This window comes from Dyadobacter sp. HNCC25DJ183 (genome assembly GCF_056895175.1).
The window spans coordinates 173,015-230,685 of the sequence record NZ_JBXHAP010000002.1 but is presented as its reverse complement, the minus strand read 5'-3'; the positions used below and the strand labels follow the sequence as shown (position 1 = coordinate 230,685).

The 57,671-nt window shown below is 46.1% G+C and carries 48 protein-coding genes (2 of these 48 running past the window's edge); 20 read left to right on the top strand and 28 right to left on the bottom strand.

Translation table 11 applies throughout. The features are described 5' to 3' along the window. The 5 genes from nuoL to AC1XTG_RS04975 all read right to left on the bottom strand — a co-directional run. Window positions 1-505 carry the start of an NADH-quinone oxidoreductase subunit L gene (gene nuoL, locus AC1XTG_RS04995; protein WP_484841228.1) on the bottom strand. Its footprint begins 1,457 nt before the window's first position, so the window shows 505 of its 1,962 coding nt (coding positions 1-505); the start codon lies at window positions 503-505; its stop codon lies off the left edge, out of view. A gap of 61 nt (window positions 506-566) precedes the next feature. Beyond that, window positions 567-1,781 (bottom strand): serine hydrolase domain-containing protein, encoded by a 1,215-nt coding sequence (locus tag AC1XTG_RS04990; RefSeq protein ID WP_056279721.1) that lies wholly within the window; start codon window positions 1,779-1,781, stop codon window positions 567-569. A 97-nt stretch (window positions 1,782-1,878) separates the two neighbouring features. Then, the gene (locus AC1XTG_RS04985) at window positions 1,879-3,018 is read right to left on the bottom strand and encodes a T9SS type A sorting domain-containing protein (protein WP_484841227.1); all 1,140 of its coding nucleotides are present in this window, start codon (window positions 3,016-3,018) and stop codon (window positions 1,879-1,881) included. Between the two features lie 457 nt (window positions 3,019-3,475). Next, window positions 3,476-5,182 carry a PQQ-dependent sugar dehydrogenase gene (locus AC1XTG_RS04980; protein WP_484841226.1) on the bottom strand — a complete coding sequence of 569 codons (1,707 nt, stop codon included), beginning with the start codon at window positions 5,180-5,182 and terminating at the stop codon, window positions 3,476-3,478. Window positions 5,183-5,332: 150 nt separating this feature from the next. Continuing rightward, on the bottom strand, window positions 5,333-6,511 hold the full coding sequence (locus tag AC1XTG_RS04975) for an AIR synthase related protein (RefSeq protein ID WP_484841225.1): 1,179 nt from the start codon (window positions 6,509-6,511) through the stop codon (window positions 5,333-5,335). A gap of 237 nt (window positions 6,512-6,748) precedes the next feature. On the opposite strand from AC1XTG_RS04975, the gene AC1XTG_RS04970 reads away from it, so the two are divergent. After that, complete coding sequence (locus AC1XTG_RS04970; RefSeq protein WP_484841224.1) at window positions 6,749-7,261, top strand: C40 family peptidase; 513 nt, start codon at window positions 6,749-6,751, stop codon at window positions 7,259-7,261. Between the two features lie 121 nt (window positions 7,262-7,382). Here AC1XTG_RS04970 and tnpA read toward each other — a convergent pair whose 3' ends face one another. Beyond that, the gene (gene tnpA / locus AC1XTG_RS04965; protein ID WP_484841516.1) at window positions 7,383-7,811 is read right to left on the bottom strand and encodes an IS200/IS605 family transposase; all 429 of its coding nucleotides are present in this window, start codon (window positions 7,809-7,811) and stop codon (window positions 7,383-7,385) included. A 173-nt stretch (window positions 7,812-7,984) separates the two neighbouring features. On the opposite strand from tnpA, the gene argH reads away from it, so the two are divergent. After that, a complete protein-coding gene (gene argH, locus AC1XTG_RS04960; protein ID WP_484841223.1) occupies window positions 7,985-9,322 on the top strand; it encodes an argininosuccinate lyase in 1,338 nt (445 codons plus the stop codon). Between the two features lie 6 nt (window positions 9,323-9,328). Beyond that, window positions 9,329-10,906, top strand: coding sequence for an FG-GAP repeat domain-containing protein (locus AC1XTG_RS04955; protein ID WP_484841222.1), 1,578 nt, complete (start codon window positions 9,329-9,331; stop codon window positions 10,904-10,906). An 88-nt stretch (window positions 10,907-10,994) separates the two neighbouring features. Here AC1XTG_RS04955 and AC1XTG_RS04950 read toward each other — a convergent pair whose 3' ends face one another. From AC1XTG_RS04950 to argB, 3 genes are all read right to left on the bottom strand, one after another. Then, the gene (locus AC1XTG_RS04950) at window positions 10,995-12,599 is read right to left on the bottom strand and encodes a SusD/RagB family nutrient-binding outer membrane lipoprotein (RefSeq protein ID WP_056279705.1); all 1,605 of its coding nucleotides are present in this window, start codon (window positions 12,597-12,599) and stop codon (window positions 10,995-10,997) included. Between the two features lie 21 nt (window positions 12,600-12,620). Further along, window positions 12,621-15,947, bottom strand: coding sequence for a SusC/RagA family TonB-linked outer membrane protein (locus AC1XTG_RS04945; RefSeq protein WP_484841221.1), 3,327 nt, complete (start codon window positions 15,945-15,947; stop codon window positions 12,621-12,623). Window positions 15,948-16,170: 223 nt separating this feature from the next. Beyond that, entirely contained in the window at window positions 16,171-16,956 is a 786-nt protein-coding gene (argB, locus tag AC1XTG_RS04940; protein WP_484841220.1) for an acetylglutamate kinase, read from the bottom strand. Between the two features lie 180 nt (window positions 16,957-17,136). Between argB and AC1XTG_RS04935 the strand changes: the two genes are divergently transcribed. Then, a complete protein-coding gene (locus tag AC1XTG_RS04935) occupies window positions 17,137-19,212 on the top strand; it encodes a protein-disulfide reductase DsbD family protein (RefSeq protein ID WP_484841219.1) in 2,076 nt (691 codons plus the stop codon). Between the two features lie 172 nt (window positions 19,213-19,384). Further along, on the top strand, window positions 19,385-19,576 hold the full coding sequence (locus AC1XTG_RS04930) for a glutaminase domain-containing protein (protein ID WP_484841218.1): 192 nt from the start codon (window positions 19,385-19,387) through the stop codon (window positions 19,574-19,576). 204 nt (window positions 19,577-19,780) lie between these two features. On the opposite strand, the gene AC1XTG_RS04925 is transcribed toward AC1XTG_RS04930, so the two are convergent. The 8 genes from AC1XTG_RS04925 to AC1XTG_RS04890 form a co-directional block, all read right to left on the bottom strand. Continuing rightward, window positions 19,781-20,521 (bottom strand): hypothetical protein, encoded by a 741-nt coding sequence (locus AC1XTG_RS04925; RefSeq protein WP_484841217.1) that lies wholly within the window; start codon window positions 20,519-20,521, stop codon window positions 19,781-19,783. 311 nt (window positions 20,522-20,832) lie between these two features. Beyond that, complete coding sequence (locus AC1XTG_RS04920; protein ID WP_484841216.1) at window positions 20,833-21,084, bottom strand: hypothetical protein; 252 nt, start codon at window positions 21,082-21,084, stop codon at window positions 20,833-20,835. 285 nt (window positions 21,085-21,369) lie between these two features. Then, window positions 21,370-22,200 carry a hypothetical protein gene (locus AC1XTG_RS04915; RefSeq protein WP_484841215.1) on the bottom strand — a complete coding sequence of 277 codons (831 nt, stop codon included), beginning with the start codon at window positions 22,198-22,200 and terminating at the stop codon, window positions 21,370-21,372. A 340-nt stretch (window positions 22,201-22,540) separates the two neighbouring features. Next, a complete protein-coding gene (locus tag AC1XTG_RS04910; protein WP_484841214.1) occupies window positions 22,541-25,666 on the bottom strand; it encodes an efflux RND transporter permease subunit in 3,126 nt (1,041 codons plus the stop codon). 25 nt (window positions 25,667-25,691) lie between these two features. Continuing rightward, a complete protein-coding gene (locus AC1XTG_RS04905) occupies window positions 25,692-26,744 on the bottom strand; it encodes an efflux RND transporter periplasmic adaptor subunit (RefSeq protein ID WP_056279689.1) in 1,053 nt (350 codons plus the stop codon). Between the two features lie 134 nt (window positions 26,745-26,878). Next, the gene (locus AC1XTG_RS04900; RefSeq protein ID WP_056279687.1) at window positions 26,879-28,210 is read right to left on the bottom strand and encodes a TolC family protein; all 1,332 of its coding nucleotides are present in this window, start codon (window positions 28,208-28,210) and stop codon (window positions 26,879-26,881) included. Between the two features lie 83 nt (window positions 28,211-28,293). Then, on the bottom strand, window positions 28,294-28,761 hold the full coding sequence (locus AC1XTG_RS04895; protein WP_056279685.1) for a MarR family winged helix-turn-helix transcriptional regulator: 468 nt from the start codon (window positions 28,759-28,761) through the stop codon (window positions 28,294-28,296). A 554-nt stretch (window positions 28,762-29,315) separates the two neighbouring features. Then, entirely contained in the window at window positions 29,316-30,776 is a 1,461-nt protein-coding gene (locus AC1XTG_RS04890; protein ID WP_056279684.1) for a M48 family metalloprotease, read from the bottom strand. Window positions 30,777-31,007: 231 nt separating this feature from the next. Between AC1XTG_RS04890 and AC1XTG_RS04885 the strand changes: the two genes are divergently transcribed. Both AC1XTG_RS04885 and AC1XTG_RS04880 read left to right on the top strand, forming a co-directional pair. Continuing rightward, window positions 31,008-31,832, top strand: a complete 825-nt coding sequence (locus AC1XTG_RS04885) for a lysophospholipid acyltransferase family protein (protein ID WP_056279682.1) — start codon at window positions 31,008-31,010, stop codon at window positions 31,830-31,832. 19 nt (window positions 31,833-31,851) lie between these two features. Then, the gene (locus tag AC1XTG_RS04880; RefSeq protein WP_484841213.1) at window positions 31,852-32,760 is read left to right on the top strand and encodes a TIGR01777 family oxidoreductase; all 909 of its coding nucleotides are present in this window, start codon (window positions 31,852-31,854) and stop codon (window positions 32,758-32,760) included. A 110-nt stretch (window positions 32,761-32,870) separates the two neighbouring features. Here AC1XTG_RS04880 and AC1XTG_RS04875 read toward each other — a convergent pair whose 3' ends face one another. Next, window positions 32,871-34,349 (bottom strand): M61 family metallopeptidase, encoded by a 1,479-nt coding sequence (locus tag AC1XTG_RS04875; RefSeq protein WP_484841212.1) that lies wholly within the window; start codon window positions 34,347-34,349, stop codon window positions 32,871-32,873. 108 nt (window positions 34,350-34,457) lie between these two features. Between AC1XTG_RS04875 and AC1XTG_RS04870 the strand changes: the two genes are divergently transcribed. The 9 genes from AC1XTG_RS04870 (at window position 34,458) to accC (ending at window position 41,546) form a co-directional block, all read left to right on the top strand. After that, the gene (locus tag AC1XTG_RS04870) at window positions 34,458-35,120 is read left to right on the top strand and encodes a hypothetical protein (RefSeq protein WP_484841211.1); all 663 of its coding nucleotides are present in this window, start codon (window positions 34,458-34,460) and stop codon (window positions 35,118-35,120) included. Between the two features lie 91 nt (window positions 35,121-35,211). Continuing rightward, window positions 35,212-35,844 carry a NeuD/PglB/VioB family sugar acetyltransferase gene (locus tag AC1XTG_RS04865; protein WP_484841210.1) on the top strand — a complete coding sequence of 211 codons (633 nt, stop codon included), beginning with the start codon at window positions 35,212-35,214 and terminating at the stop codon, window positions 35,842-35,844. 45 nt (window positions 35,845-35,889) lie between these two features. After that, entirely contained in the window at window positions 35,890-36,468 is a 579-nt protein-coding gene (locus AC1XTG_RS04860) for a YceD family protein (protein ID WP_484841209.1), read from the top strand. Window positions 36,469-36,642: 174 nt separating this feature from the next. Next, window positions 36,643-36,837 carry a 50S ribosomal protein L32 gene (gene rpmF, locus AC1XTG_RS04855; protein WP_082489058.1) on the top strand — a complete coding sequence of 65 codons (195 nt, stop codon included), beginning with the start codon at window positions 36,643-36,645 and terminating at the stop codon, window positions 36,835-36,837. Between the two features lie 132 nt (window positions 36,838-36,969). Next, window positions 36,970-37,908, top strand: a complete 939-nt coding sequence (gene plsX, locus AC1XTG_RS04850) for a phosphate acyltransferase PlsX (protein WP_056279671.1) — start codon at window positions 36,970-36,972, stop codon at window positions 37,906-37,908. Window positions 37,909-37,983: 75 nt separating this feature from the next. After that, a complete protein-coding gene (locus tag AC1XTG_RS04845) occupies window positions 37,984-38,982 on the top strand; it encodes a beta-ketoacyl-ACP synthase III (protein WP_056279669.1) in 999 nt (332 codons plus the stop codon). Window positions 38,983-39,022: 40 nt separating this feature from the next. After that, window positions 39,023-39,589 carry an elongation factor P gene (gene efp, locus AC1XTG_RS04840; RefSeq protein ID WP_056279667.1) on the top strand — a complete coding sequence of 189 codons (567 nt, stop codon included), beginning with the start codon at window positions 39,023-39,025 and terminating at the stop codon, window positions 39,587-39,589. A gap of 90 nt (window positions 39,590-39,679) precedes the next feature. Continuing rightward, window positions 39,680-40,168, top strand: coding sequence for an acetyl-CoA carboxylase biotin carboxyl carrier protein (gene accB / locus AC1XTG_RS04835; RefSeq protein WP_056279665.1), 489 nt, complete (start codon window positions 39,680-39,682; stop codon window positions 40,166-40,168). 34 nt (window positions 40,169-40,202) lie between these two features. Continuing rightward, window positions 40,203-41,546, top strand: coding sequence for an acetyl-CoA carboxylase biotin carboxylase subunit (gene accC, locus AC1XTG_RS04830; RefSeq protein ID WP_056279663.1), 1,344 nt, complete (start codon window positions 40,203-40,205; stop codon window positions 41,544-41,546). A gap of 73 nt (window positions 41,547-41,619) precedes the next feature. Here accC and AC1XTG_RS04825 read toward each other — a convergent pair whose 3' ends face one another. The 4 genes from AC1XTG_RS04825 to AC1XTG_RS04810 all read right to left on the bottom strand — a co-directional run bounded on the left by AC1XTG_RS04825 (window position 41,620) and on the right by AC1XTG_RS04810 (window position 46,375). Continuing rightward, window positions 41,620-41,988 carry a DUF5618 family protein gene (locus AC1XTG_RS04825; RefSeq protein ID WP_056279660.1) on the bottom strand — a complete coding sequence of 123 codons (369 nt, stop codon included), beginning with the start codon at window positions 41,986-41,988 and terminating at the stop codon, window positions 41,620-41,622. A gap of 117 nt (window positions 41,989-42,105) precedes the next feature. Then, window positions 42,106-43,413: a Gfo/Idh/MocA family protein gene (locus AC1XTG_RS04820; RefSeq protein ID WP_484841208.1), complete on the bottom strand. Its 1,308-nt coding sequence runs from the start codon at window positions 43,411-43,413 to the stop codon at window positions 42,106-42,108. 126 nt (window positions 43,414-43,539) lie between these two features. Continuing rightward, a complete protein-coding gene (locus tag AC1XTG_RS04815) occupies window positions 43,540-44,862 on the bottom strand; it encodes an Nramp family divalent metal transporter (protein ID WP_484841207.1) in 1,323 nt (440 codons plus the stop codon). Between the two features lie 52 nt (window positions 44,863-44,914). After that, complete coding sequence (locus tag AC1XTG_RS04810; RefSeq protein ID WP_056279654.1) at window positions 44,915-46,375, bottom strand: hypothetical protein; 1,461 nt, start codon at window positions 46,373-46,375, stop codon at window positions 44,915-44,917. A 148-nt stretch (window positions 46,376-46,523) separates the two neighbouring features. On the opposite strand from AC1XTG_RS04810, the gene AC1XTG_RS04805 reads away from it, so the two are divergent. Further along, a complete protein-coding gene (locus tag AC1XTG_RS04805; RefSeq protein ID WP_056279652.1) occupies window positions 46,524-46,916 on the top strand; it encodes a gamma-glutamylcyclotransferase family protein in 393 nt (130 codons plus the stop codon). Here the strand turns inward: AC1XTG_RS04805 and AC1XTG_RS04800 are convergent. Then, on the bottom strand, window positions 46,913-47,680 hold the full coding sequence (locus AC1XTG_RS04800; protein WP_484841206.1) for a type III pantothenate kinase: 768 nt from the start codon (window positions 47,678-47,680) through the stop codon (window positions 46,913-46,915). The two genes, AC1XTG_RS04805 and AC1XTG_RS04800, sit on opposite strands and share 4 nt — an antisense overlap. Window positions 47,681-47,849: 169 nt before the next feature. Between AC1XTG_RS04800 and lacZ the strand changes: the two genes are divergently transcribed. Next, complete coding sequence (gene lacZ / locus AC1XTG_RS04795; RefSeq protein WP_484841205.1) at window positions 47,850-51,239, top strand: beta-galactosidase, LacZ type; 3,390 nt, start codon at window positions 47,850-47,852, stop codon at window positions 51,237-51,239. A gap of 3 nt (window positions 51,240-51,242) precedes the next feature. Here lacZ and AC1XTG_RS04790 read toward each other — a convergent pair whose 3' ends face one another. From AC1XTG_RS04790 to AC1XTG_RS04770, 5 genes are read right to left on the bottom strand one after another with little or no spacing between them, the layout of a single operon-like run. Continuing rightward, window positions 51,243-51,812: a YceI family protein gene (locus AC1XTG_RS04790; protein WP_484841204.1), complete on the bottom strand. Its 570-nt coding sequence runs from the start codon at window positions 51,810-51,812 to the stop codon at window positions 51,243-51,245. Between the two features lie 6 nt (window positions 51,813-51,818). After that, a complete protein-coding gene (locus AC1XTG_RS04785; protein WP_484841203.1) occupies window positions 51,819-52,715 on the bottom strand; it encodes a DUF5777 family beta-barrel protein in 897 nt (298 codons plus the stop codon). Window positions 52,716-52,728: 13 nt separating this feature from the next. Then, window positions 52,729-53,229, bottom strand: coding sequence for a QcrA and Rieske domain-containing protein (locus tag AC1XTG_RS04780; RefSeq protein ID WP_056279642.1), 501 nt, complete (start codon window positions 53,227-53,229; stop codon window positions 52,729-52,731). 57 nt (window positions 53,230-53,286) lie between these two features. Beyond that, a complete protein-coding gene (locus tag AC1XTG_RS04775) occupies window positions 53,287-54,789 on the bottom strand; it encodes a porin family protein (RefSeq protein ID WP_484841202.1) in 1,503 nt (500 codons plus the stop codon). Next, entirely contained in the window at window positions 54,770-55,339 is a 570-nt protein-coding gene (locus AC1XTG_RS04770; protein ID WP_484841201.1) for an RNA polymerase sigma factor, read from the bottom strand. Before AC1XTG_RS04770 ends, AC1XTG_RS04775 begins: the two co-directional genes overlap by 20 nt. Window positions 55,340-55,587: 248 nt before the next feature. On the opposite strand from AC1XTG_RS04770, the gene AC1XTG_RS04765 reads away from it, so the two are divergent. Further along, on the top strand, window positions 55,588-56,673 hold the full coding sequence (locus tag AC1XTG_RS04765; protein WP_484841200.1) for an acyltransferase family protein: 1,086 nt from the start codon (window positions 55,588-55,590) through the stop codon (window positions 56,671-56,673). A gap of 116 nt (window positions 56,674-56,789) precedes the next feature. After that, a protein-coding gene (locus AC1XTG_RS04760) for an ABC transporter ATP-binding protein (RefSeq protein WP_484841199.1) crosses the window boundary here: on the top strand, window positions 56,790-57,671 show its beginning. It continues 930 nt past the right edge of the window; the window shows 882 of its 1,812 coding nt (coding positions 1-882); its start codon is at window positions 56,790-56,792; the stop codon falls past the right edge of the window.

Sequence of the window (57,671 nt, the reverse complement as noted above, 5' to 3'; positions counted from 1 at the left end):
CCTTTTGCGCTGCCCATACCGGCCGCTTTTTAAAATACCAGAAACCAATCAGCAGATAGGAAGACAAGCCTACGAGTTCCCAGAAAATATACATCACCAGCAAGCTCCCGCCCAGCACAATCCCTACCATTGAAAAAAGGAAAAGTTGCAGGAAAGCGTAATACCTGTGCAGGTTATGGTCGCCGTGCATGTAGGAAATGGAATACAACTGAACCAGAAGTGCGACAAAATGCACAATGGCGAGCATGATGCAGGTAAGGAAGTCGAAGCGGAATGCGAGTTCAATGGAGGTATTTCCAATCACCAGCCAGTTGAACCTGACAATGTGAACTGCATCGGGATCAGCATAATAGAAGCTGATTATCAAGCCAGTCAATGTAGCTGCGGCACCAAGGTAGCCAGCCGCGTTATTCAGCTTTTTACCGCCCAGCCAAAGCGAAAGAAACCCCAGAAAAGGTACTCCCAGCAGCAGGTAAGCCGGCAAAAAATACGCAGAATCGGGCATAAGGCTGGGAACTGGTTGATTTCGGCAAATATCCTGAATTCGTGGCCGAATTCAAACAATGCTAGATGTCTTTCTCGATGTCTTCGATTTTACCGGAGCCGTGGATTACTTCCAGCAACTCTTTGAGATCGTAAGTCGAGCGGTTGTAGGAATTACCAAGAACTATGATCACAGCTTCATCTTCGGGAGAAACCCAGAGCATGGTATTGTAGCCTTTCCACCAGCCGCCGTGATAGATAAAGCGGGGTTTGTTGTCTTTCGTGATGTGCATCCGGAAACCGTAACCATAGTTGCGGATACCCGCGCGCTCGAAGCTGCGTGGCTTGAATGCTTCGTCCAGCAGCTTCTTGTCAATCAGCAAACCTTTGGTCAGCCCATTGTAAAACCTGTAAATATCGCCCGTAGTGGAATATAGCCCCTTGTCCCCTACCACTTCGTCGTAATAATCCTTGTCAAGACGGCGGCCAAACTGGTGCCCTGCTGTTCTGAACTTCCTCGCGGTGGCGGAGGTATCTGTCACCAGGAAGGTATTGATCATTCCCAGGGGGGTAAAAATCTGATCGTTGAGGTATTTACCAAAAGGTTCGCCCGTCACTTTTTCGGCGATAGCCGCGAGTACGCAGTAATTGGTGTTACAATAGTTGAATGAGCGCCCGGGGCGGTTGTAAGGTGTGGGTGTGGGCTTTACTTTGGCATACCAGTCCATGATATCCAGGTTATCGGGATACTTGCGGCCGTGGCGGATACTGTCTGTAAAAGAATAAATGTAGTTGGGCAACCCGCTCCGGTGACTCAGCAGCATATCAACTTTGACACCGTGATAAGGGAAGTCAGGAAAAAAACGCTGAACGGAATCGTCCAGACTTACTCTCCCTTCCTGGATCAGCTTCAATACTGCTACCGCGGTAAATGGCTTTGAAAGTGACGCCAGCTGAAATCTGGACGCGCTGGTAAGTGTATCTTTTTCCCTGATGTTGCCAAAACCAAAAGAGTCCTGGTAAAGGATTTCACCTTTTTGAACTATCAATACATTTCCATTAAAACCGGCCCGTTTTTTCCGCCTGAAAATATCCTCGATCTTGGTGATCTTCTCAGCTGTGGCCGCATCCGGTTTTTTGATTATTACCGGATCAAGGCCCGACATTGCTTTGGCACGTACAGCTACTTCTTCTTCTGTTTCCGGCTCGTTCCTTCTTACCAAACCCCAGGAAATCAACAGAACCACCACGACAGCGAGAGCTGTCCACCAAACCTTCGGCTGCACTTTTTTCAACATTGGCTGCGGGCCTTTAAATTATTCAGAACGTTGTGAATTGTAAATGGCTATGCACCATCTTTTATGCTTTATATACACAAATTAAGCATAGAATCTTTTACCGAACTAGTATTTTAACATGTTCTTTCCCAATATTTTTCTGATAAATCAGGAAGTATAAACCGGGATCAAGACGGGTTAACGGCCGCAAAACGAGCGTGTTATTTGCTGTTTTCTGATATTCAAATGCAATCCTGATACCGGCAGATGAAGTAAGTACAAGCGCCTGCGGATCTTTCGGTATTCCGCTTATTATGATTTTTTCGGGATCAGCCGGATTGGGCATGATCTGCATGAATGTGCTGCTCCTGGTTTCGATCATAACATCGACTGTCTGGGAGAGTGCGAAGCTTCCATCCTTATCAACCAGGCGAAGACGATAGTAGCTCGCTCCGGCAGCCGGTAATTCATCTTTAAAGTGATAAACCCTGCGCCCCTCCGATTCACCCGCAGCAGGAACCTCACCCACTTCTTTAAAACGGATCAGATCAACACTTTTCTCAACCACAAAAATGCTGCTGTTGTGCTCGGAGGCTGTTTCCCAATGCAGATCTACATGATCTTCGGCGGTTGTTGCTTTAAAATAAGTCAGGCTAACCGGCAGGATAATCGGGTGCACCAGCCCGTTAACAATGATTTCATCAAACCAGAGTACACCGTGAATACTCGGCGCATTGTAGGCATAAATGCGAAAGGAGAAGGTATTGTCAGACAAAAATGGAAAGTTGACCGGCACAACATAGGTATTGAACTGATTTAAGTTGCTGATCAGAAAAGCATCGATATCATTGGTAAAATGGTCAGCTGAGGAACGTACTTTGATCTGACTGGGGCCGGTCCCAGAGCGGCGCAGTCGAAATGAGAAAGAGGTAATGCTGTATTTGAACGAATTGGCCGAGAATGCAAACTCCATTGACCGGGCCGTCGTAAAGCTGGTGGGCCACGGCCGCGTGATATAACCTGTGCCAATCGCACCTCCGGGACTGTAAACCGTCGGCAACGTATATGCATTGGCTCCTCCCAGCAAAGTCGCATTCACGGGAGTAAAGTTGGCGTGGCTCGAAGTCCCCGCCTGCGTGTAGTCCATCGACCATTTTATATGGAAAGCCTCTTGCGCACATGCAGTCTGCGAAAGCGGTGGCCAGATCGAAAGCATTACCATTAAGTACCTCAATGTGAACAGGAAATGTGTTTTCATCAGCCAGTATGATTAAGTAAGATTTACAGTATTTACTTAATCATTACGGTAATTCCACAAAATAGTAACAGGTACATTAGGGAAGAGACACAGTTTAATTTTATGGAATTATTCCTCTTTAATGGATATATTCCATATATTTGTACTTAATGTTAGCACAAGAATCAAATTGGGTTTTAGGGTTGTATAATGAAAACACCTTGTTTGCCATGTGAACAAGGTGTTTCTGTTTTTTAAACTATCATTAACCGATTCACTTTTGGAAAACAGGAGCCGATCAGGAGTATGCAGCTTCTCGGAGCTGAATGTATGCAGATTGCTTTATTCCGCTAAAAAAGCATATTTATAAATGCGGATGACCAATCATACAACTGTGCATGCTGGATGTTCTTACCGGATTTGCTTCCATTTTATTTGGTGGTAAATCAGCAGCTTGGCCAGCAATCAGTTCGGGTGGTCATTCAGTGATCAATACCTTTTCGTGAACAACCCCGCTTTCATTTTCCAGTCGGACAATGTAAAGGCCGGAGGCCGCTTCGTGAATGGGAATGGTTACTGCTCCGCTCTTACCCGCGATTTTCTCTTTCAAGAACACCTGTCCGTTTGCATTCACCAGCTCCACCGACTGGAATGGGCGGTCGAGCACCAGGTTAAGCTCATTGTTACTGATAATCGTCGGCCGCGCGTAAGTGCTTACCGGAGCGGACTCATCCGTTTTTACGGTAATGATCTTCGAATGCTCGTAACTATCATCAGCTTCGATCATTTTCAGCCGGTAGTAAAGGTTTCCGGTGTTCTTGGTCAAATGTGAAAATACGTAGCGAGTACCGTTCGCGGCATTTTCAGCAGGTACATTTCCAACGGTTTCAAAGTTTCTCGCATTCATACTAAACTCTACGTCGAAACCCTTGAAACGCTCTTCCATTGTTGTGTTCCAGGTAAGCTTAATGCCCTCGTTTCCTTTGAAACCTTCAAAATTGGCCAGCTTTACAGGCAGCGGTTCATCTGCAAAAATCCTGAAAACGGCGTCGGCTTTTACGGCGTAAATCTCACCCGCTTCATCCTCTCCTATCTCCCTCGTTCCGGCCAATGCGCCTTCCTGATAACCCGTGTAAGATTGGCTGCGCAGGATTTTGTGGATTTCGCCAGAAGAATAGTCTGTCCCGATGTACCAGCCTTGCATCAGCAGCGACCTGGTTCCACGGTACACCCGCCCGCCGATCACCGAGTTACCCCGGGCGGCTCCATTGACGTAGGTGTAAATGGGCGCGACGTAGTTGGATGCGGGAAGACAGCCGGTGCGGTCGATGTTGGGAGTGGGAATATCGCCTTCATAGCACCGCCAGCCAAAGTTGGAGCCTCCCAAAGTTCCCTCTGCGCGGAAGTTAATTTCCTCCTTTGCACCCTGCCCCACATCGCCGATCCAGGCATCGCCGGTAAGTCTGTCGAAACTCCACCTGAAAGGGTTTCGCAGACCGGAGGCGAAAACAGGACTTCCGGCAACAGGATTATCACCAGGTATCTGGTAAGCCTGCTCTACGCCGCCGGGCACATTCACATCAATCCGCAAAATCTTGCCAAGCAGACTGTTCAGGTTCTGACCGTTGTTGGATGGGTCGTTTTGGCCGCCGCCGTCGCCAATTGATGCGTAAAGGAAGCCGTCGGGCCCGAAGTGGATTGCGCCGCCATTATGGTTACTGTTGACAGGATGCGGGATTTTTAGGATCTCGAAGAAAGTACCTGGCGCAGCCGCATTGCCAGCTGCCGTGTATCGCCCGATCACCAGGTCGCCTGCCAGATCAGTAAAGTAGGTGTACAGGTATCCATTAGATTCAAAGTTGGGGTGAAAAGTGATACTCAACAAGCCCCCTTCACCTTCTACTCCGACGCGGGGCGATGGGCTGTTCATGTTTAAAAACGTAACAGGCGTGGTAGGCGCTGCCGGCAGAAAAACTTTGATAAGTCCTGCGCGCTCTGCGATAAAGATCCGGTTGGAGCCGTCGCCGGCATGCGTGAGCTGCATAGCTTCTTCCAAACCTGTAATATCCGGATTTTCAACATCGATCCGAATGTCTGGAATCTGCGCAAATGCATTTGTAAGTGTTAGAAGTGTCAGGCAAAATGCAGTGAGCAGCTTGAAGTTCAATTGTTTAAGTCTTTTCATAATCCGTCGTTTAGTAAATGAAAATTGTAACAATACTTCTATAAAATATGAACTTATACTACAAATCTTGTACCCTGGAAAAATGGTCTGGCACAAAAAAGAGAGCCTCCCGGATTTACCGGAAGGCTCTGCCTCTATACTTATAATCTGCTAATAGGTGAATGTCCCGAACTCGCTTTGTATGGTTAGCTTCCGGGCAGCTGCCTCTTCCACTCTACCGACGATCTGCGCCGGGATTCCAAAGGACTCTGCCAATGCAATCGCCTGATTTGCGTGTTGTTCGGGAAGGTAAATTTCAAGCCTGTGTCCCATATTAAAAACCTTGTACATTTCCTCCCAGCTGGTACCGCTTTCCTCGCGGATCATGCGGAACAACGGAGGAATGGGGAGCAGATTATCCTTGATGATGTGCAGGTTATCAACAAAGTGTAGAATCTTGGTTTGCGCTCCGCCACTGCAATGTACCATGCCATGGATCTGCGGCCTGATCTCGTCGAGCAGTGCCTTGGCGAGCGGCGCGTAGGTGCGTGTGGGAGAAAGAATCAGCTGACCTACATTCAGCGGCGTACCTTCCACCGGATCGGTGAGGTTTTTACTACCGCTGTAAATCAGGTCTTCATTCACTTCTGGATCGAAGCTTTCCGAGTATTTTTTGAGGTATTTACCGAGTATATCGTGCCGGGCAGAAGTCAGTCCGTTGCTTCCCATTCCGCCATTGTACTGCTCTTCATAGCTTGCCTGACCGTACGACGCAAAACCAACGATCACGTCGCCGGGGCGGATATTTGCATTATCTACCACCTGGTCCCGCCGCATCCTGGCGATTACGGTACTGTTAACCGTAACTGTTCTGACGAGATCGCCCACATCGGCTGTTTCGCCGCCCGTGCTGTAAATCTCCACTCCGTAACTCCGCAGCATTTCGAGCACCTCTTCGGCGCCATTGATTATTTCAGCGATTACTTCGCCGGGAATGCGGTTCTTGTTCCTGTCGATCGTGGAAGAATAAAGCATTGGTCCGGTGGCGCCCACGCAAAGCAGATCATCTGTATTCATGACGATAGCATCCTGCGCAATTCCTTTCCAAACAGAGATATCGCCGGTTTCTTTCCAATACAGATAGGCCAGGGAAGTTTTGGTTCCGGCGCCGTCTGCATGCATGATGGTGCAATAATCCGGATCACCGGCAAGGGTGTCGGGTACTATTTTGCAAAAAGCTTTTGGAAAAATTCCTTTGTCGATTTTCTCGATGGCCTTATGTACATCTTCTTTCGAAGCCGAGACACCGCGTTGCAGGTAACGGTCGGTATTTTTGATTTGCTGGGTCATTATCGGTCAGTTCCTTTCTGCCACAAAAGTAGGCAAAAAGCCCTTTAAAGCTTTACTTTAATGACTTCCGCCTTAACTCATTGAAATCAGCAGCTTACAAATTATTCTAATTTTTTAGTTAAAATTAATATAGGATACTCAAAAAGAAGCGTTTAGATTTACAATATATCGTTTCAAAGATCGAAAACGATAGAACCTATTGTTTGAGAGTTAAGAGTTGCTATCCTACTACCCTTCATGACAATTGTTAAGCGTTTTGTTTTCCTTTTTGCCGGGTTATTGCTTCTTAATGCTGTTGATAACCGTTCTTTTGGCAAGAGTTTACCTACCAATGAAACCAAGTCCGACTCGCTCGGCAGTGTTGAATCCCTTGTCTCCTTTGCTACCAAGCACCTGCATATTCCCTACCGCTCTGGCGGCACTTCCCGGAAAGGCTTTGATTGTTCCGGCTTTGTTCGATACTGTTTTGACAAGCTGAATGTAACGCTTCCTCATTCCAGCGCAGCCCAGGCCGACCATGGTGAAATTATTGATCTGGATAATGCAAAGCCCGGAGACCTGATCTTCTTTAAAGGTGAGAGTACCAAGAGCAAACGCATTGGCCACGTGGGCATTATCACGGAAGTTTCTCCGGGTTATGTCAAATTCATCCACTCTGCATTTAAAGGCGGCATTCGCTACGACTTGCTAAACGCATCCTATTACCACAAGCGTTTCGTTGCCGTGAAGCGCATTTTGTCGGCGCAGTGAAACTGTTTCCCGTTTCCTAATTCTCGTTTTCCGTTCGCTGAAGCGAGCGGCCATAGATTTCTTTGGAAGCAGCTATGCTGCCCAAAAAAAATCCCTAGCCGTCGGCTTCAGCCGACGGAATCTAGATTGATGGCCAATTATATTTTTTGGCGAAGCGGTTGATTTCTTCTATAAAAGTTTGTTTGCTGTGATGCGCTTCCTGGTTCAGGATGTAATTTCTCACCCTGGCGACGTGCTTTTCGCTCACGCTGACTGCCCAGTAATCATCCTGCCAGGTAAACTTATTAGCGGTCAATTTATTCTGATTGATCCAGCAGGCAGATTCTCCTTTGATTAACTGCACCACCTTACTAACAGACTGCTCCCGCCCGAGACACACCAGACAATGTGCGTGATCGTAGTAACCATTCACAACGTCGATGTAAATGCCCTTCTTTTTAGCATTCTCTTTAATATGAAAAAACACCTTTTTTCGTATCCCGTCATGCAGGTAATGATTCCGGTATTTAGTTGCAAAAACAATGTGAACCCAGATGCTCGTCCAGCTCATACAAATGATAATTAGTAAAATCATTTGACGACAACCTGCTAGAAAAGTAACGCTGCCCTTTCGTTCAGCTGAAAAACTATAATTTCAATTCGGCGGGCTGTTGTTGCAGTATAAACTGGATTGAGAGTAAATTTGAAGAATTGTTCTCGTCAAATCAGCTAACCACATTCGTTTTGAAACTCTGGCAAAAGGAAAATACAGTCACTTCTGAGAAAATAGAAAAGTTTACAGTTGGTAAAGACCGCGAGATGGATTTGCATCTGGCAGAGTTTGATGTGCTTGGAAACATTGCACATGCGACCATGCTCGAAACTATCGGCTTACTGACCAGCGACGATCTGAAAGCACTGAAAGAAGAGCTGAAAAATATTTATGCAGAGATCCAAAAGGGCGAATTTGAGATTGAAGACGGCGTCGAAGATGTGCATTCGCAGGTGGAGCTGCTACTAACCAGAAAGCTGGGGGATACCGGCAAAAAGATTCATAGCGGGCGCTCCCGGAATGACCAGGTGCTGGTGGATATGAAGCTTTTTACACGTTCGCGCTTGTTTGAAGTGGTACAGGCAACGGAAAAGCTCTTTAATGTTTTGATCCAAAAATCAGAACAGCACAAAAATGACCTTTTACCGGGTTATACCCATTTGCAGATCGCAATGCCCTCTTCCTTCGGACTTTGGTTTGGCGCGTATGCGGAGGGTTTGATCGATGATATGATTCAGTTGAATGCAGCGTATCGCCTGGCCAATCGCAACCCGCTTGGTTCGGGAGCTGGTTACGGATCTTCTTTTCCGCTCAATCGCCAGCTAACTACCGACTTACTGGGTTTTGAGGGAATGCATCATAATGTAGTATATGCGCAAATGAGCCGTGGACGTACCGAACAAGCTGCATTGACCGCTATTTCGTCTCTCGCAGCAACCGTATCCCGGCTTGCTATGGATGTTTGCCTTTACAATAGCCAGAACTTCGGTTTTATCGTTTTACCGGACGATCTCACAACGGGCAGCAGCATTATGCCACACAAGAAAAACCCGGACGTGGCCGAGCTGCTTCGTGCCAAAACCAATCGGATGAAAGCGCTTCCGATGGAAATAACAATGGTTTTGAGCAATCTTCCATCAGGCTACCACCGCGATATGCAGCTCCTGAAAGAGATTTTAATGCCTGCCTTTGACGAGATTCTGGACTGCCTCGATATAGCTGCTTTCATGCTCCAAAACATGAAGGTGAAAGAAAACCTGCTCGCTGATTCGAAGTACGACCTGCTGTTCAGCGTGGAACGCGTGAATGAATTGGTGATCAGCGGCGTTCCATTCCGCGATGCATACCGGCAGGTGGGTACCGAGATCGCCGAAGGCACTTACAATCCTCCCCGCGAACTGAAACATACGCACGAAGGCAGCATCGGAAATTTACAAACTGCCGAGATTGCACAAAGAATGCAGAAAGAACTTGCTGCTTTTGGTTATGACAAAGTACAAGCGGCGCTCGATCAACTGGTAGGACAATAAAAGCCAATGCTTATCCAAAAAAGAGGATTGCTCGTTTCTTTTTTTATTTGGATTGTTTGTCTGTCCATTAACGTGGCCTGGAAGTCTCCCGGCGGGCATTCTGTTGTTTTTAGCAAGAATCAGCAAGTCGATTCTGTTGCAGAAGGAAGGCAATTGGCGAAAGCTTATTGTGCGCGTTGTCACCTTTTTCCTGAACCTGCATTACTGGATAAAAATACGTGGGTAAGCAGCGTGCTTCCCAATATGGGACAGCGGCTCGGGCTGCGGTTTCCCGGTAAAGATCCATTCGCCGACCTGCTTCCCGAGGAGGAGCAGGCAATCCGCAAGCTGTCCATTTATCCGAATACGCCATTGATCCAGCAAGCTGATTGGGATAAAATTGTAGCTTACTACCGGCACGAAGCGCCCGCCGAGCCGCTCACGCAAGCTGATAACCTGTCCATTTCTGATTCACTTCCCTTGTTCCGGGGACAGTACCTGACTGTGTCAGACAATGCAGTACCGAAAACCACACTCCTTAAATTCGATCCGCGCACTGCTCAATTGTACGTTGGCGATGATCAGCAAGCTTTATTTGTGTTAAATAACGCAATGCAGCTGAAAGAGAACTTCTGGATCGACTCTGCGCCTACCGATATCGACTTTCCGGAAAATGCCCCACCGAGGCTGCTGACAATCGGTGTCTTTGCTCCTTCTGAGCGGCGGGAAGGCAGATTGATGTCGGTTTCCAAAACGCCCGTAGCGCCGCAATCACTGGTGAATATCCAGGCTTTGCCGCGGCCCGTTCAGTTCACAAGCGGGGACCTTAACATGGACGGGAAAGATGATGCATTGATCTGCGGATTTGGAAACCATTCGGGAAAGCTGCTCTGGCTGGATGGTTTTGACCCAAATAAAGAACATATCTTAAAAGAACTGCCCGGTGCAAGGCGTGCGCAGATTGTTAACTTTAACAAAGACAAAAAACCTGACGTAATTGCATTGATGGCGCAGGCCAGGGAGGAAATTTCGATCTTCTACAATCTTGGGAATGGAAAATTCAGGGAAAAGGTGCTGCTGCAATTCCCCCCTTCGTATGGCATGAGCTACTTCGAACTGGCAGATTTCAATAAAGACGGGTTTCAGGATATCCTGCTTACCAATGGAGACAACTGGGACCTTTCAAACGTGCCTAAGAATTACCACGGCGTGAGGCTTTACCTGAATGACGGAAAAGATAATTTCAAACTTGCCTGGTTTTATCCACTTTACGGTGCAAGCAAGGCTGTTGCCAGAGATTTCGATAACGATGGGGATATTGACATTGCAGCTACCTCATTTTACACTGACCTGGAAAATCCCGCGCATGGATTCGTGTACCTCTCCAATGAAGGTAAAATGAACTTTAAAGCTTCATCTACGCCGCTGGCAGGTGCAGGAAAATGGCTGACAATGGAAGCAGGCGATTTTGATAAAGACGGAGATATCGACATTGTACTAGGCTCCTATTTTCATACGATCGGAGAAGTGAGCAAGCTTATGGCGCGCGGCACTGTGTCATTTCCTCAGCTGCTGGTGTTAACCAATCGTAAAAACGATAAGTAGTAAAAACAGAAGTAGCGAACAAAAAAGAGGCAAGCCAACCGGCCTGCCTCTTTTTGCTTTTAACTAAATCTAATTCTTATTCTAATCGTTATTTCACATCCCAGAAGAGTCTCTGAGTCAGCTTGTCGCTGTCTCTTACCGACGCATAGTTTGTAGGGTTGTAAGTAACCTCATTGCCAGGGTAAGTCCATCTTACAGGCGGAGTTGTCTGGTTATTGGCATTATCAACCTGGAACTGTAACGTTGGCATATCCAATCTGCGTACTTCTGCCCAGTTTTCGTAAGCCTGAACAATGTTGAAGTGCAGCCACTTTTGAGTAGCGATCAGACCCAGCTTTTCAGCAGGAGTAGTCGCTTTGGACCAGTTCACACCATTTCCTGCGATGTAAGCTGTAATCTGCGCATTGGTTGCAGGTGTAGGAATAGCCGCATTGGTAATCCCTGTTGCATTGGTTATGGCCAGGATATCATTGTAGAAGTCTACCGACTGTGCGATGGCAGTTTCGTAAGCTGTTTTTGCCAAAGCGTCATTTCCGTTATTCAGATAGTATTCAGCTTTGATCAGGTTCACTTGTGCCGCATTGATGATCACACCAGGGAAAAACTGGTTGTGGCTCAGCGTAAAACGGTTGTAGATCGACACCAATCCATTCTGATACATGGTAGTTTGTACCGAAGAAGTTGCAAGCGGGTCAATACCTGCATAAACACCTTTCGCATTCTGGCCAGGTTCGAAAATAATTTTCAAGCGTGGATCTGCATTGGTATTCATGTGGTCAATCATCTTCTTGCTGGCAGTGTTACCAAACCAGTCTCCGCCGCCAGATGCGATACCATCCTGGAAGCCTTTTGAATTGATATCGGTATTCACATCATAAACATTGATCTGAATGTTTTGCTCATTGTTCTCTACGATCGGGAAAGTTGTGGTATTACCCAGAATCTCTCCCATTTCAGTAGTTGCACGTCCCTTGAAGTCAGCAGCAGCAGAAACACGGTTCAACATGCGAAGGCGAAGTGAGTTGGTATAACGCTTCCACATATCAATGCTTCCCTTGTTGATGAAATCCGAAGTTTGGAAGGATTTCTGATATCCTGCATTCAGCGTGATACCGTTCAGTTCGGTTGCAATTGATTTCAGATCGTCCAGCATGATCGTGTAGATAGATTCTGGTGAATCAAACTTCGCGTTCGATGCTGCATAATCTCCGTTGTTGGCGCTGAGCATACCTGCTTCTGTAAAAGGTATCGCTCCGAAAAGATCTACAACACGCTGCGTATAGTCGTACAAATAAACTTTTGCAGTCAGCATAAAGATCTTTTTGTTAGCCTGCTCGTCAGCTGATTTGCTGGCGTACACCTTTTCAAGCTCCCGGTATTGTGCCAGGGTGTTGTAGTAGTTAAACCAAACCTCCTGTACACCAGCTGAACCTGGTACGTAGTTACCCGATTCAAAAGGCCAGCCTACTGCCTGGTTGTAACGGTTCAGGGTAGTACGCAAGGTAACAAAGTAGTTTCCGTAACCTGGCAATACATACTCCCGGTTTGTATACATAATACCGGTATACTGCTTCTCAATGGTTGTTTCAGAGATTTTTGCAGGATCCGCATACCTTTCAGTAAACTCGGATTCTTTACAGGACGCCGCCACCAGCATAAGTCCTGCCAATATGAATGATGATATTTGTTTCATTGTCATAATCAATTTTAGAAATTAGAAGCTGGCTCTCAGCATTACACCCATTGTACGGAAAGATGGATTGCTACCTGCATTGCTGATGTTTTCATACCATCTTGAACTGATGTTGGTTTGTTCTGCATCCAGGTCTTTCACAGTTCTGTAAAGGAAGAAAAGGTTACGTCCGAAAACAGATAGTGAGATGTTCTGTGCACCCAGTTTTCTTCCAATGTTGGAAGGCAGGCGGTAAGCAAGTGAAAGCTCACGCATTTTGAAGTAGGTGTTTTCCTGAACATACAACTCGTAACGTGCATTACCGTACTGAGGACCTCCCCAGTTGTAAGTCGCATTGTAGTAAGTAGCCTGAGAAACAACATTTGTGTTAGCTTCTCCGGATGCAGTTACACCGTCCATTAACATACCATCGTGGTAAACTGGCTGTCCGGCAGGACCTGCTGATTCTGATGTCTGAACACCTTTTCCGTTCGCATCCACGTAGTAAGAAAGACCGCCGTGCTCTTTGTCCATGAAGTTAAGACTCTCTTTGGTCAAACCTCTTGACGTCATCCAGTTGATACCGGTAGGCATAATGTGGCCACCTACTCTGAAATCGATCACCGCGTCAACTGTGAAGTTTTTGTAGCTGAAAGTGTTCAGCAAACCACCAGTCAGTTTCGGCATTGCATTACCTACTTTAATCCAGTTGTCTCCATCCAATTGGTACAGACCGTTTGGTCCAACTATACCTTGACCCTGCTCGTTTTTAAGGATACCATGCGCGAAAATGTCTCCCATCGGCTGACCCACAATTGATCTTACCTGAGCAGCATTTCCGTCGTAGTCAGCGTGCAGCAACTCGGTTGAGTTATTTGCCAGTTTCTCTACTTTGTTTACGTTCCTTGCCAGGTTCAAAGTAAGATCCCAGTTAAAATCGTTCAGGTTGGTAGCTCTGATCGGGCTCACGTTAAATGCAACCTCCACACCCTGGTTTCTCAATGTTCCGATGTTTGCAAGAATGGTTCTTGCACCGGTAGTCGCTGCGATATTCAATGGAAGGATCTGGTCTACGATCTGTGCGTTGTAGTAAGCAATATCCAATCCGATACGGTTTTGGAACAATTTGGTTTCCAAACCGAATTCAAATTCGCGCTTTTGCTCAGGACGAATTCTGTCGTTACCACGCTCAGCGCTCATTGTTGTGTAAAGAACAGAAGCACCGCCTCTTTGCTGAACGCTCAGGTTACCCTGGTTGAATGCCACGTTTGCACGGTAGATCTCAGGATAGTTACCCACGATACCGAAAGAACCTCTCAGTTTACCATAGCTAAAAAATCTTGGAAGATCGAATGCGTCAGAAAACACGAAGCTGGCATTAACAGATGGATAAACAAATGCATTGTTACCAGGCGCCAATGAAGATGTGCGGTCTCTCCTGATTGTTCCTTCTACGAACAGAAGGTTCTTGTAGTCGAAGTTAAGCGTTCCCATGTAAGCGTCGCGCAGGTATCTGCTTCTGGTTTGCTTACCATTTGCAACGTTCACACTTGCCGAAAGGTCAAAGAAGTTCTCAGTGCTCAATCCACCATTGGTAGATCTTTGGATGAACGTGTTCAGCGTTCTGTTTGCTGTGTAGCCTCCCAATGCAGATAATGTGATGTCTTCCCCGATTTTCTTGGTATAAGTCAGGAGAAGGTCACCATATACGTTATTGTAAAGGTTGTTGTCCATTCCAAAGTTACCTGAGTAACCGAAAGCAAGCGGAACTGAGCTGTACTCACGGTTTTCCATTCTTTCGCTGGTCCAGTCAGTTGCGATACGACCTCTCAGTTTCAGGTTTTCAAGAATGTCCCAGTGCTGGGTAATACTTGCAATTACGCGGTCTGTGTATTCGAAATATTGGTTCTTTCTTGTATTCCAAACGTAATCAGCGATATCTGATTTGAATCCATTATAAATAATGTTCTCATTTGGTGTCAAACTCTGCGTTCCTGCACCAGTTACGAATTTGTAGCCCAGACTTGTCTGATACCTGTCATTGTACCAGTCAGCCGACTCAAAACGGTTCATCATACCGGTAAAGTTGTTGATCATACGATCCACTTTGAACGGTCTGTTGTAAGTATATTGATTGACGTAGTTAACCATCAAATCCGTTTTCAGCTTTTTGTTCAGGTTGAAGCTCGCATTCAGGTTAGCGATGTTCTTGCTGTTTTTTGACTTGTAGCTGATCATTCCGTTATCCTGACGGGTAAACGAGAAACGGATGTTTGCGTTATCAGTTGCTTTCGAGATCGAAAGGTTGATGTTGGAGCTGCTCGCGTTTTCGAACAAATCTGCGTAGCTGTTTCCTGAAGGAGAGTAAGGTCTGATTTTTCCATCCCAGGCCATTACCGGCTGTCCGTCGAATTTAGGACCGAAGTTAACAGTCGCGCCAAGCAAGCCTCTTGTTTCTTTCACACCGTCTCCATCTACATCATAGTAAATGAAACCTGCTGCATCCTGACCACCATTGTTGTAGTTCAATGGATAACCAGGGCCTCTTACATCCTGGTAACGGGGCAGGTAAGCGATTTTATCAACATTGTAGCTCGCATTGAAATCAACACCAAGCCCTTTTTTGCCTTTACCAGTTTTGGTAGTAACAAGCAAAACCCCGTTTACAGCTTCTGAACCATAAAGTGCAGCAGCAGAAGCGCCTTTCAAAACCGAAATATTTTCAATATCGGCTGGGTTCAGGTCAAGAAGACCATTTCCGCGCAAACGCTGGTCAGCCCAGAAATCGCCGTTACGCGCTTCTCCGTTACGAATTGGAATACCATCCAAAACGATCAGAGGCTGCGTATTACCTGTGATAGAGCTGAAACCACGGATGTTGATACTTACACCCGAAGTAGCACCACCCGGTGTTGCATTGATCGTAACACCCGGCGCTTTTCCGTAAAGTGCTGTCGCGAAGTTGGGCGAAGCAGTTTTGATCAGGGCCTCGTTGTTAACTATAGCAGTAGCGTAACCCAGTGCACGCTGCTCTTTGGAGATACCAAGTGCTGTTACTACTACTTCACCTAGCTGGTTAGCGTCTTCTAACAATACTACATCAAGTACAGTTTTGCTACCTACCGGAGCTTCAATGGTTTTGTAACCAATGTAGGAGAAAACCAAAGTGTTTTCAGAAGTTGCCGCAATAGAGAAATTTCCCGACGCATCTGAGGTGGTACCATTGGTAGTACCTTTTACAAGAACCGAAACGCCCGGCAAAGTGGTGCCATCTGTTCCGGATTTAACTGTCCCCGTGATCGTTTGAGCGATTACAGGGCTGCTTACCATCAAGAACATGACGAAAAGCCGAAGTAAATTTTTTCGCATAGTTTGAATTGCGTATTAGTTGAGGATTAAACTTAACACAATTTTAATATTTAATTTTTAATTAAGGCGAATCTTCTTAAAAAAAATTACTAATTAGGTACTGAAAAGATAAATAATGTAGAAATTAAATATGGCTGTGAAGATTATTGGCAGAATAAAAGAAGGCTACTACCTACGATTACAATCGATAAGCAGTAGCCTTGAAGAGGCAGGTGCAAAATGTCTATAATGTTATTGAAGTACCTGCGGAAGACCGGGTTGCATTCAGCAGTTCATCAGCGTGGCAGATCGTGACCTGCTTTACGCCTGCATTTAATGCGGCAAATGCATTGTCCAGCTTGGGGATCATGCCTTTGTTGATCACGCCGGAAGCTTTATAGGTTGCGTAAGTTTCGGGATTCAGCTGCGGGATCACCGATTCGTCATTGTCCGGGTCAGATAATACACCCTTCTTCTCGAAACAATAGATAAGGTTTACATCATAACTCCCGCCCAGCGCCACAGCCGTGGCCGACGCCATTGTATCTGCATTGGTATTGAGGAGCAGCCCCTCTGAACTATAAGTAAGCGGGGCGATCAGCGGAACGAGGCTGCTGTCGAGCAACGCGGCGATCTGACCTGCATTGACCGATTCAATATCTCCGACAAATCCGTAATCAATCGTTTTCACAGGTCGCTTTACAGAGCGGATAATCCCTCCGTCGGCACCGGTAAGTCCGATTGCATTGCAGCCGAGCGACTGTAATTGCGCTACCAGGTTTTTGTTGACCAACCCGCCATATACCATTGTAACCACGTCGAGCATTGGCTTGTCGGTAATTCTCCGGCCTTCCACCATTTCGGTTTCAATCTGCAATTTGGCTGCAACCTGCGTAGCCACCTTTCCGCCACCGTGAACCAGAATTTTCAAAGCATCAAGCTGCGCAAATGCATTTAAAAAGCGTGAGCAGGCGTCGGGATTATCGATTACGTTGCCGCCGATTTTTACAATATATAGGGACTGGGACATACTGACTGATTTTACGATTCGGTATTGCGGGCACAAAGGTAACAGAAACAGCAGCGGGGCGAAACGGAATTTCGATTGATGAATTTTTTTGGCAAAATTACGTTCAATTAAGACCCGGCATTTACTCTATTAATTCAATAGATAATGCCCTTTCACCGAATATCAGTCCGTCAAAACGATATGAAACGCAGTATTTTCCTCTTTTTAAGCTTTTTTCTTCTTGTTTCCATTGCTGCCTCTGCGCAGATCCAGAAAGCCAAAGCCCAATGGAGCTACTCTTTTTCAAAGCCTGATGTAAAAAAGGGGGAGACCGTCGATCTTGTTTTCACTGCAACGATCGACAAAGACTGGTATATGTATTCGTCCGACTTTGATCCTGACCTGGGACCAATGCTCACCACTTTCACTTTTGAGAAGAACAATACTTTTGAAGTGGTCGGCAAGCTTAAACCGCAGAATCCGAAGACGAAGTTTGAAGAGGTATGGAATGGAAATGTAAAATACTTTGAAGGAAAAGCGGTTTTCAAGCAAACTATCAAAATTCTGGCCGACAATCCGGTAATCAAAGGTACTTCTGAATACCAGACCTGCAGTCACGTAACCGGGCTTTGTATCCCGGGCGGAGAGGATTTCGAATTCAAAGGCTTGAAGGTCGCGGCAGCTGGTAGCACAGTCGCACCGGAAAGTACTCCTGCGGAAACTAACGTAGCCTCAGCTGATTCTACTGAAAATGCTGCCGCTGCTCCGGCACCTGCAACTGTTGATAGCAGCTCTTCAACACTGACTGAAAAAGCTCCCGTTGCTGCTGCTGCAAATACCGAGGACACTGCCGCCGACGGTTCTTTGTGGGCATTTGCACTAGCTGCGTTCCTGTCGGGGCTTGTCGCATTGCTTACTCCCTGCGTATTCCCGATTATTCCAATGACGGTAAGCTATTTCACCAATCAGGAAAAAGGCAAGGTGAAAGCTTTTATGTACGGAATCTCGATTGTACTCATTTATACATTAATAGGTACCGTTGTATCGCGCCTGAACGGACCCGCATTTGCTAACTTTTTAAGTACGCACTGGCTGCCTAACCTGCTGTTTTTCGGGATATTCATCGTTTTCGGTCTCTCTTTTCTGGGACTATTTGAGATCGTACTTCCGAGTGGGTTTGTGAATAAAATGGACCAGAAGGCTGATCAGGGTGGATATGCGGGCGTTTTCTTCATGGCATTTACATTGGTACTGGTTTCATTTTCCTGTACCGGCCCGATCGTGGGTAGCTTGCTCGTAGCCTCAGCGGGCGGCGAAGTAGTGAAGCCAATTATCGGAATGGCGGCATTCTCCGCTGCATTTGCGATTCCATTTACTTCATTTGCCTTATTTCCGCAGTGGCTAAAATCGCTCCCTAAATCGGGCGGCTGGCTGAATACCGTGAAAGTTTGTCTAGGCTTTCTGGAACTGGCGCTTGCACTGAAGTTTTTCAGTATCGCCGATCAGGTTTACCACTGGGGCTTGCTGGACAGAGAAATCTATCTCGCATTCTGGATCGTGATTTTCGCGATGCTGGGTTTTTATCTTCTTGGAAAGATCAGAACGCCGCATGATTCCCTTTTGGAAAAAGTGAGCGTACCGCGGCTGTTGCTGAGCATTATTACATTCACTTTTGTGATTTACATGTTGCCAGGAATGTGGGGCGCGCCACTGAAAGCGCTGGCTGGTTATCTGCCTCCGCAGTCGTCTCTGGATTTTGATTTGAGTAAAAGAAGTGCGGGTACCGCCGCAGCAGGCAACAGCAGCGAAATCGCCGGAAAGTATTCCGATCTCTTCCATTTACCGCATGAGCTCAATGGGTTTTTCGATTATCAGGAAGCATTGGCTTATGCCAAAAAAGTTAACAAGCCTGTTTTCATTGATTTTACTGGACACGGTTGTGTGAATTGTCGTGAAATGGAAGCCCGTGTGTGGGTTGATCCTGCGGTGCTACAAAGGCTTCGGAATGATTATGTGATTGTTGCTTTGTATGTGGACGACAAAACAGAATTACCTGAATCGCAATGGTATACTTCCAAGTATGACAATAAAGTCAAAAAGACGATCGGCGCGCAGAATGCAGATCTGCAAATTGTGAAATACAACAACAACGCACAGCCACATTATTGTCTGGTAGATCACGAAGGCAACCTGCTGGTTAAGCCCAAGAATTACGATTTGAATGCGGCGAACTTCGCGGCTTTTTTGGATAGCGGGAAGGAGGCATTCGCTAAATAATACTCCCTCTTCCGTCTTCCGTTTTCCATCTCGGTCGGCCAAGCCGATGGAAGTGGATCTAAGATGCCTTTGCTGTAAAACCTCATTCTTATATTCTCTTCTCAGTTGCACTGAAAGCAGGTGGAAAGCACTACGCCGAGCTTTGTGTTTTGTCCTGCCAGCAAGACGAGCTTTGAACCTCAATGTATTCCCGAAAACCGTCGCCGAAGAAGAAATCAAATATTACCTTACCAAGCAGCAACTCTTCAGCCTCCCACTCGACAGCCGCAAAACATACTCCAAATCCGACTGGATCATCTGGACAGCCACAATGGCCAAGAACAATGCAGACTGCGAAGCGTTAATCAAGCCAATCTACAAATAGCTACATAAACCCCACACCGCATCCCACTTTCAGATTGGCATGGAACTGTGAATGGGAAATCAGCTGAGTTTGGCGCAAGGTCTGTGGGTCGAGGGTATTGGATGAAGGTATGAGGGAGAAGTGGAAGTGGAGAAAGTATTAAGGCTTAAAACCAAGATGCCACCAGACAATCTCTGTTGACATCTTGGTTAAACAATGCTTTATTTATTGTATCTCCTTAATGGAATCTTTGTCTACAAAGATATTGGCATATGAATACTGACCGGCTTCGGGCGCAAAAGCAGAAAAATAAAGGTTTGCCTCATTCGCCTCTGGACTAAATATAATAGTTTTTTTGACCCAGGTTGCTTCTATACCTGTTAAATCATACTTTGTAGAAAAAGAATAACTATTGCTCCATCCTATCTCAACATTAACACGGTTTGGATAAGCGGGGGTATAGGTGCCAAAGAGAGTGTTTCTCAATGAACCGGCTACATAAAAGCTCACAGCATACTTCTTACCGCTTTTAAGATTCTTAATCTTTGTTTTCACAGTTGATATTCTGTGATCTTGAAATGGATCTCGGAAAGTTATAACTGTAAGCATTGAACGCATATCAATTACGCCGGGAATTGTTGGTAGAGGCTTTGCCCATGGTGCCTGCGGATTCCCCCATAAATGCGTTAAGTTGGAAGTTCCAGATGGTAGCCCTATCAAATTGTCAGGGGATTTGATATTCCTTTCCCAATCTGTGGGGTACCAGTTAAAGCCAGGTTGTCCAATCGTTGGTGCAAAATATGGCTTCGGTAGCTCTATTCCATTACTGCCTTCCCTCCATCCCGAATGCTCAGTAGTTTCATTTACCTGAGGCACCGGCACTTGAACGTCTTCCTTAGAGCAGCTGCTCAGCATCATCATGCAAGCAAAACCTAAACCGACTGGTAATTTTTGTACTAATTTCATTTTCGAAAATTTATTGTTGAACATTTGTTTCGTTAACGGCTACAAAAAAACCTTCTCATCAGGTAGGTATCATCAAAAAATGGATATCCGGTTTATGGTGATTATTCTAAGGAAAATGGCGTCAAAAGCCTGGAAATTACAGTCTGAGAATTGTAGCTGCTACTAATATTTAGTTCGTATCAGGCTTTAAAATTGTTACAGGCATTTTGTGTTCTCAGTTTGGACTATTGTACATTTTGATTTTAATAGCACTAAATAAAACAGGGTATCTCCTACAATTGGAGACACCCTGTTTTACTTTAAACACCTCTCTAATTTATCTGCACAATTGCATCCTGGCCGATAAATACATGCGCCCAGGCGTGCTCTCCTTCTTTTACCGGAAGTGCACTGGCTACAAAGGTCATTTCCGGAGTTTTTGCTTCAAAAGTGATGACTTTTTTAACCCACGCATTTTTCTTGTCTGATAAATTGACATTAAAAGTTTTCACGCCGACAGATGGTCCTGCTACCCATAATTCACACGCTCTGCATAGGATGGAATGGGACCAAATCCTTTCCATTTAGGAATAGCAGTGGCAACATACACCGTCAGTTGATAGGTTTTTCCTGGCGTTAAAAATCTGATCGGGGTATTAACAATTGCCCTCTTTTTCAGATCTGTCCGACTTGAACTTGTCACAGTAATAAATGAGCTCCAAGGTTGACCTGAACTTGTTTGCAAAGGCTGCTTTAATGGAGACGAGGTATTACCCATAAATAGATTGGTTTAGATTTTGCATTAGCCTGCAAAACAAAAAGCCGTCTCATGAATATGAGCCGGCTTTTTAACAACACCCGGATACAAGCTATTGTACTACCATCGGTTGGAAAGGAACAAATTCTACAATAGAGTTCCTATCTACAAAAAGGTGAATATAAGAATACACATTACCCAGTGGCGTCAACCCTGAGAAAACAAACTTGGCATTATCTGCCTGAGCTGTAAATGTAATTGTCTTTTTCACCCAGGTTGCTTGCAATCCTCCAAAGTTGACTTTCGTTGTAGTGATTCCACTGTTAACATTTAACATTTTGATTTCCGCACAGGTTGCCGGAACAGATGTTTCACCATTGCTTGCAAGGCCGGCAACAGTCGTAGTTGCCACATAGAATGTTATAGTATATGTTTTTCCTGCCTTTAAGTTTTTAATTGTAGTAAATGCACCAGATTTGTCGTACGTCTCAGCTGAGGTATGAGCAAAGCTTTTTACTGTCAAAACAGAATTTGCGGTTGAATTGCCTGGTATGGCTTGTAGTGGCTTTATCCATTTTGGGTCTACTGATGCGCTCCAGTATTCAAGTCCCCAAAGTGATGTGAGTGAAGACAAACCCGCGGGTATTGAAGGGTTTGGCCCAACTAATTTCGACCAATCAGCTGGGTATTTTTCGAAACCTGGCAGCCAAGCTGTCGAGGCAAAATAAGGAAGTGCCTCCCCTGCATTCGTCTTCGCACTTGAGTGTGCATTAGCGCTTTCAACGAGCGGCTGTGGTGTTTGGGCGTCTTCTTTTGAGCAACTGCTTAGCATCAGGGCGCAGGCCATGCTCATCGCTACCGGAAATAGTTTTGTTAGCTTCATCTTTTTACTTTTTGTAGTTGAACATTTATTTATCTCGTACAAAAGAAGAAGCTTGTCCAAATGTAAACGCATTAAGTGACTGCTAGGAATGGCAGGATTATTTGCCGGAAAGGTCCAATGCCGTTTATGGAAGTAGATTTATTGCTGGATTGTACCTACTACGATCCGGTATCCAGGTAATTCGCATTACTTAGAAACACAAAATCCCCTTTCGGGGATTTTGATACTTTAAGGAAGATCAATAATTGTATCCTAAAGCTTTGCAACTGACCTGCCAGACTAACTCTGTCAAACTGAGCGCAGTCGAAGTTAAATGCAGGATGTGAATATAAGTAGCAAAGTGCGCTCCCTTCGACTGCGCTCAGGGTGACAAGTCAGGAGACCGATTGAAATTGAAAGCCTATGCTTCCAATACCAGCTCTTCTCTTTGCTGCTTTTTCTTTTTACGGTTTGCAAGACGCTCTTTCACCCTGTCAACAACGTAGTACACGCTCGGAACCAGGAACAGCGTCAGCAATAATGAGCTGGTCAAACCACCGATAATTACCCACGCCATCCCATTTTTCACCTCGGCTCCGTCGCCGGACGCCAGTGCGATTGGTAACATACCCGCGATCATCGCGATAGTTGTCATCAGGATCGGGCGGAGACGTTCTTTACCTGCTTCGATCAGGGCGTCTTTCAATGCGTGACCTTCTTCTTTCAGCTGATTGGTAAAATCGACGATCAAAATCGCATTCTTAGCTACCAGACCGAGAAGCATAATCATACCCACGATCGAGAAGATTGTCAAACTTTCCATTGTCAGAGCCAATGCCGTCAATGCACCGACCAATGCAACCGGGATTGAGAACAATACAACGAAAGGATAAATGGTACTTTCGTAAAGTGCGACCATGATCAGGTAAATCAGCACAATACCGAGTACAAGCGCCAAACCAAGACTTCCGAATGCATCCGCCTGGTTTTTCAGGTCACCACGATATTCGATGAAAACGCCTTCCGGCAGTTTCACACTCGCCATTTTAGCCTGAATATCTGCACCGATCGAACCGGATGGGCGACCTATCACCTGTGAATTGATAGTGATCGAAGACAAACGGTCGATCCGTTGCAATACGCTTTCGCCCATTCCTTCTTTTACCGTTGCAAACTGCGATAATTCGAATGTTTGTCCTGTACTGTTAACAAATGTCAAATGGCGGATATCGTCGGCTTTGGAACGGTTAAACTGGTCAAGCGTCACCATAATGTCGTATTCCTTGCCATTTTCTTTGAATTTCGAACGGTCATCTCCACGAAATGCTGTCTGCAATGCAGCGCCCACTTCGGCTGCATTGATACCAAGCTGAGACATTTTCTCGCGATCCAGTGACACACCCACTTCCGGTTTCGGATCATCAACAGAATAATCCACGTTGGCAGTGCCCGGGATGGAAGCTACCACTTCTTTCACCTGCGCGGCTGTTTTACGGATTGTCGCCATATCGGTCCCTTTTACAGCCACCTGGATCGGCGCCTGGTTGGCATTACCCGTAATCGAGGTAGGTGCCACAGTCACTTTTACACCTGGTATCCGAAGAATTTCCTTCTGAATCTCTGTACCAAAATCCTCTGCTGACATCGGACGTTCAGCTTTATCAACCAATTGCACCGTCAAATCGGCAATGTTACTGTTGGATGTCGTCCCCAAACCAGTGCTGCTGTAACCTACATTGGTGAAGACTTTGGTTACTTCTTTTCTTCCCAAAAGCAGCTTTTCAACTTTCTGAGCTACCTGATTGGTCTGGTAAACTGACGCTGTCGGCGCAAGTTCAATGGAAACATTCAGCTCGCCGCGGTCACTTTGCTGCATGAAAGCGGCACCAATAAAGCCGGCAGGAACCAATGCAATGGAGCCTACAATGAGCAAAAGCGAAAGAATGAAAATGTATCTTTTATGACCCAAAACCCAGGTCAGAATACGTCCGTACTCGTCTTTGATCCGATCCAAAAACCGCTCAAAACCAAGGTTCAGCTTGCCCCAGAGTGTGTTTTTATCCAAAATCTCTATTTTACCAAAACGCGAAGCGAGAAGCGGGGTAAGGGTAAACGAGACAAACAAACTCATCAATGTCGAGAACACGACCACGAGCGAGAATTCTCTCAGAATGTTACCGATCAAACCGGAAGTCAATGCAAGCGGCACGAATACCACAACGTCCACCAAAGTGATCGCAAGCGCCGTGAAACCGATTTCTGCACGTCCGTCCAATGCAGCCTGCCAGCGGCTCTTACCCATTTCCATGTGGCGGTTGATGTTTTCCAAAACCACAATCGAGTCGTCGACCAGGATACCTACCACAAGCGAAAGTGCCATTAACGTCATCAAATTGAGTGAGAATCCTAAAACGCTCATTAAAATGAAAGTAGGGATCATGGATGAAGGCAGGGCCACGAGGATAAACATCGAGCTCCGGACACTATGCAGGAACAGTAACATCACAATGGACACGATCAAAACGGCAAGTCCAAGGTCAAACACAACTGCATCAGCTGAGGCCAATGTATAAATCGACTGGTCAGATGCAATGTTGAATTTCAGACCAGCGGAAGCGTACTGTTTTTCCAAAGTCGTCAAACGTTCGCGGGTCAACTTGCTTACGTCCACTGCATTGGCATCGGATTGTTTCTGGATTTGCAAAGCAACTGAGGGGCGACCATTGATATGGTTTACCGCAGTTGCGTCGGCAGTTCCGTCATACACTTCGGCAATATCTTTCAGGAAAACCTGTCCGCCAGTGCTGTTACGGCCCACAATTACATTGCGCAGATTTTCAACCGTTGTCAGTTTTGCGTCAAAACGAATGGAAAGCTGATCTTCCTGCGTTTTCACCTGACCGGCTGGGAACGAAGTATTTGCATTGTTGATCGCATTGGAAACCTGAGCAATGGACAGGCGATAAGCTTTCAATTTATCCTGACTGATATTCACCTGGATCTGGCGCTCGGTACCACCGATGATCGTCACCTGACCCACGCCAGTCACGTTGGATAGCTGTGGTTTCAGCTTCTCATCGATCAAATCATACAATGCGGAGGGTGAAAGGTTGGCGGTAACCCCCATTCTCAACACCGGGATTTCATCGGTTGAGAACTTGTTGATCACGGGGCGGTCGGCATCGTCGGGCAGAAGTGAAATCACCTGCTCTACTTTACGCTGCGCTTCCTGTTGTGCCAAATCGACGCTGATACCTTGTTTCAACTGGATAATCACAGAAGAAACGCCTTCCTGAGAAGTTGAGTTGATCTGGTCCAAACCTTCAATCGCTGAAACTGCGTCTTCGATGTGTTTGGTAACGTTAGTTTCGACTTCGTCCGCAGCGGCACCGCGGTACGTCGTCATTACACTGACAACATTGGCCTCAAACTTCGGTAAAAGGTTATAGGACAATTGTTTATAGCTGATCACACCAAATAGTATCAACACCGTGAATACTACTATGATGAAGAGCGGTCTTTTTACTGCTACTTCGGTGATTGACATTTTGTTATTCGTTTACTGATGAAAACTATTTAGTGACGTTAACCGCGGCACCTTCGCTGAGGTTGATCTGGCCAGTTGTAATCACCGTTTCGCCTGATTTCAATCCTGACAAAACTTCGATATTATCCCCCACTTCACGTCCTACTGCAATCTTACGCTGCTTGGCAACACCATTTTCGACAGTGTACACGTACGGGTTACGCACACTTTCAACCAATGCACTTCTAGGAATCAGCAATGCATTCTGGCTGCTTTTTTGCTTGAATTCCACGGTTACGAATGTTCCGGCACGCAGCTGATTTGAGTTTTTGATAACAATCTCAACCGGATAGTTGTGCGATTCGTCGCCTTGCGGAGCGATGTACGAGATCACGCCGTCGATTTTTTTATCAGGAAAAATGCTTGTACTCACTTCCACGTGCTGACCTTCTTTCAATTTATAAACATCATTTTCCGAGATCATCACCTGCACTTTCAGGCGCGAAACGTCGAGGATCGTTCCCAGAGAAGTACCCACGTTCACAAACTCGCCTGGCTCAATGTTCTTCTTAATCACGCGGCCGCTGATCGGCGCTGCAATGGAAGCATCATTGATCTGCTGTTTGATCTGCTCAGCCTGGTTCAAGGCATTTTCGTAATTGTATTTGGTATCGTTCACCTGAATCTCAGTCGCTGCGTTTCCTGCCAGAAGCTTCGAATAGCGTTCGGTATCTTTTTTCAGTTTATTGATATTCAACTCTGTCGCTTCCAGTGAAAGCTCTTTCAGTTTGCTGTCCACTTTCACAAGCGTAGCACCTTGCGAAACGTAGGTACCCAGGTCGTATTTAACCGACAAGACCTTACCCGCCGAAGTCGCCATAATCTCGGCTTCTTTGAATGGAATAAGGCTACCCGTACGTACCAGGTCCTGGCTTGTACTGCCTTCTTTAACCGCTACTGCAGTTACCGGAATGGTTACATTCTTGTTATCCGGCATTACTTTCTTTGCGTCCATCTTGGACTTGTTCGCTACCAAACGAAACCCGATTAAGAGTCCGATTATCAGAATGGAGCTTGCTATTATTATTTTCCTTTTCATGGAAGTTTAATTTTGACCGGGTCGCCGGTGCGATGATTGAATGACTGAATGAATGAGTGAATGTTTTCTTATTTTCTATTAATGACCCAATGACTATAAATGACCTAATAACCGTAAATGACCATCAATGATCCTTACGGCAACGCTGTATAAAAGTCATTTAAACTACCCTGCGATTGTTCAAGTCCGAGCTTGGCCTGGTAGTAGCTCAGCATTGAATTGATGTAGTTACTCTGGGCTTCTTTATAGGAAGTTTCTGCATTCAACAAGTCCGAAAGTGTTACGGTACCTTCTTTATATTGAAGTGTCGTCACATCGTACACTTCTTTGGCCAAAGTCACATTGCTTTCGTCGTTTGTCAGGTTCAGCTTCGCTTTTTGAAGCTGGGTTGTTGCATTGTGATTTTGAAGCTCGTAATTCTGCACATTCAGTTTCAGCTGTTCGTTTTGTGTCAAAAGATTCAGATCAGCCTGCTTGTATTGCGCGTCTCTTCTGAAACTGTCAAAAATCGGAATGGAAAGCTTAACGCCAATTGCACCGAAACTAAACCAGTTACCCCACGATTCACCCAGATTCTGTCCAAGAGACTGAATACCATATCTTCCATAAACAGAAAGCTTGGGAAGATATCCGGCTTTGATCCGCTCCTTTTCGATCGCCTGCAATTCCATATTAATATTCTGGATTTTGAAGTCGGTCAGATTAGCTACATCCAGTTTGTCCGGCTCCACTAATTTGAAAGGCTGGCTCAATGGATTGTCAGTCAGCACCAATTGTTCGCCCAGCGGCATTCCCATTTGGAATTTCAACTGGTTCTGAGATAAAATCAGGTTACTTTCCGCCAGTGTAAGCTGGGATTTGATGTTATTCAAGCTCACTTGTGTACGGTCATAATCCACTTTCTTGATTACGCCATTATCTAGCTGCAACTGCAAAGTCCCGAGTATCTGCTGCGTTTTTTCAAGATTGTCCCTTAAAAGATCAATCTGCGCCTGCGTTATGAATACCTGGTAATAAGCATTCGTCACGTTGTAAATGATATTCTCCTTGGTTTTGCGGGAATTCAGTTCCGCATTCTCAACGTTTGGCTTGTTTGCTTTCAAACCAACGAGTAGCTGACGGTCAAAAATCACCTGATCTGCCTGGGCCGAAACGTTCGTCGAGTACTTGGTACCCAAGGCCACACGCCGGTCTTCCCCACCAAAGAGCGCGCCCGGCAACACCGTAGATTGCAGCTTGATGTTATCATCCAATGCACCATTTCCAACTACCTGTGGCAGATAACCCGCCAACGCTTCCCTACCCTGCTGCACCGCTATGTTCTCCTGGTACTGGGCAATCTTTACATTCCCGTTATTCTTTATCCCGTAGGCAATGCAATCTTTCAGGCTCAGCTGGGTTTGCGCCCAGGTATTCCCCGAAGTTGCTGCTATTGTGAGGATTGCAATAATCCATGCTCGTTTCATTTTCTTCTTGTTTGACTTTTGTGGCTAACCCTAATTAGTTGACACCTCTACTGGTGACATATCAACTATTTATATAAATTTTTTTATTTTTCTATGACTGCCGTAACTCTGTCTAAAAACCCCATGAATGTCTTGCGTTCGTCCTCGGTGAAATGCTCCATTACCTGGTTGTCAAATGCAATAACCAAAGCCTGAATGCGCTCGCATACGAATTTTCCACTTGCAGTGAGCGTTACCATATTCTTTCTTTTGTCCTCTATATCACTTTCAATTTTCAGAAACCCGTCTTTATGCAACGTCTGCACAGAACGCTGAATGCCCGCTTTGTCTTTTTGCAGCACATTTGCAATGTCCTGCTGCGTCATCGCATGTTCCTGGAAATATACAACCATTAATATCGGCAGCTGCTCGGCAAGTACCGGAATTCCTTCCTGAACCAACTGCGCATTCATTTTCCTAAATACAACCTTTGTAACGATCCCCAGCTTAAACTGCAGGGAATTCTTCATATCCTCTCTCAAACAGAAAAATTTGTTTAGTACCGTGCTCATGATGGTGCAAATGTAAATTGTGTTGATATATCAACCAAATGTTGAGAAGAAAAGTTTTTTGAAAGGCAAAATCAAATGGTAAGTGGTTAAAATAATCATTGAAGGCAAAAGGAATGAATAACTGAATAGCCGCATCCAGCAAAAAAGCCGCAGAGTGGCAAAACATCGGTAAAAACGGGTACAACGAGGCGCCAATCTGTAGTGAAGCAACATTAAACAAGCGTAATCGCTAAAAGCCGCAGAGCGGCAAAACATCGGTAAAAAAACGGGTACAACGAGGTGCCAATCTGTAGTGAAGCAACATCAAACAAGCGTAATCGCTAAAAGCCGCAGAGCGGCAAAACATCGGTAGAAATGTACGATCAAACCGAAACGCCAAATCCCGTAGGGATGCGACGACAACACATTTACGCAAAATCGGTGCAAATTCACGTTGGATTTTGCACCGATTTTTACCAATATAACATGCCTGGCGGCATTATTACCGTACGGGCCTTACCTTTCTACTACCGATGTTTTATGCCTGACGGCATTTTTTTGGTCGATTGTTCGTATTACCTCCCCAGCGTTTTAATCAGCATTCCTTTGGTTACTTTATCTGAAAGGCCCATTCCGTTGATGATGGCTAGTTCGTCCATTTTGTTGTCGGGCTGATTGTTGTCCTTCAATGCATCCTTCAAAGATCCGTCGCGTTGGACGGTTTTGATGCGGATACGCTCAGGCTGACGATTCAGGATGTTCTGGTCGGTTACTGATTTGAAGCCTTGTGCTACATTCCTGAATGTACCGAGGTTACCGGCAAAGTTGGCCGGGGCCGCCACACCATGGATCACATAAACGTTTCCTCCATACTGGATCAGCCAGGTTGCCACCTGAATGGAACTGGCTGCTGCCTGCCCCGATTGCGCTTGCGCGACCTGCTGGGAGATCATCGCAATGGCGGGGTTACCGTTAATCGTAGTTTTGTTATTTTCAGAAACCTGTAGACTGTAATTCTTCACCACAGCCTGAGCTGCTTCTTCGAGTGACTTACCTTCTGCCATCGCAAAAAGCATCATCGACTTGCCATCTTTGGACGCCATTTGAAATTGTGCAGGAGAGTTTTCATACTGCCAGCCGCTTGGTACCGGAAACTGGAACCTCAGCTCGGGATGGTAAAACTGATTGTTTTCCACAAAACCCTGTTTAGGATCGGTACCATATATAATCCCTTCGATTTTACGCAGGTAAGCATCGCGGTTGACATTGTACTTGCCAGGGTGCTCCGCCTGGTATTGTGTTGCCAGCTTGTCTACCTTATTCCTCCTGTCGCCCGGATCGGGGTGGGTTGACTGGAAAGTCGGGATCGTTTGCCCGGCTTTTTCACTGATCTTTTTCAAGGTCCCGAAGAAATCAGCCATTTCCTTGGCATCATATCCGATTTTACTCGAATACTCCACACCAATTTTATCCGACTCCGTTTCATGCTCGCGGCTGTAACTTAAAAGCAGCAAACCCAAAGCCTGCTGCGTTTGCTCTGCCAGCCCGCGAACCGTTTCCGACAATACCATACCTGCCAGCAAACCTACTTGCCCGAAGATCTGGGATGTTTGCTGCCGGGCCGAGTGGCGCGCCGTAATATGGCCGATTTCATGACCAAGTACCCCTGCAAATTCTGCTTCATTATTGAAGTGCGCCATGATACCCCTTGTGAAGTATACGTAACCGCCAGGCACAGCAAATGCATTTACAACCGGCGAGTCAACAATGAAGAATTGATAAGGTAAATCTGGTCTGTGGGAGATATTTGCCATTGCTTTTCCTTTCTCATTGATAAAGGATTGCAGGTTTTTATCGTCGTAAATACCCATTGTAGCCACAATAGAAGGGTGTGATTCAGCGCCGAGCGCGATCTCCTTTTCTTTGGACATGAATATGATTTCCTTTTTTCCTGTAACAGGATTTTTAGAACATCCGGTAAACAGGCCTGCTGCTGCAAGACCAAGCAGAATGTGAAATTGAAATTTCATTTTCATACAAACTCGAAAAATGATTGTTATTAAAGGGGTCGGTCCAAAAACGTTTGAGACTCTGAAGATCTGAAAGAATCATGCCAATTCTTCCGGCTCGCAGGACCGTTGCGGCTGCAATTAAATATATTTCCCATTAACTCCGCTTATTCCCTAAATTACGCCCCGGTGGTATAATAGTTGTTGATCAATCAATCCAAAAATCCCGTCGCCTTTGAAGTACATTTCCCTGACACTATGAATTTGAAAAAGACAACATTCAGTCTCCTGCCGCGCTGGCTCGTCAGGTTTGACTTTTTTGGAATTTTCGAAAAAGATCCCTTCGGCAACTATCTCATATTTAAAAGGTTGCTGATTTTTATTCTGGGCTGGTTTACTTACTACAGATATACAGCTGTCAATAAAATAGAAATAATCGGAGGCGATCAGCTGCTTGACCTGCCTGATCACGGTGTACTTTTCCTGTCTAACCACCAGACCTATTTCGCAGATGTAATTGCCTTCTTTCATATTTTTTGTGCTGTCAAATGGGGCTACAAGGATACGATCCGGCCACCATTTTATCTCTTTTCTCCCCGGGCAAGATGCTATTATGTCGCGGCGTCGGAAACAATGAAAGAAGGGATTTTACCCAAATTATTCAGCATGGGCGGTGCCATTACCATTGAAAGATCGTGGAGGGCGAATGGAGAAAATGTGAAAAGACAGCTGGATAACTCAGCACAAGACCGTATCGGAATGGGGCTGAGCCACGGCTGGGTAGTGAGTTTTCCACAGGGGACCACCAAACCGTATGCCCCTGTACGTAAGGGTACCGCCCACCTCATCAAAGAACATCAGCCGATCGTGGTACCTGTTGTGATCAATGGTTTCCGACGGGCTTTTGATAAAAAAGGGCTGCGATTTAAAAAGCGTAATACGCGCCTTACTGTCCATTTCAAAGCACCAATGCACTTTTTGCCTGATGAATCAGTCGAAGAAATGGTAGATCGTGTCACGAAAGCAATTGAGCAGGAAGCGCCAAAAGATGGATTAGCCACTCCGGACAGCCAGCCGGTATAGATTTTTACATATCCTGTATATGGGAAAAAAAGTATTGATCACAGGCGGCTCCGGCCTGATCGGAAGACGGTTAACACAGCTTCTGCTCGCAAAAGGCTATGAAGTGGCATACCTCAGCCGGAGTAAGAAAGCAATTCCATCTGTGAAGGTATTTCAATGGGATATCTCGAAAAACTACATTGAAGAGGGCGCATTGGAAAATACGCATTTCCTGATTCACCTGGCAGGCACCGGGGTAGCCGAAAAGCGCTGGACTGACGAACAGAAGAAATTAATTATTTCAAGCCGGGTTGATACCATTCATTTGATTGCAGAGAAATTAAAGGAGAAAAACATTCGTCCCGCTGCATTCGCATCCGCGTCGGGCAGCAGCTACTATGGCGAGGATAGCGGCGATGTGAAAAATACCGAAGACTTCCCGCCGGGAAATGATTTCTTGTCCCATGTTACCATTGAATGGGAAAAAGCAGCAGATAAGATAACAGAACTTGGAATAAGAACGGTAAAGCTGCGTACCGGCATTGTATTAAGTAATGAGGGCGGCGCATTGAAACAAATCGCTGCACCTGCCCGATTCGGTTTCGGCGCGCCACTTGGCTCAGGGAAACAATGGATCAGCTGGATCCACGTCGACGATCTTTGTAATATGTACATTGAAGCGCTCGAAAATGAGAACTGGCAGGGAGCTTACAATGCAATTACGGATGCAGTCACCAATGAGGAATTTACGAAAGTGATCTGTAAAGTACTGAATAAGCCACAATGGGCGCCCCATGTACCTGCATTTGCATTGCGCATCGTTTTTGGCGAAATGGCGAATGTAGTGTTAGGAAGCAGCTACCTGATTGCAAAGAGGATCAAAGAAGAGACCGATTTCAAATATCAGTACCCTGATTTGCGGGGAAGCCTGGAGGAAATTTTAAAGTGAACTTCGGCTGTCGGCCGTCGGCTTTCAGCTTTTTCTTACTTAGTATGGCTTCGCTTTTACAAGCAACAAACAAGCCGACGGCCGATTGCTGACAGCCGACAGCTAAAAAATTACTCCTCCTCTTCCTCCTGCGCCGTCAAAACCTGCGCTGTTGCCAGCCACTTATCTCTTTGCAATTTGCCGCGGAAATCGTCCATTACATTCAGCTGAATATTTCCATTGCTGAAAACAGACATTTGTAACCCCACAAAAGAAAGTGCCTCATTAAGGCGGGTTTCAAGCGGCTCGTTGGTGAAAATGCATTCTTTCCAGTACCACTCCATTGTTTCGCCGGCTACTTCTTCCACGATCGCGATGTAATCTTCAACGGAATAGCCTGTGAATGGTTTTCCGAAACGTAGCCAGAGCAACCGCATGACATCGTCGAGAGATTGGCCGTGATTGGTTTTCCTGCGTAAATACAAATCGAGGATCAATGCAACTAACGCACCTTTATGGTAAACGGAAACCTTACGGTTGGGTATTCCTTTTTCGTAGCCGTCGAGCCAAAGGTCAAAGGAAGATTCAGCCAGCGACTGAGATGCATTTGCGCTGTTCTCGAAGTGTCTTTTCATATATACCTGCAACTCTTTTACATAAGTCTCGTCGGTGAAAACACCGGCGCGTTTCAGAAAAAGATCGCCATAATAGGTAGTGCAGCCTTCGGCGACAAAGCAGGTTTGAAAGTAATTTTCTTTGGTAAAATCGTAAGGTAACAACTCCTTTGGCCGGATCCGGATGACATTCCAGGCGTGAAACAGCTCGTGGGAACTTACGCCAAGCAAATCAGAATACAACCCTTCACCTTCATCGTCAGGACCAAGTACGATCATCGTCGAGTTCTGGTGCTCTACGCCATGGTAAAATGCGGTTGGCAGGATGAGGTTAAGAAAATGGTAGTCCTCTTCGGGAAACTCTCCCATTGTCGCGATCTGCTCGCGTGAAAAGCGCCTGAAATCCCGTTCAATGCGCCGCCAGTTGGGTTTCAGGTTTCCATGCATCCATATCTTGAAATGCACGCCACGCACGTAGTACTCACATTTCTGCAAAGTTTCGGAAGCGAGCAGCGGACTGTCAACCAGTTGATAGAAGTCGCGTGCTGCCAGGGTATTTGGTCCGGAGGAAGGTAACCCGCACGCAATCGTATATCCTGCGGGCAGGTCGAGATACACTTCGTAAGGCTCGGAAATCCGGCCTTCGGTATACATGCAAAAGTTGATAAAATTGAGGTACCAAAGCTCCTCGTCAACATAACTGGTACCTGCATTCTGACTTATTGCGTAATATGAATAGCGTATTCTAACTTCTTTCTGGCCGGCTGTTCCAACCTGCCAGCGATCTTTGGTTACTTTATGAATAGGCAGTTTATCTCCGCTGGCTGAAATAGCTTCAATAAATTGAATATTTTTGGCAAAATTTTGAAGCTCATATCTACCGGGCCGCCACGCAGGTAGCTGTATCTCAATAACATCACTGTCTATTTCCGGGATAGTATAGGTAATAAGAATAAGGTGTGACTGGGGCTCTGCGACGGAAATGTGGTAATGCATAAAGGTTACAGTAGTATAAGAGAGGCCTGGGCGGGAATAATCTGATAAACCAAAAACAAATGCTGGGTCGTTACCAGTTAACAATACGATAAAATAAATGATTTTAAGATGAAAAGCAAAATCCTCCTGAGCTGCACACTTCTGTTACTTATCCTGACCAGCGTCAATTTATATGCGCAAAACGACGAATACTATCGCCCGGATTCACTGAGAAAGGAAGCTCCCAACCAACGAAAGGATTATACGCCTACTAACACAAACCGGCTTGCGGAAAAGAGAAAAGAAGTTGATTTCAAACAGCTTCCATTTAAGGACAGGCTGCGGGCGGGTGGGGGCTTCGGATTGAGCCTCGGCACATTCACGAACATCAACCTGTCGCCGATGGTTGGTTACGAACTGACGGAAAAGCTGGTCGCCGGTGTCGGAGTGACATATATGTTTTTCAAACAACGCTACTTCGATTCTTATAGCTACTATGGTGGAAAGGGCTTCTTTATGTACAATGTAATCAAGCCCGTGAACCTGATCGCGGAACTGGAACCTTTGAATGTGGTAGGAAATTATCAGAAAAGGCAATGGATCGTATCTCCCATGCTGGGCGCTGCCTACTCCGTACCAACAGGCGGCCGCATTGCCAAGGCGGTTCACTTTACCTTATTATATAATCTGAATTATTACAATCAGGTAGATAACTCTGCCGGACCTGCTGCTGCTATTACAAATTTATCTCCTTACGGCAGCCCGCTGGTTTTCCGCATTACTTTACTTTGATATACAAGCCGCAGAAACTGGCTTGATTTTTTGTCTTCATTTGAACTCTTCGCGCAAATGGAGACTTTTTTCTTTTATACAAACCACAATTATGGAAAATCCTGTTTTAATATTTGGTGCAGGCGACCTGGGAGTACAGGCGCTGGATATTTTTAAAAGAAATAACGTACTCGTTTACGGACTACTCGACGATACCACGGAACTGCATGGTAAGGAATTTGGCGATGTCAACGTAATCGGTTCCACAGACGATACAGGTTATCTGAGTATTCTCGGATCCAAATGTGAAGCCTTCGTTGCCATTGGAGATAAAGTGGTAAGAGAAAGGCTTGTAGAAACATTGACCGAAGAGTACAAAGTTATGCCCGTGAATGCAGTTCACGACACAGCTATAATTTCCGGAATGTCGGCAATTGGTCACGGTAATCTTATCGGAGCAAAAGTTACTATCGGGGCGAAAACGGTTGTCGGGCACCATTGCCTGATCCAAACGGGCGCGTTGCTGGATACCTCAGTGCGCGTCGGCGACTTTGTTACGATTGGTACCGGCGCTATCATCAATGACAGGGTGCATTTAGGTGACGGCGCATTCATTGGTTCCGGAGCAGTGATCGTTGCAGGAATTGAAGTAGGCAAGAATGCGAGAATAGGCGCAGGATCAGTAGTAGTAGAAAACGTGCCTGCGGGTGCAACCTACTTTGGAAATCCTGCAAGGAAGATTTGACAAAATTCAGTCACATCTTTTTTATTAAAACCAAACACATTACCTTTGCACTCCTTTTTGAGAGAAAAAGTGAAAGAGCTAAGTAAATACAACATAGACATTTACGGTTTGGAGGACAAACAGTATGACTATGATATGGAGTCCGGAGACGCTTTTTTCGAAGAACTGGAACAGGATCTGATCGAGCAAGGGCACTTCAAAACACACGTTGTTTTGAATAAATCAGCCACTATGATCCAGCTTCAGTTCCACACGGAAGGCGCAGTTACATTGACCTGTGACAGAAGTCTCGAAACATTCGAAGAGCCTATTCATTCCGACGAACGCATTATATTAAAGTTCGGCGACCACAATGAAGAGCTTACCGAAGAGATCGAGATCATCAGCAGGAACACTAACAGGATCAACGTTGCCCGCTATATATTTGATTTTATAGCGTTGTCTCTTCCAACCAAGAAAATACATCCGAGTCTGCGGACCGAAGATGACGATCTGAACCTGGAAGATGATGACGAAGAAGCGATATTGGTTTACTCATCTGCCGAAAACACCGATGAGCAGCCGGAAGAAGAAGGACCCGTAGATCCGCGCTGGGAAGCCCTGAAAAAGCTAAAAGGCGAATAATAGTCCCCTGCGCCCCGTTATCCGTTGGCTAAAGCCGAACGGAAATGGATGCGATCAATGTAAAATACCCGGATCTGTTGGCTAAGGCCTACGGAAATAGATTATAGTCAATGACCGTCGGCTTCAGCCGACGGAGTTTAAAAAGAAAACAAAAACAATTAGAAATAAAGCATCATGGCACATCCTAAGCGGAGACATTCCACTACACGTCGCGATACACGCAGAGCGCATGACTTCCTTACCGGAAAGCAGCTTGGCACAGATTCAACAACAGGAGAAATCCACCAACTACACCGCGCCCACGTTCACGAAGGCAACCTTGTTTACAGAGGAAAAGTTGTAGTTGAAAACTATACTAAAACAGTTTAGTATCAGTCGGTGAACATATCAATTTCGCAGCAGCCCTATAAAAGTTGTTGCGAAATTCTTTTTTACTACGGCACATCTGCTAAATTTACACCTTCGAGTTCTAACTTATTTGTCTAAAATAACAGCGTGTAAATGAAAATTGCGGTAGATGCTATGGGGGGAGATTTAGCTCCACATGCAATTGTTGAAGGGGTTATCCAAGCCTCTTCTGAGCTACCATCCGAGGCGCGAATCGTTTTAATCGGACGTGAAAATGTGATTTGGGAGATATTCAATCAACACAATTTCACCCCTTCTAATGTTGACGTTGTTCACGCAGAAGATGTGATTGAAATGGGCGAGCATCCTACGAAAGCCCTTTCTCAAAAACCCAATTCCAGCATCGGAGTTGGATTCAAGCTTCTGAAGGAAAAAGAAGTTGACATTTTCTGCAGTGCAGGGAATACGGGAGCTATGCACGTTGGCGCCCTTTTTAGCATTAAGTCAATTGAAGGAATCTTAAGACCCGCTATTGCCGGCTTTGTACCGCAGGTAGGTGGCGGCCATTCCATTATGCTTGATATCGGTGCCAATGCAGATTGTAAACCCGAAGTACTGGCTCAGTTTGGTGAAATCGGCTCCATATTTGCGCAGTACACCTTTCAGATAGAGCGCCCGAGGGTTGCTTTAATGAACATCGGCGAAGAAGAACAAAAAGGCTCGCTCACATCTCAGGCGACCTACCCCCTCCTTCAACAAAACAAGCGCATTAATTTTATAGGAAACATAGAAGGGAAAGATCTCTTCACAAACAAAGCCGACGTCATCGTAACTGATGGCTTCACCGGCAATATATTGTTTAAACTGGGTGAATCTCTGTACGAAATCTCCAAAAAAAGAGGATTTCAGGATGATTTTATCGACCAGACGAACTACGAATCAATCGGAGGCAGTCCTATCATAGGTGTTAACGGAAATGTCATGATCGCTCATGGAATTTCGTCTCCGCTGGCAATCAAGAACATGGTTGGCTGGGCTTACAAACAGGTTAAGTCCAAAGCATATTTGCATATTTCACAAGCACTGAGTTAGTCGGAACCACCTATGATTAAACAGCAACTGTCCTTTTTACCAAAACCTATTCGGATTTTGAATAGTTAATTTATCATGACCCATATAAAAGCCTCTATAACAGGAATACAAGGGTATGTGCCTGATTATATTTTGACGAATGCCGAGTTGGAAACAATGGTTGCGACGAACGATGAATGGATTGTAAGTCGAACGGGTATTAAAGAAAGGCGTATTCTGAAAGGAGAAGGCTTGGGAAGTTCACATATGGGTGCTGAGGCTGTGAGAGGTTTGTTGGCAAAAACAGGCACCGCACCCGCAGAAATTGATCTGTTAATCTGCGCTACAACTACCCCTGATTTCATATTCCCCTGCACAGCTAACCTGATCTGCGATATGGTGGGCATCCGCAATGTAGGAAGCTTCGATATTCAGGCCGCGTGCTCCGGATTTTTATATGCATTGACACTCGGCTCGCAATTCATTGAGACCGGAAAATATAAAAAGGTCATCGTTGTTGGTACTGATAAAATGTCCGCAATCGTGGATTATACCGACAGGAAGACTTGCATCTTGTTTGGTGACGGTGCGGGCGCTGTCTTGCTGGAACCCAATTCAGAAGGTAATGGCATTAAGGATTCAATCATCCGGTCCGATGGTGCAGGGTATCCATACCTGAACCAAAAAGCAGGAGGAAGCCGCTTTCCGCCTACTCACGAAACTATTGAAAAACGCCAGCATTTTGTTTTTCAGGACGGTGCACAGGTATTCAAGTTTGCCGTTACAAACATGGCTGACGTTTCAGCTGAGATCATGGACCGCAACGGCTTGAAAGGTCCCGATGTAAACTGGCTGGTACCACACCAGGCCAACAGGCGCATTATCGAAGCCACAGCTAACAGAATGGGTGTAGGAATGGAGAAAGTGATGGTGAATATCCAGAAGTACGGTAACACCACTGCTGCTACAATCCCGCTCTGTCTCTGGGACTACGAATCACAACTCAAAAAAGGGGACAATCTTATTCTCGCTGCATTTGGCGGCGGTTTTACCTGGGGCTCGATTTATCTGAAATGGGCTTACGATCCGAAATAGGTTACCCCGAATACAGACTTTAATATTAATTTTTGATTATATGGCAACTACTGCAGATTTGCGCAACGGATTGGTGATAGATTTCAACCATGATCTTTTCCAGGTGATTGAATTTCAACATGTGAAGCCAGGGAAAGGCAATGCATTTGTCCGCACCAAGTTGAAAAGCCTTACTACCGGAAAAGTACTGGATAACACCTTCTCTTCCGGCGCGGGTATTACACCGGTACGTGTTGAAAGACATAAATTCCAGTATTTATATAAAGATGAGGTTGGATATAACTTCATGAATGCTGAAACATTTGACCAGGTTTTGATCGATGAGAAGCTGGTTACAAATGCGGATTTGATGAAAGAAGGCCAGGAGGTCGAAATCCTCATCAACACAGAAAACGACGTTGCTTTACTTTGCGAGCTGCCTCCGTTTGTCGAGCTGGTAGTAACTTACTCAGAACCCGGCCTGAAAGGCGATACTGCCAACTCGCCGAAGAAAGCAATTGAAGTCGAAACAGGAGCCCGGATCATGGTACCACTTTTTATTGAGGAAGGCCAGAAGATCAAAGTGGACACCCGTACTTACGATTACGTAGAAAGAGTAAAATCATAACTTTTTGAAATCTGTGAGGTAAATGGCCTTTGCGAGTTGCTTATTATCAAGCCTTTGAGGTTGAGATCACCACAGTTTAAATTTGAATAAATGGAAACCAGAGAAATCCAGAAATTGATTGACTTCATTGCCCAGTCGGGACTTGATGAAGTGAATATTGAAACTACCGATCTTAAGATCAAGGTAAAACGTTACGGTTCGGCTCCTGCAGCATCGCCTACTTCTGTGCCTGCCGCAGTAACTGCCGCTCCTACAACTGCGCCTCCGGTACCTACAACTGCAGTAACGCATTCTGCACAGACTGAACCAACTGCTCAGGCAGAGTCCGGCTCTTCCAATCTGATAACAATTAAGTCCCCGATGATCGGTACATTCTACCGCGCATCCAGCCCTGATACCCCCGCATTTGTAAGTATCGGCGATGAAATCAAACCAGGCAAAGTCGTTTGTGTGATTGAAGCAATGAAGCTTTTTAACGAAATTGAATCTGAAATTTCAGGTAAAATCGTGAAAGTTCTTGTTGAAAACGCTACGCCTGTTGAATTCGACCAACCTCTATTTATTGTAGAGCCCGCCTAAGGCGAGAGACGGTCTGCAAAACCAAATTGATTTTATGTTTAAAAAGATACTCATTGCCAACCGGGGCGAAATAGCCCTGCGGGTTATCAGGACCTGCCGTGAAATGGGCATTAAAACGGTAGCTGTTTACTCTACTGCTGACAGGGACAGCCTCCATGTAAGATTTGCTGACGAGGCCGTTTGTATTGGTCCTCCCCCAAGTCGTCAGTCGTATCTGAGCATTCAAAATATCATATCTGCTGCCGAAGTAACCGGTGCTGACGCAATTCACCCGGGCTACGGATTCTTATCTGAAAATGCCGAATTCTCGCAGATATGTGCGGATTATGGCATCAAGTTCATCGGTGCAACAGCCGCCCAGATCAATGGTATGGGCGATAAAGCCACTGCAAAAGCAACCATGATCCAGGCCGGCGTACCTGTTGTTCCCGGATCCGAAGGTTTGCTGGAATCGATTGAACAAGGTAAAAAGCTTGCAGAAGGGATCGGATATCCGGTTATCATTAAAGCTACTGCCGGTGGCGGCGGACGAGGGATGCGGATTATCAACAAGCCCGATGAATTCGAGAAAGCCTGGAACGATGCACGTACAGAATCCGCAGCTGCATTTGGAAACGACGGCTTGTATCTCGAAAAATTCGTTGAAGAGCCCCGACACATTGAAATTCAGATAATCGGAGATCAGTTCGGTAAGGTTTGTCACTTATCCGAGCGTGATTGTTCTATTCAACGTCGCCACCAAAAGCTGGTGGAAGAAACTCCGTCGCCTATTATTACGCCTGAATTGCGTGAACAAATGGGAGCCGCTGCGATCAAGGGCGCACAGGCAATCGGATATGAAGGTGCTGGAACAATCGAGTTCCTGGTCGACAAGCACGGTGATTTCTATTTTATGGAAATGAATACCCGTATCCAGGTAGAGCACCCGATTACAGAGGAAGTAACTGATTTCGACCTGATCAAAGAGCAGATCAAAGTTGCCGCAGGTTACCCGATTTCAGGACAAAACTATACTCCGAAGCTATACGCAATGGAGTGCCGCATCAATGCAGAAGATCCTGCAAACGGGTTCAGACCAGCGCCGGGAAAAATCACGAACTTACATTTTCCAGGTGGTCACGGGGTGAGGATTGACAGCCACGTTTACAGCGGCTACACCATTCCTCCAAACTACGATTCAATGATCGCCAAGCTGATCGTCAGCGGGCAGTCACGTGAAGAAGTACTTACCCGTATGAAGCGAGCATTGCAGGAGTTTGTGATAGAAGGAATAAAAACGACTATCCCATTCCATATCAAATTGATGGACGATCCGGGTTTCAAATCAGGGAATTTCACTACGAAATACCTTGAAACATTCGACTTTAAGTCGCTTTGAAACTGAATACAATATAAAGCAAAACGCCGGCTAAGTTCCCTTGGCCGGCGTTTTGCTTTTTAATAGCGTAGTCTTAACTGATTATTGCCAGCATCTTGTAAGCTGCATCCATACCTTCCCTGATCGTCCTCACAGAAGGAGTTCCGTGGTAGTATCCTGCGAGATGAAGCGTATCGTAGGCTTCATTCAGATACGAGAGCAGTGTTTTGTTATATTTCCTCAGCCTGCATCTGTAATCTTCAATGCTTTTCGGCTTGACAAATTTACTCCCTTCTTTACGTTTCAGATATTCATCCGCGATCATCAATGCCGCATTGTAGGCTGTTCCCGATGCCATTTGAACGTATTTGATATCGTGGTACTCGCTCCCTTCTTTCCTTGCCTTTGTAGTTAATATCTCCTTCGCATTTGAAAGGTACCTGTCGATTTCCTGATGCTGCATGTGTGTACTTCCGGTTTAAAGTTCATGTAAATGCAAGTTAGTCAATTATAAAACTTAAATCAGAATACATGATCTTGGACCATTTATCGATTATCCACCGGAAAATACATTGAGATTTCAAACCACCGCTGGCAGCGAATAAGGTGCGCGGTAATTCCTCGTCAGCAGCTTGTTAGCGTCTTCGTCTCCAATGAACTTCTCGGTTTTTGGATCAAAGGTCAACGCTTTTCCTGTTCGGTAGGCAATGTTTCCCAAGTGTGCGAGCCCGGATGATAAGTGAGCCGTCTCCACAGGGGCATTCAACAGTTTCGGGTCTTTCGCTACCACAGCGTCAATGAAGTTCTTGTAATGATCTCCACCTGCTTTGCGGGTCGGTCCGGGCTTCTTCTCTTTTCCCAAAAATGTCTCATAATAATCGTAGCCTTTCACAACCATGTAACCCTCAGATCCATAGAAGATATTGCCGATCCCCGCGCCGCCTTCATCGTTTGTCATCCAGGGACGTACTTCAAACTCGATCATCTTTTTCTCTTTCGGATAAACGAAAGATGAAGTCAGCAGCTCGGGTGTTTCCTTCGCATCGTTCCACAAAAACTTGCCTCCGGAAGAGGTGATTTTTTCGGGAAATGTATCTACCCCCAGTCCCCACATGCACATATCCGTTTCGTGGATTCCCTGATTGCCAATATCTCCATTCCCATAGTTCCAATGCCAGTGCCAGTCATAATGCACGTAGTTTTTTGAAAACGGCTTCATTTCGGCAGGTCCTGTCCACAAATCGTAGTTTAATCCCGCGGGAATCGCCTCAGTTCCTTTATCACCAATATCCGGCCGCCATTTGTAAACCAGCCCTCTCGCCATATATACTTTCCCGATCAACCCGTCGCGCAAGTGTTTTACAGCTTCCTGCAATGCCACCGAACTGCGCAGCTGAACTCCGTGCTGCACAACACGTTTGTACTTATGCGCGGCTTCTACCAGTTTGCGCCCCTCATGAAGATTGTGCGAACCCGGCTTTTCCACATATACATCCTTCCCGGCCTGGCAGGCCCATATAGCAGCCAGTGCGTGCCAGTGATTGGGCGTCGCGATACTTACTGCATCAATGGATTTATCTTCAAAAACCTTCCGCAGGTCATTTTCTGTCTTGACCTTCTTACCCGTCTTTTCTGCAAATTCCTTGGCTCTCAGCTGCACAACATTGTTGTCAGGATCACACAAAGTAGCTACCTCCACATTGGCCAGGTCGTTGAAACCGGCTATGTGGCTCTTTCCTCTTCCATTAACACCCAAAACAGCTACTCTCACACGGTCATTTGCACCGAATGCACTTGCCGGCACAATGTAAGGGATCGATAATGCAACAGCCGCACCTGTTGAATTCTTGATAAAATCCCTCCTGGAAACTTCATTTTCGTTTTTCATATTCAAGAGTTTAAGACCAGATTACCTTATAATATTTCTGACTACAAAAGATCAATAAATGCGCAATTGCTTTTTGGATTAATGCTAATGAGAAGTACGATTGATTGCTACTTTGGTACTATTACTTTACATGATTTGTATGATCCCATATGCACTTACCGTCAGAATAGAAACCACACTGACCCAGAAAAAAGCATCGTACAGCAGCGAGGGCTTTAATGCACCCGGCAAATCACGGAATCGGAACACGAGGGATACGTAAACAATAAGCAGCAGCAAAACAGAGGTAGCAATGCCGCCCAGTGTTACCATCATGACAGGCGATTGAAAAAATAGAAATAACACGCACCAGACAACAGGCAAAGCCCAGGATAGAATACCAATTGTATTACGCTGACTGGCTTCAGTATCAAATTTCATCCAGCCCAGTTGTCCGAAAGCGTCACCCCAAACACGCGCCCAGCTGGCAGTTGCAGTAAAAAGGGTTGAGTACAAGACAAAGAATGCGCCGACCAAAAAGAGGTTCTTAGCCCAGGGGCCTAGTGTCTCAGTGAATATCCCGGACAATGTTTCAACCATCTTATATCCTTCCGGAACATTACCCTGACTGTGCAAAACTGCTGCTCCCAGCAAGTAAAAAGCCGCAGTGACGATGGTATATACGACCATCGACAAAACAGCATCCAGATACATGACATCAAACCAGCCTTTTGCCCGCTCGCTCCATTCCCTGCTGTTGTCGTTTGGACCGGAATAAGCTGCGTAGCCTTTTTCAATGCACCAATAGTTGTAGTACATAATTTCGTCGCCGCCGACTCCCGTAATGCCGAATGCACCGAATGCAGCTGCGACCATTCCTGCGGGAAGTGTGAATTCAAGTCCGCTTTGGATATCCGGCCATTTAATGGCGTATTGCGTATCCTGTAATAGGAAGAGGGAGATCAGTATGACGGAGGTAAATAGCATAATCATTACCAGCGAGCCTTTTTCAACTACGCTATAATTCCCTTTGTACACCCAAAAAGAGGTTAGCAGAACAGAGATCACCGCCCACGCATTAACAGGTATACCAGGCCACGCCATGTGCAGCACAATCGCAACTCCACCTACAATGCCACCTACCTGTAACAGTTTCAAGCCTTGCAGCGAGAGCCACAGCCAGATACTCCAATGTGCCTTTCCAAGCCTCAATCCAGGCAGCTGGTTGAAGTTATGCATGATGAAAGTGCCTGAATAGATTGCGTTCTTACCGAATTCGAGCTGTAAGGCAACCTTTGCCAAACAACTGAGAATGATAATCCAGAACATGACAAAACCTGCCTTTGCCCCTAATGCAGTAGTGGCGATAAGCTCGCCGGAGCCGACGATGGCGGCGGACAGGATAAAACCAGGCCCGAGATAGCGGAGCCTGCCAAAGAATGTAGTGGGAGGATTCAGGATTTTGGCCATTGCAAAAATGCTTTTAGCCAAAAGCCTGATTTTGAAGTTAGTTACTTCATTGTCACAAATTACCCACAGCCTGGTGGATCTGTTTGACGGTATCTATGTAGTTATCCTCATTCGGCAGCCCGAAAAGTGATTTCTCTTTGATGATATGCGCTACATTCTCAGGAACGAGCTTTTCCCAGCCGGGCTCGCCGCGCTTGATCTTTTCAAGTACACTGTCCGTAGTAATGTGCATGTGCTCCTTATTGTAGTTCCGGATATCCTCAATTTTATCATTGATGATCAGATACTGGAAAAGAGGTTGCAAATGCGCAGGTACCACGAAGTTTTCGCAACTGTAAACCGATCCGTCGGGCTGTAATGTGGGGTAAATAAACAGCTTCACTTTGCGGCTGAACAGCGTGGCAAAAGATTCGAGAATGCCGCCCGGGAGGAATTCATAATGCTTCTCCTCAAAAATATCCTGCAAGCTCGGACTACCTAGCAGCAAGCCGGCTTTCAGCTTGGTAAGTCTGGAAAGATAAGCCACCAGCCTGTAATATTCGTGGTGGTTTGATATCATTACCATGTGCCCCAACGAACACAAAATATCCACCCTGTCAAGAAAATCCTTTTCGTCGATATCCCGGTCGCCGGCTTTCAGGTTGTGCAGCGTGAGCTCGGATATCAGTACAACCTTGGACTCGTCCACATCAGGCTCGGCGAGAAACTGCTTTTGTCCATTGCTGATCAGGTCGATATGCACATTGGTGATCGGACGTAACCGGCCGCGCATCATCAGAATGTGCTTTTTGTACAAAGCTTCCGAGGGCTGCAAAACACCGCCGTCGCTACCGAACAATGCAGCGTCCGTAAACCCGTTTTTTACAAGCCGCAGACTCATCAGCCGGTTATCAACCTTCGCAAAGTCCGGCCCGCTGAAACGTACCATATCTATTTCAATGCGATCCGTTGTCAGATCGTCCATCAGTGAAAGCAGCAGTGTTTCAGGAGATTTATAATAAAAGAAGCAGCCATACATCAGGTTCACTCCGATAATTCCGAGTGCCTGCTGCTGAAGTATATTTTCATCGTCGCGCATGCGGACGTGGATAACAACATAGTTGGTGGGCCCCATGGGCGTTAGCTGAAACTGCAGACCGATCCAGCCGTGCGACTCGTTGGTCTTCTGGAAGTTCAATGCAACAACTGTGTTAGCAAATGCAAAGAACTGGCTGTCAGCGCCACGTTTCTCAGAAAGTCGCTTTTCTACAAGATTATATTCGCGATTCAGCATTTTCATCAATCGCGATTCTACCACATATCTTCCACCCTCTTCCGTACCGTAAATTGCATCGCTGAAAGTCATATCATAGGCTGACATCGTTTTGGCAACTGTCCCCGATGCGCCTCCTGCCTTAAAAAAATATGCTGCTGTTTCCTGCCCTGCCCCGATCTCCGCAAAAGAGCCATAAATCCTGCGATCAAGATTGATTCTTAACGCTTTTTGTTTTGTACCAAGATTTTTTTCGTACATAACTTTTATATGAATTAGATGAACGGCTTACATGTAAATATAAAAAAAATACACTCGATATGTAACTACATTTGGTTCGCGTATATATTCAAAATGGAAAAGTTCTAAAATTTATTGCCAAAAACAGACGATTTTAAGTCACAAATCAATGGAAGAGCTACCCTATCTGTTTACTTACGGAACTTTGAAAAACGGGTTCAAAAATCCGGTTGCGCAAATGCTGCACGCACATTCGCTGTTCATTGATGAAGGCTTTTTTTATGGACTTTTATACCAGGTGGAGTGGTATCCCGGCGCAATTTTCACGCCTGACAGTACATCGAAAGTTTATGGGGAAATTTTCCAGCTGACATCGCCGGAGATACTGCGTGAGCTCGACGAATATGAAGATGTTTTGGAAAACGAAGCGGCAAGTTTATACCTCAGAATAAAGATACCTGTGCATTTGCCGAATGGAAACTGTCTTGAATGCTGGACGTACATCTACAACCAATCCGTACAAGATTTAAGGTTAATAGAAACAGGCATTTTCAAAGCCTAGCCCCTCACTTTTTCGCCAATCACACGCAGCCCGTCGAGCGTAAGCTTATTGTCAATTTCAACAAATTCATCTTTCAGGGTTTCGATAATGGACGAAAGCCCGCCTGTTGCCACGGCAATGCATTCACCGCCAAGTTCTTCACGAATGCGGCTGATCAAAGACTTTACCAATCCCTCATAACCCAATAATATACCTGCCTGGATCGCCTCGGTAGTGTTTTTCCCAATCGCCGTGGAAGGAAGCACAAGCGGTACTTCGGGCAGTTGGGCTGTGTTTGCAAACAGCGCTTTCACTGCTGTGACAAGACCGGGCAAAATGGCTACGCCCAGGATCTTGCTGTCTTTGGACACGGTAGTAAATGTGAGCGCAGTGCCAAAATCCACGACGACACAATTTTGCTGGTACCGTGATCTTACAGCCACTGCATTGGCGATCAGGTCTGCCCCTATCTCGTGCGGGTGGTCGATTTGTATTTCAAGATCAGGATAAATGTCCGGACTGACTACAATGATATCCTCTCCAAACAGTGACCGCAGCATTTTCAAAATTACGGGCGTTAATGCGGGCACAACGCTGCTCAGCACTACCGTTTCCATATCGCCAAACCAGAGTCCCGCTTCCAGGAAATGCAGCCGCAGCCTGGATTCATAATGCGACTCACTTTCCTGCGGCAGCGACCGCATTCGCCAGAGATGCTCCCAGGAGCCAAATTGATAAAGTCCGAAAACCGTGTCTGTGTTGCCGACATCTACCGCTAACAGCATGAAAAGATCATTTACGTGTCGGAGCAAATAAAGACATTATTCAAATAAAACCAGATCATTCCCAGCTTTAACATCTGTTTCTTTTTGATTATCTATAATTTTATCAAAAAAAGAATCGATCAAACTGGCCGGACCCGGCAAGCACATACCTATATCTACCTGGATAAACATGTCTTTTTATACCCGCTTTTGCACCTGTATAATCCTCCTTCTAAATACCTGCTTTTTATCCGAAGCAAGCGCTCAGGCAATTCCGGAATGGCAGGATCCGCAGGTGATCAGCATTAATACAGAAAAGCCCCACGCCGACTTCACGCCTTACCCAGATGAAAAGAGTGCGTTGACGATGAGCAAGAAATCACCGTTTGTCCAGTCACTGAATGGTACCTGGAAGTTCAAATGGGCGTCACATCCTTCGAAAGCACAGCTTAATTTCTTTGATCCAAAGATGTCTGATGCCAGCTGGGATAATATCCCCGTTCCGTCCAACTGGCAGGTAGTGGGCGCGCTGGAGGGCCGTAAATACGATCGCCCGATTTTTTCCAATATCAAACATCCATTTAAAGCAACTCCGCCGCGCATTACGGCTGATACCAATGCGGTAGGTATGTACCGGACTACGTTCACGGTTGCGGCAGATCATAAGGATAAGCAGATATTCCTGCAATTCGGCGGCGTGCAATCGGCTTGCTATGTGTGGCTGAATGGCGTTGCAATCGGTTACCACGAAGACGGTATGACGCCGTTTGAATTTGACGTAACAGAAGATGTAAAACCCGGACTCAACCACCTGGCCGTAGAGGTAATCAATTGGTCGGACGGAAGTTACTTCGAAGATCAGGACTACTGGCGCCTTTCAGGTATTTTCCGTGACGTCAACTTATTGATTTTACCAAAAGTAATCCTCACCGACTATTCGGTTAGAACAACCCTGGACGCGAACCACGAAAACGCAACGCTGAAATTAAGTGCCTATGTTAAAAATTACAGCGAACAGGCAATCCACGCACACCAGGTATTATTCACCCTGTACGATGCTAATAAATCGGTTGTTACGACGCCGGTAAGCCAGATGGTAGGTACCCTGGAAACCGGCAAAGAGGGTGCTGTGCGGGTGGATGTACCGGTAGCTGCGCCCATTAAATGGAGCGCTGAGACGCCTTACCTATATACCCTCACCGTGCAGCTGATGAATTCGGACGGAAAGGTACTTGAAACGGCAAGTCAGCGCGTGGGATTCCGGGATGTGAAAATCAAGGGCGGACAATTACTGGTCAATGGAAAAGCGATTACGATCAAAGGTGTTAACCGCCACGAATTTGATCCTGAAACCGGCCGCGTGATCAGCCGCGAGTCGATGATCAGGGACATTACTTTGATGAAGCAGCACAATATCAATGCAGTGCGCACTTCGCATTACCCCAATGTTTCTGAATGGTACGATCTCTGCGATCAATACGGATTGTATGTAATTGACGAAGCCAATATTGAAAGCCACGAACTTTGGCGGCAGAACATTATTCTCGCCGATAACCCGCAATGGAAATCAGCATTTCTGGCGCGCGGAAATGCAATGGTGGAAAGGGATAAAAACCACCCCTCGATCATCATCTGGTCGCTGGGGAATGAATCGGGAATGGGGCAGAATTTTGTATCAATGGCTGACTTTATCCGCCTTGCCGATCCTACGCGCCCTATTCATTACGAAGGCAGAAAGGATTACAAACCCACTACACTGAGCAGCTTTGATATTATTTCGGTCATGTATCCGTCGACTCAGGATATGACGGAGCTGGTCAAAAAAGACAAGACCCGGCCGCTTATTGTGTGTGAATACGCGCATGGAATGGGCAACAGCATTGGTAACCTGAGCGAATACTGGAATCTGATTGAGAAGTCGCCAACTATGCAGGGAGGCTTTATCTGGGATTGGGTTGATCAGGGTTTACAGCTGAAAAGACCTGACGGAACTGTTTACTGGGATTATTTCAACTACATCGACGGCGCCAATGCAGGCGACGGACTGGTGAATCCGGACAGAACCCCGCAGCCGGAATTAAGTGAGGTGAAAAAGGTATATCAGTATATTAAGTTTGAAATACCCGACACTTTGCGGCCCGGGCAAACGCAGGTGACGATCGCAAACAAATACGATTTCCAGTCACTTGCCGGCTACGAGTTAGTATGGTCTTTACAGGAGAATGGAAAGGCGATAGGAAAAGGCGGGACGATAGCGAATCTGAATATCCCCGCGGGACAAAAACAGCAGATCAATATCCCGTTCGATTTGCCGGCCACACCAAAGCCAAACAGCGAATACTTTCTGAATCTGAGTGTGAGGTTGAAGGATACTGCGCTCTGGGCTGCGAAAGGCCATGAAGTGGCCTGGCACCAGGTACCTGTCGTGAAACCAGCTCCGGAGCTTCCCGTTCTGAATTTGTATGGAGAGAGACCATTGCGCGTGGTGCAGCTGAGCGCTGGTCGCGTTCAGTTGAGCGGCGACGATTTTTCGGTTACATTCGATAAGAATGCAGGCCGCATTATTTCTTTCAAAAACAAAAAAGAGGAAATGCTGGAAGCGGGGCCTTTCCCTGATTTCTGGCGGGTACCCACTGATAATGACGAAGGCGGCGGCGCTGAAAGCTATGCCAGCCGCTGGCGCAATGCAGGGTTGGATACATTGGAAATTACGTCCGCCGATATCAAAACGCAGCGCCTTACTTCACAAGCTTACCGCGTTACCCTAACCCAAAAACTGAAAACCCTCAAAGGAGAAATGGCGGTGAATTCGGAGTACATTGTATATACCTCCGGGGACATTTACGTACAGAACACATTCACGCCAACGGGTGAGTGGCCGCCGCTGGCGAAAGTCGGATTTCAGCTGCAAATGCCCGCCGCTTTTAACAAAACCCAATGGTATGGAAACGGTCCTCACGAAACTTACGCAGACCGGAAAACAAGCGGGAAAGTAGGTATATACACAGGCTCGGTCGCCGATCAGCATTTTCCGTACATTACCCCACAGGAGAATGGAAACAAAACAAATGTGCGGTGGGCAACCGTGGTGAATGCAGAAGGTACCGGCTTACTTGCAGCCAGCGACTCGGCTTTCAACTTCAACGTACATGACTATACGGACAAGGATTTACTTGCAGCCAAAAAGCGCGCCGCTGTTCTTGCGCGTGGCACTTCCACGACCGTAAACATCGATCTTGCACAAATGGGATTAGGTGGCGACGACAGCTGGTCGCCGAGGGTACACGAAGCCTACCTGCTTCCGGCTAAAACCTATTCGTACAATTTCCGGCTGAGAGCGATCAACAGCACTTCCAATATCGACCAGATCCTCAGCTCCCAGCTTCCATTCACTTCAAAAACATCACGCAGCAATGCAACCGCGACTACTGAACCAGGTAATGCGCCGGTTGCCAGCGAAGAGGAATTGGAAGAAGAGGAAATTGCCGAGCCGGTTCAAAAACCTGTTGTCAGAAAAGCGCCTGTGCGGAAATCGCCGGTCAGGAAAAAGAAATCTTCCCGCCGGCGACGCAGAAGATAACTTTTACTTTTTAGCGGCTGTTAAAACGTACTCCGTCTTCACCTGGATTACCTGCGCAATCTTGACAAAAACCACCTGCGGGACTTCGATTTTGTGATCCGTAAGCGGGACTTCGAAATTGGAAGTAATGGTGATTTTATCTCCGTCCACTTTCATTTTACCCTTCAAAGTCCGCTCTTTGGTAACTCCGTGCACTGTAAACTTGCCAGTCGCTGAAACATCATACTGGCCGTTTTTGGCGTAATCTGGCGCATTATCGATTTTTCCGGTGAATGTAGCAGTTGGGTATTTTTCGGATTCAATGTAATTCTCATTGAAATGTTCCTGCATAAGTTTATTAGGGAAAACGAAGTCGCGCATGTTCATCCGGATCGCCATTTCTCCATTCGCCGTATTCAAAATAGCCTGGCATTTCTTGTTCTCCGCATTGATGTTTTCCAAAGGAGTTTCCGATGAAAAACGGGTGTTTCCAGCCGAAGTTGAGAACTTACCTCCCTGTGCAAAAGCCTTTGGGAATGACATAGCGATCCCAAGCACGGTCAGGAACACCGCGCATAATATGTGCTGTTTCATAGTTTGTTATTGTTCAGTTGATTTCGGCCTTCTGTTGTTTTTATCAAAACTGAAAGTCCGCGAGATATTGAACCCGTAATGAATATCACCCTTGCCCCAGGAACCCGTCGTTTCGCCGATAAACTGCTTTTCGATCATACCGAGCGAGTTGGTAAAGTGAAGCTGAAAAACGTGTCCGCCCGTCTCGATATCCACTCCGAAAGACATAGAATCATAGTAAGGCGCAGCACGTGTGTTCTTCTCACGGGCCGTGTAAAAGTATTCTCCATTGAGCGAAACGCGTTTCGAAAGCTTGAACCTGCCTCCTATCCCCACAGCCAGCAGCAACTTTTCATCGCCGGCTATTTCAGGTTTGTTTCTGAATAAATAAGTGGGTGATAGTTGAAGCGAAAGTCTTTCCCCAAACTTGCGGGCGATCAGCACCTGGGCGGAGTAATACAGTTTATCCTGAAATTCGAGCTCCTTATTGACAGTTGCCACGCCGGTACCTCCGAAAATAGTAACCGAAACCGGAATGGAATGCGCGCCTGAACTTTGCTTCAACAACTTATATTTTCCAAAAAAATCATACACCTTCTGGGAAGTACTGCGGCCCACTCCGATCATGAAGTCGTCGGTTACGCCGTATTCAAATCCCATTCGCATCGTGGCCTGATCAAGACCAAAAAATTGGTAAGCGCCTGAGTTCAGCCGGCCAAAACGGTGTGAGATCCGGAAGTCGAGGTGCTTCTTTTTCATCGTTTCCACCGAGTGTCCATTCACAACGCGGGTCGATTTGAAAGTAGCCGTGACGGGTACCCACTGCGCACTATCCTGTTTGGAAAGTTCGTTCAGCAGATCATCCTGAGCATAGAGGTTTGTTGTACAAACCACCAACGGTAGTACAAAGCGGAGCATTTTCATAAAATCAGGAATGTTATGCGGTAACTGTAACAGTGTTGCCGTCGGTCGACAGGCTGGTCTTGTAAGTTTTGAGTGCCGTTGTGGCAGGGCCGTTCTCCACAGCTCCGGTTGTTGAAAATTCAGACTGGTGATTCGGGCACCAGAAGTCATTTTGCGACAGGCGGTATTGTACATTGGTACCCTCGTGCGTGCATCTCCTTGCGAGTGCCACGTAAGTGCCCGCCTCGGTAAATGCCACGATGGTATCTCCGATGATCTCGAACTTGCCTTTCGTTTTCAGGTTGCTCACTTTGGTCAGATCAATCGTGAAGTTGATCGCATTGCCCGTTGTATTCCCGGAAATTCCGCTTGGGTCAACTACCGGATCCACCGGCGCGGGATCATCTTCGCTGCTCGACCCGCAGGCTGTCATTGTTGTACCAATGCAATAAAATGCCATCAGCGTTGAGGTACTCAGTCCCAGACTCCTCAAAAATTCTCCCCGCTTCATTTTCTCTTGGTTTGTAGTCTCCATGGTGAACAGTTAAAAATTAAATTAGCAGTTATGATTTGGTATCGGTAATTCCGGGATTTACCTGAATGCAGGTACATAGCGAACTGAAATCCATACGCCGGCAGTGAACAGGTTCACTTTCCCGTACCCCACTCTTTTCAGCGGCATTCTTGCATAAGGTTCGGCAACAAGTGAGAGTTTATCTGTCATCCTATATTCATATCCGGCAGAAGCATTCAGGTGACTGAAAGGGTACCAGCCTGTTTTCCCTTGCCACCCGTTATACTTGATGTGCGGGTCATTCGGATACTCGTAGTTATACTTATACTTCTCCCCCCGCATATAGTAAGAAGACAGGCCTGATCCGGCGAAAATCCTTGACCTTCTGCCGGAAACAATGTCGTATCTCAGGTTCAAAGGAACTTCCAGCACTTTACAAACGCCCTCAATACTTTCCGGCTTGGTATAGTAGCCCCATTTGGGATTGAGAATGTAGTCGCCTGCATTGGCGCGGTAGTCTTTCCTGCTCCACACTGCCCCTGTCTGAACAAAGAGCCTGGGCAGCACAGACAGCTCAGCCAGCATTGATACTGCGGTTCCCGGCCTGGTAAGCTTTTCACCGCCAACCGTGCTCAAATCAGGCGAATAGCCAAATCTTACTGCCCATTTTGCCTGCGGCACTACCTCCTTTTCCTCTACCGGAGCAGGTGCATTTTCTGGCATTTCGAAGGTTACTTCCCGCTGCAAATGCTTACTGTTCCAGCTTGGCTGCCTGTTTCCGAGCATAACCGCAGCAACCCGCATTCGCTCCCCGGCATTGTCGTTGCCGGCTGCATTTACCTGTTCATCCGTCGACAAGGCGCTAACATTTCGCTTTGCAGCCGCACTTTGCGCGCCTTCGCCCGCGATGTTGGTAGCGCCATTATCCGCACCCGTTCTCTTTCCTTGGGTTAATGCGGTTTCTGGTAAAATAAGAGCCCCGTCGCCTCCTCCCGTCTTTGAGCGGTTAGGCTCTAAGTACACTCCGCCTGCCTTAGATCGGCTCCGGGGCAATAATGGACTGCTTTTTACATCAGCAGTTTTCAAATCTGATCGAGAGAGTGGCTTACCAAATGTATTTTCAGGATTTCCTGTCGCTACCCTGTTCGCATTTTTGTTCAATTCTGTCTCAGTACCTTTCTCAATCTTTACTTCTTCCTTATTTGTTTTAACCGCATTTGCATTTGTGAGAGCTGATGCTAAGGTATCTGCATTTGTAAGTGGCGGTTGCATTGCTGCTGCCGGTTCCGATTTTTCAGGCAAATTCCTTGTTACGCTATCCTGTACTACATTTACAAACTTCGCATCTCCGCTCTGAGCTCCATTGCCACGCCACAGGTATCCCACAATTCCTGCCGGGATCAGCAACAGCAATAAGCCAAGCGGCCACCACTTTCTCAACCACGATCCACCCGTCTGCCCATCCTGCTGGTCAAGCTTCTTCCTTAGATTATTCCAATCTTCCGGATCATACTGCGGATCAAACTCTTCTGATGACTTTCTGAAGAGTTTGTCCAGTTCGTCATCTGGTAACTCTATCATAATCGTCAATATTGATTTTGGACAACATTTCTCTTAGTTTTTCTCTTGCACGCGACAAATTTGATTTTGACGCCCCAACCGAAATGCCCAGCTGTTCTGCAATTTCTTCGTGTGTATAGCCGTCAATGACCGATAAGCTGAAAACAACCCGGTAGGAGGGTGTCAATTTCTGGATCAAACCCATAAGCTCTTCGTGAGAAAGGCGGCTGATAACTGTTTCATCTACGGACACATTCTCCGCAAATTCCACATTTTCAAACACATCCCTCCGAATTTCCTGACGGTAATGGTCAAGTGCTGTATTAATAATGATCCTGCTCAACCACGTCTTGAATGAACGTTCCGTATCAAAGCTTTCCAGCTTGGTAAAAACCTTCAAAAAAGAGTCGTTAAGTATCTCTTTGGCCTCCTCCCGGCTGCGTGTATAGCGCAAACAAATGCTCATGGCGTAGCCATAGAACTGTTTATATAACAGCTCCTGACTTCGGCGGTTTCTCTGTAAACAGCCGGCGAGTAGTTCATGAAGAACGGCGGAGTTATACTCGGGCATGCTATTTGCTTTTTATCCCTAATACGGGCGAACAGATGACAGGGTTGCTTTACTTGTAGGAGAATTTCAAAAAAGTTTGTAACTATTTGATATAAATACTTTTACAAGAAAAATAAACACGAGTTTTCAGCACTGACCCCTTTGTAAAACACCGGAATTTTTACCATTTTCGTATAACAGCGTAAATTCATATAACAGCGTAAAATATTCCCCAATATTTAATCTGCTCCACAGGGAGACGTGCGTTTATGTTTAACTATACTCCTGACCTTAATACGGTCAAAAAACACCGGTTTGCGGAACTGGATTCATTACGGGGGCTTGCGGCGCTGAGTATTGTCATTTTTCACTTTTCGATCAACAATAACAAGCAGCTACTGGGCTGGGAATTCAGCTACGGCGTTACCGCAGTGGATATTTTCTTCATGATCAGCGGCTTTGTTATTTTTCAATCCATTGAAAATACGAAAAAGTGGCAGGATTTCGTGGTAAAACGTTTTGCACGTTTGTACCCTGCATTCTGGTACTGTATGCTGATTACCGCTTTCGTCGCGGTACTTGTAGAGCCGCTTAATATCAATCCCACGCGCATACTTGCAAATGCTACCATGGCGGCTGCTTATTTCGGTATGGAAGACCTCGACGGGTCGTACTGGACCTTATTAGTGGAGCTTGTATTCTACCTGTGGATCCTTGCGGTGTTCATTTCACACAAGCTTAAAAGTGTGGAAAAAATTGGCGCACTCACAATCGTTGCGATTATTGCATTTCATTTTTTCAGCGGATACTACCTCAGCTTTTATGCATTTGCGATCAAAAAGGTCCAATTGCTGAACCACTTTCCGCTGTTCTTCTCGGGAATCCTGTTTTTCAGACTGAATGGCGGCAAGAACATCAGGCAGAATCTGCTATTGATGGTTTTCAGTGTAGCAGCGGCATTTTATCTGCACGATAAAGGAGGCACTTCGCAATACCATATCTCATTTCTGGGGCACTGCATTGCGATCACATTGTTTCACATCATTTTCGCACTTTTTCTGACCGGTAATCTGAAATTCATCAATCAGCGTCCGCTGTTCTTCCTCGGAAAGATCTCTTATTGTCTGTATCTCATTCACCAATATGTGGGATTGCAGATTATCTCAAAGCTGACTACCAACCTTGGATTGAACATTTATCCCGCTCTTGTGCTGACAGTAGGCTTATGCATTTTGGTGGCGCACCTGGTAACCCGGTTTATAGAGGTTCCCTGCTACGAGCTGGTCAGAAACTGGTACGAGCAGATGCGCAAGCCGGTATATCGCCAGCAGGATCAGGACCTTGTGATCCATTAACAGCAGCTTTTTTTGCGGCACAGCAGCCATTGATTTATTAATTACTTTTGCTGCCTGATCCAAATGCATATCCTGGTGAGTACCACTGCGGCGCTCACGCAATATGTCCGATTCCGATGGCTACAAATGAGCAAACCAATACACCCACTTCTTTCTTTTCAATCCGGAAAATCAGCTGGGCGGGTCTAAAAACCACAGTAAGTCTCTTCAAATACCTCCGGCCCTACCGCGGGATGTTTTTTATCGGGCTTATTTTTCTTGCATTATCAACAGGCACTTCCCTTGCATTTCCGAAACTCGTAGGCAGCATTATCGAAGTGATCGAAGGTAAATCGCCTTACACGATCAACCAGATCACGATGTTCCTGTTCGTCATTCTGGTCTGCCAGGCTGTGTTTTCCTATTTCAGGATTTACCTTTTTACCAAAGTGAGTGAAATGGCGATGACAAACATTCGTCTGGATGTTTTTAGCAAAATCATCACACTTCCGCTCACATTCCTGGAATCCCGGCGCGTAGGCGAGCTGACAAGCCGCATTACTGCCGATGTATCCCAGTTACAGGGATTGCTCTCATTCACGCTGGCCGAGATCTTCCGGCAAATTGCCACGCTCGTAGTCGGCATGGCAATCCTTTTCTATACCTCCTGGAAACTGACGCTTTTCATGCTTGCGACTTTTCCTGTGCTGGTAGTTGCGTCGGTTTTCTTTGGCCGGCGGATGCGGCAGCTTTCCAGAAAGGCGCAGGATGAACTTGCCGCGGCAAATGTGGTGGTGGAAGAAACATTGCAGTCCATTCACGTTGTCAAAGCATTTACAAACGAACCCCTGGAAGTTTCGCGCTATGGTACTATCCTGCAAAGGGTAGTAAAGCTGTCTCTTTACGCGGCCAGCTTTCGCGGCGGGTTTGTATCTTTTATCATATTTGCATTGTTCGGCGGCATTGTGGCCGTCATCTGGTACGGAGCCGGATTGGTGCAGGCGGGAGAGTTCGGATTG

What these genes read in the sequence shown, in the direction of transcription:
- AC1XTG_RS04875 (WP_484841212.1), bottom strand. Translation starts at nt 34,349, where the DNA reads ATGCATTACCACATTTCCGTCGCAGAGCCCCAGTCACACCTTATTCTT.
- AC1XTG_RS04900 (WP_056279687.1), bottom strand. Translation starts at nt 28,210, where the DNA reads ATGAAACGAGCATGGATTATTGCAATCCTCACAATAGCAGCAACTTCG.
- AC1XTG_RS04845 (WP_056279669.1), top strand. Translation starts at nt 37,984, where the DNA reads ATGACCCATATAAAAGCCTCTATAACAGGAATACAAGGGTATGTGCCT.
- AC1XTG_RS04805 (WP_056279652.1), top strand. Translation starts at nt 46,524, where the DNA reads ATGGAAGAGCTACCCTATCTGTTTACTTACGGAACTTTGAAAAACGGG.
- AC1XTG_RS04920 (WP_484841216.1), bottom strand. Translation starts at nt 21,084, where the DNA reads ATGGAAAGGATTTGGTCCCATTCCATCCTATGCAGAGCGTGTGAATTA.
- AC1XTG_RS04815 (WP_484841207.1), bottom strand. Translation starts at nt 44,862, where the DNA reads ATGGCCAAAATCCTGAATCCTCCCACTACATTCTTTGGCAGGCTCCGC.
- argB (WP_484841220.1), bottom strand. Translation starts at nt 16,956, where the DNA reads ATGTCCCAGTCCCTATATATTGTAAAAATCGGCGGCAACGTAATCGAT.
- AC1XTG_RS04895 (WP_056279685.1), bottom strand. Translation starts at nt 28,761, where the DNA reads ATGAGCACGGTACTAAACAAATTTTTCTGTTTGAGAGAGGATATGAAG.
- AC1XTG_RS04885 (WP_056279682.1), top strand. Translation starts at nt 31,008, where the DNA reads ATGAATTTGAAAAAGACAACATTCAGTCTCCTGCCGCGCTGGCTCGTC.
- AC1XTG_RS04950 (WP_056279705.1), bottom strand. Translation starts at nt 12,599, where the DNA reads ATGAAACAAATATCATCATTCATATTGGCAGGACTTATGCTGGTGGCG.
- AC1XTG_RS04865 (WP_484841210.1), top strand. Translation starts at nt 35,212, where the DNA reads ATGGAAAATCCTGTTTTAATATTTGGTGCAGGCGACCTGGGAGTACAG.
- AC1XTG_RS04765 (WP_484841200.1), top strand. Translation starts at nt 55,588, where the DNA reads ATGTTTAACTATACTCCTGACCTTAATACGGTCAAAAAACACCGGTTT.
- accC (WP_056279663.1), top strand. Translation starts at nt 40,203, where the DNA reads ATGTTTAAAAAGATACTCATTGCCAACCGGGGCGAAATAGCCCTGCGG.
- tnpA (WP_484841516.1), bottom strand. Translation starts at nt 7,811, where the DNA reads ATGAGCTGGACGAGCATCTGGGTTCACATTGTTTTTGCAACTAAATAC.
- lacZ (WP_484841205.1), top strand. Translation starts at nt 47,850, where the DNA reads ATGTCTTTTTATACCCGCTTTTGCACCTGTATAATCCTCCTTCTAAAT.
- AC1XTG_RS04990 (WP_056279721.1), bottom strand. Translation starts at nt 1,781, where the DNA reads ATGTTGAAAAAAGTGCAGCCGAAGGTTTGGTGGACAGCTCTCGCTGTC.
- AC1XTG_RS04910 (WP_484841214.1), bottom strand. Translation starts at nt 25,666, where the DNA reads ATGTCAATCACCGAAGTAGCAGTAAAAAGACCGCTCTTCATCATAGTA.
- AC1XTG_RS04945 (WP_484841221.1), bottom strand. Translation starts at nt 15,947, where the DNA reads ATGCGAAAAAATTTACTTCGGCTTTTCGTCATGTTCTTGATGGTAAGC.
- efp (WP_056279667.1), top strand. Translation starts at nt 39,023, where the DNA reads ATGGCAACTACTGCAGATTTGCGCAACGGATTGGTGATAGATTTCAAC.
- AC1XTG_RS04790 (WP_484841204.1), bottom strand. Translation starts at nt 51,812, where the DNA reads ATGAAACAGCACATATTATGCGCGGTGTTCCTGACCGTGCTTGGGATC.
- AC1XTG_RS04825 (WP_056279660.1), bottom strand. Translation starts at nt 41,988, where the DNA reads ATGCAGCATCAGGAAATCGACAGGTACCTTTCAAATGCGAAGGAGATA.
- AC1XTG_RS04800 (WP_484841206.1), bottom strand. Translation starts at nt 47,680, where the DNA reads ATGCTGTTAGCGGTAGATGTCGGCAACACAGACACGGTTTTCGGACTT.
- AC1XTG_RS04925 (WP_484841217.1), bottom strand. Translation starts at nt 20,521, where the DNA reads ATGAAATTAGTACAAAAATTACCAGTCGGTTTAGGTTTTGCTTGCATG.
- AC1XTG_RS04905 (WP_056279689.1), bottom strand. Translation starts at nt 26,744, where the DNA reads ATGAAAAGGAAAATAATAATAGCAAGCTCCATTCTGATAATCGGACTC.
- plsX (WP_056279671.1), top strand. Translation starts at nt 36,970, where the DNA reads ATGAAAATTGCGGTAGATGCTATGGGGGGAGATTTAGCTCCACATGCA.
- AC1XTG_RS04985 (WP_484841227.1), bottom strand. Translation starts at nt 3,018, where the DNA reads ATGAAAACACATTTCCTGTTCACATTGAGGTACTTAATGGTAATGCTT.
- AC1XTG_RS04770 (WP_484841201.1), bottom strand. Translation starts at nt 55,339, where the DNA reads ATGCCCGAGTATAACTCCGCCGTTCTTCATGAACTACTCGCCGGCTGT.
- AC1XTG_RS04935 (WP_484841219.1), top strand. Translation starts at nt 17,137, where the DNA reads ATGAAACGCAGTATTTTCCTCTTTTTAAGCTTTTTTCTTCTTGTTTCC.
- AC1XTG_RS04780 (WP_056279642.1), bottom strand. Translation starts at nt 53,229, where the DNA reads ATGGAGACTACAAACCAAGAGAAAATGAAGCGGGGAGAATTTTTGAGG.
- accB (WP_056279665.1), top strand. Translation starts at nt 39,680, where the DNA reads ATGGAAACCAGAGAAATCCAGAAATTGATTGACTTCATTGCCCAGTCG.
- AC1XTG_RS04980 (WP_484841226.1), bottom strand. Translation starts at nt 5,182, where the DNA reads ATGAAAAGACTTAAACAATTGAACTTCAAGCTGCTCACTGCATTTTGC.
- AC1XTG_RS04975 (WP_484841225.1), bottom strand. Translation starts at nt 6,511, where the DNA reads ATGACCCAGCAAATCAAAAATACCGACCGTTACCTGCAACGCGGTGTC.
- AC1XTG_RS04890 (WP_056279684.1), bottom strand. Translation starts at nt 30,776, where the DNA reads ATGAAAATGAAATTTCAATTTCACATTCTGCTTGGTCTTGCAGCAGCA.
- AC1XTG_RS04810 (WP_056279654.1), bottom strand. Translation starts at nt 46,375, where the DNA reads ATGTACGAAAAAAATCTTGGTACAAAACAAAAAGCGTTAAGAATCAAT.
- AC1XTG_RS04880 (WP_484841213.1), top strand. Translation starts at nt 31,852, where the DNA reads ATGGGAAAAAAAGTATTGATCACAGGCGGCTCCGGCCTGATCGGAAGA.
- AC1XTG_RS04955 (WP_484841222.1), top strand. Translation starts at nt 9,329, where the DNA reads ATGCTTATCCAAAAAAGAGGATTGCTCGTTTCTTTTTTTATTTGGATT.
- rpmF (WP_082489058.1), top strand. Translation starts at nt 36,643, where the DNA reads ATGGCACATCCTAAGCGGAGACATTCCACTACACGTCGCGATACACGC.
- AC1XTG_RS04820 (WP_484841208.1), bottom strand. Translation starts at nt 43,413, where the DNA reads ATGAAAAACGAAAATGAAGTTTCCAGGAGGGATTTTATCAAGAATTCA.
- AC1XTG_RS04785 (WP_484841203.1), bottom strand. Translation starts at nt 52,715, where the DNA reads ATGAAAATGCTCCGCTTTGTACTACCGTTGGTGGTTTGTACAACAAAC.
- AC1XTG_RS04870 (WP_484841211.1), top strand. Translation starts at nt 34,458, where the DNA reads ATGAAAAGCAAAATCCTCCTGAGCTGCACACTTCTGTTACTTATCCTG.
- AC1XTG_RS04970 (WP_484841224.1), top strand. Translation starts at nt 6,749, where the DNA reads ATGACAATTGTTAAGCGTTTTGTTTTCCTTTTTGCCGGGTTATTGCTT.
- AC1XTG_RS04775 (WP_484841202.1), bottom strand. Translation starts at nt 54,789, where the DNA reads ATGATAGAGTTACCAGATGACGAACTGGACAAACTCTTCAGAAAGTCA.